Genomic DNA, 56786 nt, shown 5'->3' on the forward strand with positions numbered 1-56786 from the left:
GAGACAGGAGCTTGGCCATCAGCGCGCGGATGGCGTCACGGTCGGCGGCCTCGGGCAGCGCGGACAGGTACTGCAGACCGGCGATGAGCGCCGACGCCCGGCGGACTGTCGGTCCCGACCCCGTAAGATCGAGCACATGGCTTCGACGACCGCGCGCGGGCGAGCGAAGCGGCAGGGGCGCCAGAAGACCGACGCCGAAGGCCGCATGTCGCTCGGGCAGCACCTCATCGAGCTGCGCAACCGTCTCTTCCGCGCAGTCGTGGCGATCGTCGTCGGTGCGATCGGCGGCTGGTTCCTCACCCCGTGGGTGCTCGACGCGCTCCGGGCACCGGTGACCGAGCTCGCCAAGGTCGGCGGACACACGGCCGAGCTGAACTTCCCGATGATCACCGGGGCGTTCGACCTCAAGCTGCAGATCGCGATCACGATCGGCGTCGTCATCGCGAGCCCGGTCTGGCTCTACCAGATCTGGGCGTTCATCGTTCCCGCGCTCGTCCGGCGCGAGCGGCAGTACGTCTGGGGCTTCCTCGGCACCGCGATCCCGTTGTTCTTCGCCGGGTGCTACTTCGGGTGGTACATCCTGCCGCACGTGGTCGGCATCCTCGGCAGCTTCGTGTCGAGCCAGGACACCTCGATCGTCGATGCGAAGGCGTACTACGACTTCGTCATCAAGCTCATCGTCGCGGTCGGCATCGCGTTCGTGCTGCCGGTGTTCATCGTGCTGCTGAACTTCGTCGGGGTGCTGTCGGCCTCCGCGATCATCAAGAGCTGGCGCGTCGCGATCCTCTGCATCCTGGTCTTCTGCGCCATCGTCACCCCGAGTGCTGACGTCATCTCGATGTTCCTGCTGGCCATCCCGATGACCGTGCTGTACGTCGCGGCCTGCTTCATCGCGTGGATCCACGACCGCCGTCTGGCGAAGCGCCAGGCGAAGCTCGACGAGGAGTACGACCTGTGAGTGGCACGAGTGCGGCCGAGCGGTTCGCCGCGGCGAAGGTGCGCAACCGGTCGCGCAACCTCGAGCTCTTCCGGACGGACCTGCGGTTCGACCTCGACCCGTTCCAGTTCGCCGCCTGCGACTCGCTCGACCAGGGCCGCAGCGTCCTGGTCGCCGCCCCGACCGGAGCCGGCAAGACCATCGTGGCCGAGTTCGCCATCTGGCTCGCCATGCGCCAGCCGACGGCGAAGGTCTTCTACACGACGCCGATGAAGGCACTGAGCAACCAGAAGTACGCCGAGCTGGTCGACGTCTACGGCGAGTCCGAGGTCGGGCTGCTCACCGGGGACACGAACGTGAACCCCCGCGCCCGCGTCGTCGTGATGACGACCGAGGTGCTCCGCAACATGATCTACGCCGACTCGGACCTGCTCGACGACCTCGCCTGGGTGGTCCTCGACGAGGTGCACTACCTCGCCGACCGGTTCCGCGGTGCTGTGTGGGAAGAGGTCATCCTGCACCTCCCGACCGAGGTCCGCCTGGTCTCGCTCAGCGCCACGGTGTCCAACGCCGAGGAGTTCGGCGACTGGCTGCAGACCGTCCGCGGCGACACCGACGTCATCGTCTCCGAAGACCGTCCGGTGCCGCTGGAGCAGCACGTCCTGGTCGGTTCGAAGATGGTCGACCTGTTCGACTCGAGCGGTGCTGCGGCGACGAACCGCGTGAACCCGGAACTGCTCCGCATGGTCGGTGGCGGTTCGCGGAGCGAGCGGAACGGCGGCGGCCACCGCGGCCGGCGCGGTCGTGGTGGCTACCCCGAGCGTCGCGGGCCCCGCACCGAGAAGGTGCACCGCGAACAGATCGCGCACATGCTCGACGAGCGGATGCTCCTGCCCGCGATCTTCTTCGTGTTCAGCCGCAACGGCTGCGACCAGGGCGTCCGCAACGTCCTGCGCTCGGGCCTGTCCCTGACGACGGTGCAGGAGCGCAACGAGATCCGCGAGACGGCGGAGTACCACTGCCGCACCCTGCTCGACGAAGACCTGGCCGTCCTCGGCTACTGGGAATGGCTCGAAGGGCTCGAGCGCGGGGTCGCGGCGCACCACGCCGGCCTGCTCCCCGCCTTCAAGGAGGTCGTCGAGAACCTCTTCCAGCGCAAGCTCCTGAAGGTCGTGTTCGCCACCGAGACCCTGGCGCTCGGCGTGAACATGCCGGCGCGCACCGTCGTGCTCGAGAAGCTCGAGAAGTTCAACGGCGAAGCCCGTGTGCCGATCACCCCGGGGGAGTACACGCAGCTCACCGGTCGTGCCGGTCGTCGTGGCATCGACGTCGAGGGGCACTCGGTCATCCAGTGGACCGACGGACTCGACCCGCAGGCCGTCGCGTCGCTGGCCAGCCGCCGCACGTACCCGCTCAACTCGTCGTTCAAGCCGACCTACAACATGGCCGTCAACCTGATCGACCAGTTCGGCCGGCAGCGCACGCGCGAGGTCCTCGAGACGTCGTTCGCCCAGTTCCAGGCCGACCGGTCGGTGGTCGACCTCGCTCGCAAGGTCCGCTCGCAGCAGGAATCGCTCGACGGCTACCGCGAGGCGATGCAGTGCCACCTCGGCGACTTCACCGAGTACTCGGCACTCCGCCGTGAGCTCTCCGACCTCGAGCGCACGAACGTGCCCGGCGGTCGCGAGGCGTCGCACGGCGCCCGCCAGGAACGCCAGTCCGCGATCACGGCGGTCCGCCGCCAGCTGCAGCGCCACCCCTGCCACGCCTGCCCGGAACGCGAGGCACACGCCCGCTGGTCCGAGCGCTGGTGGAAGCTCAAGCGTGCCAACGACAAGCTCGTCCAGCAGATCCGGTCCCGCACGGGCGCCGTCGCCACGACGTTCGACCGCGTCACCGAGGTCCTGCTCGAGCTCGGCTACCTGGTGGACGCCGGCAACGGTGAAGCCACGGTGGCCGCGGGTGGCCGTCGCCTGCAGCGCATCTACGGCGACCGCGACCTGCTGGTCGCCGAGTGCCTCGAGGCGGGGGTCTGGAAGGACCTCACCCCGGCACAGCTCGCCGCCATGGCCGCGACGATCATCTACCAGCCCCGCCGCGAGGACGCGCCCGGCACGGAGCACGCCCTGCCCCGCGGTGCGTTCCGCCCCGCGCTCGACGAGACACTGACGATCTGGTCGCGCCTCGACGACATCGAGCGTGCGGCGCGCCTGGCCGGTTCGCAGCCCCCGACCCCGGCGATGGCCGTCGGCATGTTCCGCTGGGCCTCGGGTTCGGCCCTCGACGACGTCCTCCGCACCCTCGACCTGCCGGCCGGTGACTTCGTGCGCTGGTCGAAGCAGGTCATCGACCTGCTCGACCAGATCCGGAACGCCGGCGACGACGAACTCGCCCAGACCGCCCGACGGGCGACGGACGCGGTTCGCCGCGGCATCGTCGCCTACGCGGCGGTCTGACAGGAGGCCCGGTGCCGGTTCCGGAGACCAGTGTGCGCGGGCTGCCCGCTCCCGTCGGCCGCGGGGCGGTCGCGACCGGCCCGATCGCTGCGTTGCCGCTGGGCACCGCAGTGCCGTTGGCCGTCATCGGCGGGATCCTCTTCGCCCTCGCGTTCCCGTCGCCCGGGTGGTGGTTCCTCGCCTACCCGGCACTCGCCTGCATGCTGCTCGCGGTGATGGGGCAGCGGGCGCCGCGTGCGGCGTGGATCGGTTACCTCGCCGGCGCGGCGTTCTGGATCCCGGCCATCTCGTGGGCCGGTCGTTACCTGGGCCCGGTCCCGTGGTTCGCACTCGCCCTGCTCGAAGCCGCGTTCTTCGCGCTCGGCAGCGTCGCGATCGCCCTGGCGTACCGCTGGGTCGCACGCGTCCTGCCCTCGACCGCCGGACGCGTGTGGGGCCTCCCGGCCGTCGTCGCCGCACTCTGGACCGGACGCGAGTGGTTCTCGGGGAGCTGGCCGTACGGCGGTTTCGCCTGGGGGCGCGTCGGCCTGTCGCAGTCGCAGGGGCCGTTCACGCACCTGGCCGCGTACGTCGGCGTCCTCGGGCTGACGTTCATCGTCGTGTACTGCGTCGCGGTCGTGGTGTCGCTCGCGCTCGTGGCACCCCGCGTGCCGGGCGTGACGCTTCGGCTGCCCGTGCGGGTGGCCACGGCGGGTCTGCTCGTCGCGGCGGTCCTGGCCGTGCCGGCGTGGCCGACGGCGACGAGCGGCACGATCCGGGTCGAGGCGGTGCAGGGCAACGGTCCCGCAGGGTACTTCGACCGTGCGGAGCCCGGCGACGTCCTGGCGGCGCAGGTCGCGGCGACGGACGTGGACGCGAAGGGTGTGGACCTCGTCGTCTGGCCCGAGGCCGGTGCGGAGTACGACCCGCGCCAGCAGCCGGTCATCGCGTCCGCCCTCGACTCGGTGGTCGACTCGCTCGACGCCCCGATCGTCGCGGGTGCCATCACGCAGACCCCGTCGGGGGTGCTGCACAACACGTCGTTCGTGTGGACCGCCGACGGCTGGCAGTCGTCCTACGACAAGAAGCGTCCGGTGCCGTTCGGCGAGTACGTGCCCGACCGCTGGTTCTTCTCCAAGCTCGCACCGTCGCTGATCGGTCTGCTGCAGCGCGACTACACGCCGGGGACGAAGCCGAACGTGCTCTCCGTCGCGGGCATCCGTGCCGGCATCTCGATCTGCTTCGACATCGTCGACGACGGTCTGACCGCCGACATGGTGCGCGGGGGAGCGCAGGTGATCCTCGCGCAGACGAACAACGCCGACTTCTCGGGCACCGACGAGAACCTGCAGCAGCTCGAGATCGCGCGGATGCGGGCCATCGAGACCGGTCGGTCGCTGGTGAACATCTCGACCGTCGGAGCGTCGCAGGTCATCGACCCGAGCGGCCGCACGATCGACCGGGTGCCGGAGTACACCGCGACGTCGATGGTGACCGACGTGCCGCTCGGCACATCCACCACCCCCGCGTCGATCCTGTCCGGCTTGATCACGCTCCTGCTCTCCCTCGGGGGGCTCCTCGTGCTCCTCGCCTGCGCGCCCTGGGGTCGTCGCACCCGCTCCTGATCGGGCACGCCGCGCCCAGCCACTGGGAACGGACTGTGAATGCGCCGGTACGGGATTGATGGGGCGTGGGACAGTGTTGTGGAGGGCAGACGAGCGAGAGGAGCACACACATGGCTGATCGGAGTCTCCGCGGCATGCGGCTCGGGAGTCAGAGTCTCCAGAGCGAAGAGGGCGTCGAGCTCTCAGATCGCAAGCGCGCGGTCTACCAGACGGATTCGGGTGAGACGTTCGACATCGTCTTCTCGGCCGATGCGGACGTCCCCCAGACCTGGTCGGAGCCGCGCTCCGGTCGCGAGGGCCGCCTGCTCGGCGACGACGGGATCCCCGTCGAGGTCGCCGAAGAGGACGTGAAGGCAGCCCGCACCCACTGGGACATGCTGCTCGAGCGCCGCTCGCGCGAGGAACTCGAGGAGCTCCTCGAAGAGCGCCTGCAGGTCCTCCGCGCACGACGCGGCGCCTGACACCACCGACCACACGACGACGCCCGCCCCGGTTCCCCGGGGCGGGCGTCGTCGTTCGTTGGTGCCGGAGCGTCAGCGCCGACCGGAGCCGTCGCTGGTGCGGTGACCGGAGGCGTCGTCGCCCGGCGTGGGCGGCGTGTCCTCGACCTGCTCAGCGGTCGCGTCGTCGGCGGCCGCGAGGTGCGCGTCGACACTGCGGTTCGACTCGGCCAGGCGTGCGTCGAGGTCGGACTCGGGAACGATGTCCGCGGCGGTGGCGTCCGCACGCGGCATCGTGGTGTCCGCGGCTGCGGTGTTCGCCAGGCTCTCGTTCGCGAGCTTCGAGATGCGGGACAGGAAGTCCGTGCCACCGGCACCGCCGGCGACCGGACCGGCGCCGCCACCGCGGCTGGCGCTGAAGCCCTTCGCGATGCCGGACAGGGCCTCGGTGAACTCGCTCGGGATCATCCAGAGCTTGTTCGACGTGCCCTCGGCGATCTTCGGCAGGGTCTGCAGGTACTGGTAGGACAGCAGCTTCTCGTCCGGGTCACCGGTGTGGATGGCCTCGAACACGGTCGCGATGGCCTGGGCTTCACCCTCGGCACGGAGCACCTGTGCCTTGGCGTCACCCTCGGCGGCCAGGATCGCTGCCTGTCGCTGCCCCTCGGCCTCGAGGATCTGGGACTGCTTGGTTCCCTCGGCCTGGAGGATCGCGGCACGTCGGCTGCGCTCGGCACGGAGCTGCTGCTCCATGGCGTCCTGGATGGACACGGGCGGCTCGATCGCCTTCAGCTCGACTCGGCCGACGCGGATGCCCCACTTGCCCGTGGCTTCGTCGAGGACGACGCGGAGCTGGCCGTTGATGTTGTCGCGGCTGGTCAGGGCCTCTTCGAGGTTCAGGCCACCGACGACGTTGCGGAGCGTGGTGGTGGTGAGCTGCTCGACGGCGCCGAGGTAGTTCGCGATCTCGTACGTGGCGGCGCGGGCGTCGGTCACCTGGAAGTAGACGACCGTGTCGATCGAGACCACCAGGTTGTCCTCGGTGATCACGGGCTGCGGCGGGAACGAGACGACCTGCTCACGCATGTCGAGCAGCGGCCGCAGGCGGTCGATGAACGGGACGAGAAGGTTCAAGCCCGGGTTGAGGGTCTTGTGGTACTTGCCGAGTCGTTCGACGACGCCCGCGGTGGCCTGCGGGACGATCCGGATCGCCTTCGCCAGGACGACGATCACGAAGATGACGACGACGAGGACGAGCACGAGCAGTGCGATCGTCCCCGGGGAGATGCTGGTCACGAGGTGGCCCTTTCTGCGAGGCGCACGACCGCGGTCGACCCCTCGATCGACTCGACGACCACGGGGGTCCCGAGTGGCGGTGTGCGGTCGACGGAGCCCGCGGCGAACCGCGCGCTCCAGGTCTCGCCGTTGGCCAGGCGCACCTGACCAGGACTGGAGGAGGTGAAGGCGACCGCGACCGTGCCGGCGAGCCCGATGAGCCCCTCGACGTTGGTGCGGTGCGGGTCGGCACCGCGGCCGAGCGCGACGAGCAGTCGCGGTCGGACGAGCGACAGCAGCACGAGGGCGGCCACCGCGGCGACGATGGCGGACAGCCACCACGGGGCGCCGAGCAACGCGGCGATCAACCCGCCGGCGGCACCCGCCGCGAGCATGATGAAGATGAAGTCGAGGGTGAAGATCTCGACCACGCCCAGGAGCAACACCAGGCCGATCCAGACGGTGCTCTGGATCCAATCGATTCCGTTCACGCGATCTCCCTCCCTCGGTCGCGCGCGGCGGCTCGCTGCGTCGCGACAGCCGGTACAACTCCGTTCAACATATCAGGGCCGTCCGACGGTCGTGCAGGCGATTGGTAGGCTCGGTGCGCCCGACCGGCCGGAACCAGACCTGGAGAACACGACTGTGAGCAACCCCCTCGCCCCCGGATCCCTCACCGACAAGCGCGCCGTCGTCACCGGTTCGTCCCGTGGCATCGGCGCCGACACCGTCGGGTACCTCGCCGAGGCCGGTGCGAAGGTCGTCGTGAACTACCGCAACAAGGCCAAGCGCGCGGAGCAGATCGCCGAGAAGATCGTCGAGGCCGGTGGCTCCGCCCTGGCCGTCGGCGCCGACCTCACCGAGCACGACTCCGTGCAGGCCCTCGTCGACACCGTCGTCCAGGAGTGGGGCGGCATCGACCTGCTCGTGCTGAACGCGTCGGGCGGCATGGAGTCCGGCGTCGGCGAGGACTACGCGCTCCGCCTGAACCGCGACGCCCAGGTCGACATGCTGCAGACCGCCGTGCCGCACATGCCCGCCGGCTCCCGCGTGGTGTTCGTCACGAGCCACCAGGCGCACTTCGTCGAGACTGCCGAGACGATGGACGAGTACGTCCCGGTCGCCAAGAGCAAGCGTGCCGGAGAACTCGCCCTCCGTGAGCTCATCCCGCAGCTCGAGGCCGCCGGCATCGAGTTCGTCGTCGTCTCCGGCGACATGATCGAGGGCACGATCACCGCGACGCTGCTGAACCGCCTGAACCCCGGCGCGATCGAGGGTCGTCGGCAGGAGGTCGGCAAGCTCTACAGCGTGTCCGAGTTCGCGGCCGAGATCGCCCTCGCCGCCGTCGAGCCGATCCCCGCCGACCACACCAAGCTGGTCGGCGACGTCAGCGGCTTCGTCGGCTAACGTCGGGCGGGTGACCGCCAAGCCCGGCCTGCGCCGCACCTCCCGCATCTTGCTGCTCGACCCCGAGGGCCGCGTGTTCCTGATGGACACGAATTCGCCCTCGTCGGACGGCGCCCACCGCTGGATCACGCCGGGTGGTGGGGTCGACCCGGGGGAGTCACACCGCGACGCCGCGATCCGCGAGCTGCGCGAGGAGACCGGGATCGTCATCGACGAACCCGGCGAGCCGGTGTGGTCCTGGGACTTCACGGTCGAGTGGGACCTCGCCGACCACGACCGCGGGCACGCCGAGTTCTACGTCGTCCGCACGCCCGGCTTCGAGCTGTCGGACGCCGAGTGGACCGACGACGAGCGCGTCGACATCCTCGCCTCGCGGTGGTGGACCGCCGACGAACTCGACGCGACCGACGAGGAGTTCGAACCCGCCGAGCTGCCGGACCTGGTGCGCCGTCACGGCGCCTGAACACCGCACCGCGGCCTGACGGCCGACCCAGGACCGGACGGGAGGCCCGTGGCGGCCCCGCCACGGGCCTCCCGTCGGTACGCTGACCCGCATGCACACCGATCCGGTCGACGACGACCCCACCGGCGCCGACGCGCACCCTGCCGACCGGCACGGCCGGATCCGGGTACGGGGTGCCCGCGCGAACAACCTGCGCGACGTCGACGTGGACCTGCCGAAGCGGCGGCTCACGGTGTTCACCGGGGTCTCCGGCTCGGGCAAGAGCTCGCTCGTGTTCGGCACCGTCGCCGCCGAGTCGCAGCGGATGATCAACGAGACCTACAGCGCGTTCGTGCAGGGGTTCATGCCCTCGCTCGCGCGCCCGGACGTCGACCTGCTCGACGGCCTGACCACCGCGATCGTCGTCGACCAGGAGCGCATCGGCGCTGACCCGCGCTCCACCGTCGGCACCGCGACGGACGCGAACGCGATGCTGCGCGTGCTGTTCAGCCGACTCGGTCAGCCGCACATCGGGGGGCCGAACGCGTTCTCGTTCAACCTCGCCACCGTGACGGCCGGGGGAGCGATCACGGTGCAGAAGGGTGCGGACGCGAAGGCCCAGAAGGTCTCGTTCACGCGGCTCGGCGGCATGTGCGCGGACTGCGAGGGCCGGGGGCTGGTGAACGACATCGACCTGACGCAGCTGTTCGACGACACGAAGTCGCTCGGGGACGGCGCCCTCACGATCCCCGGGTACGGGACCGACGGGTGGAACGTGCGGCTGTACGCCGAGTCGGGCTACTTCGACCGGGACACCCCGATCCGCGACTTCACGGAGCAGGAGCGGCAGGACTTCCTGTACCGCGAACCGACGAAGCAGAAGATCGCCGGCATCAACATGACCTACGAGGGGCTCGTGCACCGGGTCCGCCGATCGTTCCTGCAGAAGGACCGCGAGGCGATGCAGCCGCACATCCGGGCGTTCGTCGACCGTGCGGTGACCTTCACGACGTGTCCGGCCTGCGACGGGACCCGGTTGAACGACACCGCCCGCTCGTCGAAGATCGCTGGCCGCAGCATCGCCGACGTCTGCGCGATGCAGATCACCGACGCCGTCGCCTGGCTGCGGGGTCTGGACGACCCGGGGGTCGGGCCGTTGCTCGAGGGGCTCCGCGACCTGCTCGAGTCCTTCGTCGAGATCGGCCTCGGCTACCTGTCGCTCGACCGCCCGACCGGCACGCTGTCCGGGGGAGAGGGGCAGCGCGTGAAGATGGTGAAGCACCTCGGCTCCTCGCTCAGTGACGTCACGTACGTCTTCGACGAGCCGAGCACGGGGCTGCACCCGCACGACATCGAGCGGATGAACGAGCTGCTCGTCCGGCTGCGCGACAAGGGCAACACCGTCCTGGTCGTCGAGCACAAGCCCGAGGTCATCGCGATCGCCGACCACGTCGTCGACCTCGGACCCGGTGCCGGTTCCGGCGGTGGGACGCTCTGCTACCAGGGGTCCGTCGACGGGCTGCGTGCGAGCGGGACCGTGACCGGTCAGCACCTGGACGACCGCGTGACCGTGAAGTCCGAGGTCCGTCGTCCGGACGGGGCGATCGCGATCCGCGGCGCCTCGGCCCATAACCTGCACGACGTCGACGTGGACGTCCCCACCGGGGTGCTCACCGTCGTGACGGGGGTCGCCGGCTCGGGCAAGAGCACGCTCATCCACGGGTCGCTGGCCCGGCGCGACGACGTGGTCGCCATCGACCAGAGCGGCATCCGTGGGTCACGGCGGAGCAACCCGGCGACCTACACCGGCCTGCTCGAGCCGATCCGGAAGGCCTTCGCGAAGGCCAACGGCGTCAAGCCCGCACTGTTCAGCGCCAACTCGGAGGGCGCCTGCCCGGCGTGCAACGGTGCCGGTGTCGTGTACACCGACCTCGGCATGATGGCGGGCGTCGCGAGCCCCTGCGTCGAGTGCGACGGCAAGCGGTTCGACCAGTCCGTGCTCGGGTACCACCTGGGCGGGAAGGACATCAGCGAGGTGCTCGGCATGTCCGTCGCCGACGCGTTGGCGTTCTTCGCAGTGGGGGAGTCCGCACTGCCGGCCGCCCACACGATCCTCGCCCGGCTCGCCGACGTGGGGCTCGGGTACCTGACGATCGGCCAGCCGCTCACCACGTTGTCCGGGGGAGAGCGGCAGCGGCTCAAGCTCGCGACGCACCTCGGTGACCGGGGCGGCGTGGTGGTGCTCGACGAGCCCACCGCGGGCCTGCACCTGGCCGACGTCGAGCAGCTGCTCGGCCTGCTCGACCGGCTCGTCGACGCCGGCCGGACGGTCGTCGTGATCGAGCACCACCAGGCCGTGATGGCGCACGCCGACTGGATCATCGACCTCGGGCCGGGCGCCGGGCACGACGGTGGACGGATCGTGTTCGAGGGGACGCCCGCTGCACTCGTGGCGGCGCGGTCGACCCTGACCGGGCAGCACCTCGCGGCGTACGTCGGAGCCTGAGTCGGGGGACAGGCTCGGACGGCGAATCTGGGCACCAGCCGTGTGTGAGGACTACCGTCCTGACTGACGCTCACGATCGGCTACCCGGCCTGGATCGGCGTCCTGACCAGAAGGAGCTCCACCATGTCCAACCCCGGCAACGCGCCCGCGCAGTCGAACACCTTCGCCATCGTCTCCCTGGTGCTCGGCATCATCGGGACCTTCGTGGGCCTGTTCGTGCCGATCGTCGGTGTCATCGGCGGCATCGTCGGCCTCGTACTCGGCATCTCGGCGCGCAAGCGTGGCGGCAGCCGCGGGATGATCACGGCGGGCGTCATCCTGTCGATCGTCGCCATCGTCATCGGTGTGATCGGTTTCATCATCAACGCGGTGGCGCTCTCGAACATGTGAGTGGTGCGCTTCGCATCGTGAGCAGCAATGGTCGAGTCCAGCGGATGGACTCGACCATTGCTGCTCACCAGGCGCCTCGGGGGCCGAGCTTGCAGCTGTTCAGGAACGCGGGCGTACCGTCCGGCGCATGAGCTACAGCCAGCCTGACCCAGCCGAAGAGACCACCCAGAGCGAGTCGCCGGAGCAGCCCGACACCGACCAGGACACCCTGGAGGAACAGGGCGGCGAGCCGGCGGCGCTCGAGATCGACGCCGACGACGTCCCGACGAAGCCCGCCGACTGACACCGTCGTCATCCAGTGAGCAGAAGAGGTCGAGTTCGTACAGCGGACTCGACCTTTTCTGCTCACGAAGCGTCGTACGGGGCGTCCGCCGGAGCGCCGATAATGCATATTATGTCAACTGAGACGTTGCGAGGCCCGCTCGGCTGACGGGACGCTCGACATCACTTCCCTAGCGTGGACCCGTGCACGATCACCGAGATGACCAACGCCGCTCACGAACCGTGACACCCCGGGTCCTGTTCGCCGTCGCCCTGTCCGCGTTCCTCGTGCTGATCGGCACGACACCTGCATCGGCGCACGCAGCACTGACATCGAGTGATCCGGCGGACGGCGCCACCGTGGCTGCCGACCTTGAGCGAGTGACACTCAGCTTCAGCGAGGCGCCGCTTGCCGGGCTCGAAGCCGGTCTGCGCATCGAGGTCCGGGGCGACGGCGGGACCGACGAGTCCTCCGGAGCGGTGGCCGTCGACGGCACCTCGATGTCCAAGGCGGTGTCGCTCTCCCCCGGCCCGCACACCCTCGTCTGGCGGTACGTCTCCCCTGACGGCCATCCGATCGAGGGGCAGCTCGCGTTCTCGGTGGAACCGGCCGCATCTCCGACCGTTTCACCCACGACGACGAGCCCGACGACCGCGCCCACATCATCCTCGGAACCGTCGGCAGCGGCAGCGGCAGCGGGAGCCGCACCGAACACGGGTGCCGGAACGCACGCGCACGGCCACGGCGGCCCGGCACTCCTGTTCGGGGTCGTCGGGATCCTGGCAGTGCTCGTCATCGGCGCGGTCGTGCTCCGCATCCGCCGGGGCGCGGACGCGCGGACCGAGGGTTGACGGGACGCTCCGAGCCTCAGAACACCGCGACGGTCATGCCCGACGACGTCGCTGGTCGGTCCATCGCGACGAGCGCCTCGGGCAGGTCGTCGAAGCCGATCGTGCGGCCGATCGTCTCCTCCGGACGCAGCCGCCCGGCCACGATGGCGTCGAGCATCGCGCCGTACTCCCCGACCGCTGCCCCGTGGCTGCCGAGCAGTTCGAGTTCGTCCGCGATGACCCGGCCCATCGGGATCGCCGGAGCGGCTTCGTCGTCGAGGAGCAGCCCGACCTGCACGTGCCGACCGCGCGGACGCAGGGACGCCACGGCGGCGACGGAGGTGGCACGGCTGCCGTAGGCGTCGAGCGAGACGTGCGCTCCGCCTCCCGTGCGGGATCGGACCGTCGTGACGGCATCGTCGTCCATCAGCACGGTGTCAGCGCCGAGGGCGGCGGCGCGTTCGAGTGCGGCCGTGGAGACGTCGACGGCGACGACGTGCGCGCCGGCGGCCACGGCGACCATGACCGCGGAGAGCCCGACTCCCCCGCAGCCGTAGACCACGACCCACTCCCCTGCGGCGACGCGCCCTCGGGCGTGCAGGGCGTGGAACGCGGTGCCGAATCGGCAGCCGAGCGCCGCCGCCACCGCGAAGTCCACGGCATCGGGCAGCGCGACGAGGTTCAGGTCGGCGTGCGGGACGACCAGGGAGTCCGCGTACGAACCCTGCAGGTCGAACCCGGGCTGCTGCTGGGCGGTGCACACCTGGGTCGCGCCGTCGAGGCATTCGGCGCAGGTCCCGCAGGCGAACACGAACGGTGCCGTGACCCGGTCGCCGACGGCGAAACGCTGGACGCCCGCCCCGATCGCCGCGACGACACCGGCGAACTCGTGGCCGGGCACGTGCGGCAGCCGGACCGAGTCGTCGTGGCCCTTCCACGCGTGCCAGTCACTGCGACAGACACCGGTAGCAGCCACCCGCACGACGACACCGTGGTCCGGGGCCACGGGCTCCGGCAGGTCGACGATCGAGGGGACGGAACCGAACTGGGCGTACTGGACGGCGCGCATGCGGCCATCCTGACAGACGCCGGACGAAGGACGCCCGACGCCGGACCCCGGACCCCGGACCCCGGACCCCGGACCCCGGACGATGGCTGCCCGACGTCGGACCAGCGCGACCGACCGCCAGCCGCGACCCGCGCGTCGGGGTCCCCACGGGCCTCCAGGCCGACGGCCACCCGACCACCCGGCCACGCGAGCGGTCCACCGCACCCCGATCGGCCGTTGCGCCGCAGGCGCGTCCGCCGGTTGACTCGTCACGTGACCGATCTGCGCTTCTCCGCCGACCCCGAAGACCTCGACGTCGACCGCGTGCACCGCTGGCTGAGCGAGGAGTCGTACTGGGCCCGCGGCCGTGACCGGGCGACACAGGAGGCGATCATCGCCGGCTCCCGGAACTTCGGCGTGTACGACGCGACGAGCGGCGCGCAGCTCGGCTACGCGCGCGTGATCACCGACGGCGTGACGTTCGGCTGGCTCGCCGACGTGTTCGTGGACCCCGACGCCCGGGGCCGCGGTGTCGGGGTCGCACTCGTGCGCGGCGTGACCGAGGCGGTCGAGCCGCTCGGCCTGAAGCGCTTCGCCCTGTTCACCGCGGACGCACACGGGTTGTACGAGCGGTTCGGGTTCCGCCCGCTGCCCGATCCGGACGGCTGGATGATGCGTCCCGGGCCGGGGTTCGGCGCCGACGTGCACGACTGACGGGGCGCGGGTGCACACGCAGCGCTGCCCTCAGTACTCGATGCGGCCCTCGCGGTTGTGGAACTCGCCCGTCGGCCCGTCGGTGCCGATCGTCGCGAGCATGACCGTGGCGTCGGTGCCCTCGGTGATCGTCTGGTGTCCGCCGAACCCGTTGAACTCCGTCGCCGTGTAGCCCGGGTCGCTCGCGTTCACCCGGAACCCGGGCAGGTTCTTCGCGTACTGCACGGTCAACGCGATCACGGCCGCCTTCGACGCCGCGTACGGCACCGCCGGCACCCCGTACTCGTCGTGTCCCGGTGTCGTCAGCCAGCGCGGGAACCCCACCCCCGACGAGACGTTCACGATGACGGGTGCCGCCGAACGTCGCAGCAGGGGCAGCGCGGCCTGGGTCACCCGGACGATGCCGGTGACGTTGGTGTCGAGCACGGTCGCCATGGCGCTCGCGTCGAGGTCGTCGACCCCGAACGAGGTGCCGAGGATCCCGGCGTTGTTCACGAGGACGTCGAGCTCGGGGATGGTCGCGATCGCCGCGTCGATGCTGGCCTGGTCGGTGACGTCCAGCTGCACGACGTGGGCGCCGAGTGCGCGGGCGTCGTCGCCGCTGGCCGGGTCGCGCATGCCGGCGTACACGGTGTGGCCGGCTTCGAGCAGTCGGCGTGCGGTCTCGAGTCCGAGGCTGCGGTTGGCCCCGGTGATCAGTGTCGTTGTCATGCGCCCAGCCTGCCCCCGCCAGCCCGGCTCCCCCAGGCACGGTGCGACGGTGGGACCGGCAGTACCAGGACGGACTGGAGGCGCGGGGCGATGATGGTGGACATGAGCGAGTTCGCGAACGTGTTGCGTTCCTGGCGCGACCGGGTGCGTCCCGAGGCGGTCGGCCTGCCGGCCGGCCCCGGCAGACGGACCCCGGGCCTCCGTCGCGAGGAGCTCGCCGCGCTGGCGGGCGTGAGCGTCGACTACGTCGTCCGCCTCGAGCAGGGCCGGGCGACGAACCCGTCGCCGCAGCTGCTCGGCGCCCTCGCGACGGCGCTCCGGCTGTCGTCCGAGGAGCGGGACCACCTGTGCCGGGTGGCCGGCGTCGCCCCGCCGTCGCGTCAGGTCGTGCCGCGGCACATCACGCCCGGCGTGCAGCGGCTGGTCGACCGGCTCGGCGACGTGCCGCTCGCGGTGTTCACGGCGACCCACGACATCGTGCTCTGGAACGACTTGTGGGCCGCGATGAACGGCGACCCCTCGCGGTACGTCGGGCTCGATCGCAACCTGGTTTGGCGGCACTTCACGCAGGAGCGCGACGGGGTGGACTGGGACGACGAGCACCAGGAGGAGTTCTCGAGCGACCTCGCCGCCGACCTGCGGCAGGCGTACGGGCGCTACCCGGCGGACCGTGACCTGGCGGACCTGGTCGAACGGCTGCTGCGGGAGTCCCCCGAGTTCGCCCGCCGGTGGGAGACCGGCCGGATCGCCGAGCACCGCGCGAGCCGCAAGGTCGTGCACACGCCCGTCGGGCCGGTGGAGATCGACTGCGACGTGCTGAGCGTCCCCGGCGGTGACCTGCGGATCGTCGTCTACACGGTCGTCCCGGGCTCCGAGGACGCCGCGAAGCTCGACCTGCTCCGGGTCACCGGCCTGCAGGAGCTCACGCCGCGGTGAACACCAGCGACGCGTTCTGACCGCCGAACCCGAACGAGTTGTTCAACGCGGCACGGAGCGGCGCGGTCCGGGCGGTGCCGGAGACGACGTCGAGGTCCACCGCAGGGTCGAGCCGGTCGAGGTTCAGGGTCGGTGGCACGGTCCCGGTCTCGAGCGCCCGCAGGGTCAGGATCGCCTCGACCGCGCCGGCAGCGCCGAACATGTGCCCGATGGCGCTCTTCGGAGCGGTGACCAGCGCTCCGGTCCCCACCGCACGGCTGATGGCGGCCGCCTCGCCGACGTCGCCGACCGGGGTGCCGGTGGCGTGCGCGTTCACGTGGTCGACGTCGGCGCCGGTGAGGCCCGCCATCCGGATCGCGGCGCGCATGGCCCGCTCCTGCTCGCTGCCGTCCGCCAGCGGTGCGGTGATGTGGTGCGCGTCCGAGGTGATCCCCCACCCGGCGAGCGTGCCGTGCGACCGCTTCCCTCGGGCGGCGGCGTGCTCGGCGCGCTCGAGCACGACGATGCCGGCGCCCTCACCGAGGACGAAGCCGCGGCGGTCGGCGTCGAACGGCCGGGACAGGGTCGTCGGGTCGTCGCCGTCGGGCTTCGCGAGGGCCTGCGACTGCGCGAACGACGCCATCGTCACCGGGGTGACGGCGGACTCGGTCCCGCCGGTGATGACGACGTCGGCCTCACCGGTGGCGATGAGTCGCGCGGAGGTGGCGATGGCCTCCGCACCGGAGGCACATGCCGACACCGTCGTGTAGGCGCCGCCCCGCGCCCCGTAGGCGATGCTGATCTGCGCGGCGGCACCGTTCGCCATGAGCATCGGCACCGTGCGCGGTGAGACCCGCCGGGCACCGGACGCACCGAGCACGTCGTGGGCGTCGAGGAGCGTCTCCACTCCCCCGATCCCGGTGCCGATCACCACGGCGAGGCGGTCGCCCTCCACCGCGGGGGCACCGGCGTCGGCCCAGGCCTCGTCCGCGGCGACGAGCGCCAGCTGCTGACTGCGGTCGAGGCGATTGGCACGGACCCGCCCGAGCGACCCCTCGGCGTCGAGTGCGGCATCGGCCCCGACCCGGATCGGCACCTGTTCCCAGAGCGCTCCGTCGCGGTGTAGGGCGCGGACGCCGGAGCGACCGGCCACCAGGGCGTCCCAGAGCGGCGCGACGCCGTGGCCGAAGGGTGAGACCGCGCCGTAGCCGGTGATGACGATGTCCACGGGAGCTCCTCTTGTACGTTGAACAAGTTGAGTTGTACCACGTACAATTCCGACATGGCAACCACGGTGGACGGCTCTGGCACGGCACGCGGCGCGGCGACACGGGCGAGGATCCTCGCCGCGACGGCCGGACTGCTCAGCGCGGGCGCTCGGAGCGTCACCGTCAGCGAGGTCGCCCGGGCCGCGGGTGTCTACCCGAACCAGATCACCCACCACTACGGCTCGAAGGACCGCCTGGTGCTCGACGCCGCGTTCGCGCTGTTCCTCCGCGACACCACGCGACTGCAGGCGGCCGGCCGTCGTGCCCGCTCGGCGGAGGCGTTCCGGCAGGTCCTCGCCCGCACCGCCCTCGCGATGCCGTCGACCCCGCTCGTGGTCCGCGCGCTCGGGGCCGCCGGGGACGACCCGGCGCAGCGTGCGCGCGTGCGGTTGCTGCTCGCCGTGCTCTTCCGGCAGTCCGAGCGCTACCTGGAGCGCGTCGTCGCCGACCAGGGCTGGACGAGCCCGAGCGGTGTCGCCCGGGACGCCCGCACGTTCTGGAGCGCCGTGTTCGGCGCCACGCTGCTCGCGGACGCCGGGGTCACCGGCGGCCCCTCGGACCTCGACCTGGCGGGGACGATCTCGATCCGTTGACCGGGGCGGGCACCGCCGCCGGGTCTCCCCCGGCGGCGCTGTCACTCGCCCGGTGGCGCTGTCACTCGCCCGGCGGCGGTGTCACTCGCCGAAGCCGGACCGGACCAGTTCCACCAGGGCGTCGACCGCGGCCTGCGCGTCCTGCCCGGTCGCGTCGATCGACACCGTCGCACCCTTCGGCAGCGCCAGGGCCATGATCGCCAGCAGGCTCTTCGCGTCCACGCCGTTGACGTGCACGCTCGCGTCGTACTTCGCCGCCGTCTTCACGAACTCCGCGGCGGGCCGGGCGTGCAGCCCGGTCTCGTTCACCAGCTCGACCGACGCGCTGACGCGGTCGGAGCCGGCCGCGCCGTCGACGGGAGCAGCTCCGTCGGCCGGCCCCGTGCCTCCAGGCTGGTCGCCGGACGGACGGGAGGCGGTGCTCGCGTCCGCCTCGGAACCCGCGGCCGACGCTGCGGCGGCCAGCACCGCGTCGGCGTCGCCGCCCGTCTGGGCGGCGACCGCAGCCGCCACCGCTCCCTCGACCAACGGGGCCTGCGACACGTGGACGCGGGCACGGACGTCGTCGTCCAGGAAGTCGAGCGCGGTGTCGGTCGTCAGGTAGGCGGAGCCGAGGTCGCACAGGACCACGACGGCGTCCGCCTGGGCGAGTTCCTCGATGCCGGCGGTGATCGCCTCGAACGAGGTGCCGATGCCGCCGTCGTCCGTTCCGCCCGCGGCGATGAGCGGCACGTCCGCGGCCATCTGCCGTGCCAGCTCGACGGTGCCCGTCGCGATCGCCGCGCTGTGCGAGACGACCAGGATGCCGACGGTCACGCTGCGTCCACCGCTGCGCGCAGGATGTACGCGGTCGACTGCGCACCGGGGTCGCGGTACCCGATCGCGCGGTCGCCCAGGTAGCTCGCGCGGCCCTTGTGGGCGACGAGCGGCTCGGTGTCCGCCGCACCCTGCGCGGCGGCGTCTGCTGCTGCGGTGAGCACGGCCTTCGGGTCGTCGCCGGCACTGGCGGCCGCTGCTGCGGCGTCGACCGCGGGGCTCCACGCGTCGACCATCGTCTTGTCGCCGACCGCGGCCTTGCCGCGGGACACGACCCCGTCGCGGGCGGCGGTGAGCACGGCGACGAGGGTGTCCGCGTCGAGTTCGGCCGCGTCACCGGCGGCCTGCGCCGCCTTCAGGTAGGCGGTGCCGAAGAGCGGGCCGGCCGCCCCGCCCACCGTCGAGATGAGCTTCGTCGCGACGGTCTTGAGCACGGCACCCGGGGTGTCGAAGGACCCGGAGTCGACGGCCTCGAGCACGGCCCGGAACCCGCGGTCGAGGTTCTCGCCGTGGTCGCCGTCCCCGATCTCACGGTCGAGCGTGACGAGCTCGGCGCGGTGTTCGTCGATCGTCGCGGCGGTGCGACGGACCCAGTCGATGGCCCATGCGGTGTCGAGCGCCAATGCGGTTCCCTTCGTGTGTCGGGCCCGGTGGCCCGGTGTCGTGGTCCGGTGGTCGAGCGGCCGTGGTCGGTCGCGCTTGCCGTTGCAGTCGCGGTCGCGGCCGTGGTCGCGGTCGCGGTCGGTCAGCGTCCCCAGCGCAGGGCCGGGGTCTCCACCGGGGCGTCCCAGAGGGCCGTGAGTTCGTCGTCGAGCACCGTGACGGTGAGCGAGAACCCCTGCATCTCGAGGGACGTGACGTAGTCGCCGACTAAACTACGCGTGACCTGGTGGCCGCGGTCCGAGAGGACCTCGGCGGCGCGTCGGTAGGCGATGTAGAGCTCGGACAGCGGGGTGCCGCCCATCCCGTTCACGAGGAGCAGCAGCGACGACCCGGCCGGGGCGTCGAGGTCGGTCAGGATCGGTTCGAGCACGCGGTCGACCAGCTCGTCCGCCGGTGCCATCGCGATCCGCTCGCGGCCGGGCTCGCCGTGGATGCCGATGCCGAGCTCGACCTCGTCGTCGGCCAGCACGAACGACGGCTCCCCCGCGTGCGGGACGGTTCCCGATGCCAGTGCGAGCCCCATCGACCGCGTGACGTCGTTGACGTGCCGGGCCACGGCGGCGACCGCGTCCAGGTCGTCCCCGCGCTCGGCGGCGGCGCCGGCGCACTTCTCCACCACGACGGTCCCGGCGACACCGCGCCGGCCGGCGGTGAACAGGGAGTCCTGCACCGCGACGTCGTCGTCCACCACGACGGACTCGACGCGGACGTCGTCCATCGCCGCGAGTTCGGCGGCCGTCTCGAAGTTGAGCACGTCGCCGGTGTAGTTCTTCACGATGTGCAGCACGCCCGCACCGCCGTCGACGGCCTTCGTCGCGGCGACGATCGGGTCGGGCGTCGGGCTCGTGAACACCGGGCCGGGCACCGCGGCGTCGAGCATGCCGTACCCGACGAAGCCGGCGTGCAGCGGTTCGTGGCCGCTGCCACCGCCGCTGACGATCCCGACCTTGCCGGCGACGGGTGCGTCAGCGCGGTGCAGGTGGATCGGGTCCTCGACCAGGACGACGTGTCCGGCGTGTGCCCGGGCGAAGCCCCGGACGGTCTCCACGACCACGGCCTGCGGGTCGTTGATGAGCTTCTTCATGCGGTGCCTCCACGGGTACGGGGTCGAACCGTGGCGGTCACACCGCGCGTCGTCGACCGGAGTGGGCCCAATCTACATCGACGGCACGGGCGGCCGTCCGCTCCCGATGCACGTTCGTGCAGTGCGCCGAGGACGCGCCACCGGCTCGGGATCGTGCAGGGGACACTCGTCCTGCACGTTCGTGCACGATGCCGCACTTCGCTCACGAATTCATCGCCCGGCCGTGAGCGTCGTCACTATGGTTGGCCTCAATCACTCAACGGGGAGTGCGGCGCAGCACGGCCGGACCCCCACCTCACGCACTGGAGGTCACCGATGGACGACATCGGCGTCAAGTTCCTGTCCGAGCTCGTCGGTACGGCGATGCTCATCATCCTGGGTGGCGGCGTCGTCGCCGCCGTGTCGCTGGCGAAGTCGAAGGGCTTCGGAGCCGGGTTCCTGATGGTCACGATCGGCTGGGGCTTCGCGGTCTTCGCCGGTGTCACCGTGTCCTACAAGTCCGGCGGACAGCTCAACCCCGCGGTCAGCCTCGCGCAGGCGATCCTCGGCAACATCACCGTCGGCGAGATGTTCCTGTTCTGGCTCGCCCAGCTGATCGGCGCGATCATCGGTGCGGTCATCGTCTGGCTCGCCTACAAGCAGCACTTCGACGAGGAGCCCGACGCGGCCGCCAAGCTCGGCGTCTTCTCGACCGGCCCCGCGATCCGGTCGTACGGCTGGAACCTCGTCACGGAGATCATCGGCACCTTCGTGCTGGTCTTCGTCGTCATCGCGTTCACCAACGGGCAGACCCCGTCGGAGCTCGGTGCGATCCCCGTCGCCTTCCTCGTGATCGCGATCGGTGTCAGCCTCGGTGGCCCCACCGGCTACGCCATCAACCCGGCCCGTGACCTCGGCCCCCGCATCGCGCACGCCTTCCTGCCCATCAAGGGCAAGGGCTCGAGCGACTGGGCCTACGCCTGGGTGCCGGTCGTCGGACCGCTGATCGGTGGCGCCCTCGCCGCCGGGCTGTCCTACGCCCTGCTGCCCATCGTCAGCTGACCCACCCCCACCCCGAAGGCGTGGACGGCCGTGCAGTACGGCCGGACACGCACCCGCACCGAACACACCCGTAAGGAGCACCAATGGCCGACTACATCGTCGCCATCGACCAGGGCACGACCTCGACCCGAGCAATCGTGTTCGACCACTCCGGTTCGATCATCTCGACCGGGCAGAAGGAACACGAGCAGATCTTCCCGCGCGCCGGGTGGGTCGAGCACGACCCCGCCGAGATCTGGGACAACACCCGCGAGGTGATCGGTCAGGCACTGTCGCGTGCCGACATCACGCGTCACGACGTCGCAGCCGTCGGCATCACCAACCAGCGCGAGACCGCCGTCGTCTGGGACAAGACCACCGGCAAGCCGATCTACAACGCGATCGTCTGGCAGGACACCCGCACGCAGGCGCTCGTCGACAAGCTCGCCGACGGCGACACCGACAAGTACAAGGCCATCGTCGGCCTGCCGCTCGCGACGTACTTCGCCGGCACCAAGATCATGTGGATCCTCGAGAACGTCGAGGGTGCTCGTGAGAAGGCGGAGGCGGGCGACCTGCTCTTCGGCACCACCGACACCTGGGTCCTCTGGAACCTGACCGGCGGCATCGACGGCGGCGTGCACAAGACCGACGTCACGAACGCGTCCCGCACGCTGTTCATGGACCTCGAGACGCTGCAGTGGCGCGACGACATCCTCGCCGACTTCGGCGTGCCGAAGTCGATGCTCCCCGAGATCGTCAGCTCCTCCGAGGTATACGGCCACGTCGAGTCCTCGAGCCTGCTGCGCGAGGTCCCGATCGCCGGCATCCTCGGCGACCAGCAGGCCGCGACCTTCGGTCAGGCCGCGTTCGACCAGGGCGAGTCGAAGAACACCTACGGCACCGGCAACTTCCTGATCTTCAACACCGGTACCGAGATCGTCCGCTCCGAGAACGGCCTGCTCACCACCGTCGGCTACAAGCTCGGCGACCAGGAGACGCACTACGCCCTCGAGGGTTCGATCGCCGTCACGGGCTCGCTCATCCAGTGGCTCCGCGACAACCTCGGTCTGATCGGCAGTGCCCCGGAGGTCGAGGCCCTGGCCAAGACCGTCGAGGACAACGGTGGCGTGTACTTCGTGCCGGCGTTCTCCGGGCTCTTCGCGCCGTACTGGCGTCCGGACGCCCGCGGTGCGATCGTCGGCCTCACCCGCTTCGTCAACAAGGGGCACATCGCGCGTGCCGCCCTCGAGGCGACGGCGCTGCAGACCCGCGAGGTCCTCGACGCGGTCAACGCCGACTCCGGTGTGGACCTGACCGAGCTCAAGGTCGACGGCGGCATGACCGCCAACAGCGAGCTCATGCAGTTCCAGGCCGACATGCTCAACGTGCCGGTCGTCCGTCCGGTCGTCGCGGAGACGACGGCGCTCGGTGCGGCCTACGCCGCCGGTCTCGCGGTCGGCTTCTGGGCCAACCTCGACGAGCTCCGTGCCAACTGGCAGGAGGACAAGCGCTGGGAGCCGCAGCTCGACGCCGCCGAGCGCGAGCGCACGCTCCGCCTGTGGAAGAAGGCCGTCACGAAGACCTTCGACTGGGTCGACGAGGACGTGCAGTAACGAAGCACGCGCACGCTGACCGCGTGCACTGAACGCACCGACGGGAGGCCCGGTGCCGGTTCCATGAACCGGCACCGGGCCTCCTGTGCGTTGCGTCTCCTGCGGGTGGGTCGCGGTTGGCCGGTCGGTTGGTTGCGGGGTGGGTGCCGGCACGGCACGGTGCGGGCTTGTTCACCGGGTGCAGCGGTAACCGCCCGGTGCGAGCCCGTGGCGCAGCACCAGGCCGTCAGGCTCGCACCGGGTGACGCACCGCGCACGGTGCGGCTCGCGCGGATGCGGCACGGGATCGCGGACCGCGCACGGTGCGGACTGGAGGCGCGGGGCGGGCCCGCCACGGCCCTCCGGTCCGGCACGGGGTGGCAGGCACGGCACGGCGCGGTGTTGTTGACCGGGTGCAGCGGTGACTGCCTGGTGCGCGCCCGTGGCGCAGCACCGAGCCGTCAGGCTCGCACCGGGTGACGCACCGCGCACGGTGCGGCTCGCGCGGATGCGGCACGGGATCGCGGACCGCGCACGGTGCGGACTGGAGGCGCGGGACGGGCCCGCCACGGCCCTCCGGTCCGGCACGGGGCGGCCGGCACGGCACGGTGCGGGTTTGTTCACGGGGTGCAGCGGTGACCGCCGGGTGCGCGCTCGTGGCGCAGCACCGAGCCGTCAGGTTCGCACCGGGTGCCGGACCGCGCACGGTGCGCAGGGCGGCGTGGACTACGCGGCGGGGGCTGCGCCGACCCAATCAGCCAGTTTGCGCGCACCGGCGCCTGAGTCGACCGCCTCGGCGGCGACGACCAGCTGCTCGCGGAAGCGCTGCAGGATCGGCCGGTCAGACTCGTTCGGGTCCTGTGCCAGCCGGAACGAGACGAGGCCGGCCGCGGCGTTCAGCAGGACGATGTCGCGGACGGGTCCGGTCTCCCCCGCGAGCACCCGGTGGACGACGCCGGCGTTGTGCTCGGGGTCGCCGCCGAGCAGGTCCTCCGTGCGTGCCCGGGCGATGCCGAGGTCCCGCGGGTCGAGGTCGTGCTCGGTGACGCGGCCGCCCGTGACCTCCCAGATGTGGCTGTGCCCGGTGGTGGTCAGCTCGTCGAGTCCGTCGTCGCCGCGGAACACGAGGGCCGTCGCTCCGCGCGTCTGGAACACGCCCGTGATGATCGGAACGAGGTCGAGCTGGGCGACCCCTACAGCGTTGGCCTCGCACCGTGCGGGGTTGACCAGCGGGCCGAGGAAGTTGAACACCGTCGGCACGCCGATCTCGCGCCGCACCGGGCCTGCGTGGGCGAAACCGGGGTGGAACGCGTTGGCGAAGGCGAAGGTCAGCCCGACACGCCGGAAGGTGTCCGCGACACGCGCGGCGTCCATCGTGAGATCGAGTCCGAGGGCGGCGAGCACGTCGCTCGAGCCGGACTTCGACGAGCTGGCCTTGTTGCCGTGCTTGACGACGGGGACCCCGGCGGCGGCGATCACGATGGCCGCCATGGTCGAGATGTTCACGGTGCCGACCACGTCGCCACCGGTCCCGACGATGTCGAGCGCCATCGGATCGACGTCGAGCGGAACCGCGGCGTCCAGGATCGCGTCGCGGAACCCGACGACCTCGTCGACGGTCTCGCCCTTCGCGCGGAGCGTCACGGCGAAGGCTGCGATCTGTGCCTGGGTGGCGCGCCCGTGCACGATCTCCTCCATGGCCCATGTGGATTGCCTGATCGTCAGGTCCTCGCGCGCCATGAGCGCGCTGATCACTGCTGGCCAAGAAAGTGCGTCAGGCATGGCTCGATCGTAGTGAATTCGAGAGACCCGCCAGTCTCCTGCGAAAACACTGTCGGGGGTTTCGGCCATAATGGAGGACGTGACTAGCACCTCTCTCTCCAGATCAGCCAGCGGTCCGGCCCTCAACAGGCCGAACGCCGTGGCCGTGGGGACGATCGTGTGGCTGGGCAGCGAGGTCATGTTCTTCGCCGGCCTGTTCGCGATCTACTTCACGCTCCGCAGCACGTCCCCTGAGCTCTGGGCGACCGAGACCGCGAAGCTCGAGGTGCCCTTCGCCTCCGTGAACACGATCATCCTGGTGCTGTCCAGCTTCGCCTGCCAGTTCGCCGTGTTCGCCGCGGAGCGCTTCCAGGTGCACCGGACGAGCTGGAACCCGCGCCACTGGGGCATGACGGAGTGGTTCTTCGTCACCTACGCGATGGGTGCGATCTTCGTCTGCGGCCAGATCTTCGAGTACGCCAACCTCTGGCACGAGGGCGTGACGCTCTCCTCCAGTGCCTACGGCTCGGCGTTCTACATGACCACCGGGTTCCACGGGCTCCACGTGACCGGTGGCCTCATCGCCTTCCTGCTGACGCTCGGCCGCGGTTTCGCCGCCAAGAACTTCGGCCACAAGGAAGCGACCACCGCCATCGTCGTGTCGTACTACTGGCACTTCGTCGACGTCGTGTGGATCTTCCTCTTCGCCGTCATCTACCTTCTCAAGTAGGAACTGGACACCCCCCAGCACATGTTCAACAGAACCAAGTCCAAGAAGGGCCGCCGTTCACCGATGGCGACCGTGTCGCTCATCGTCGTGGGTCTCATGACCACCGGTGGCGCGTACGCACTGTTCAGCTCCACGGCGAACGCCGACGACAGCACGAACACCGTCGCCGCCTCGAGCCAGTCGCAGGTGAACGAGGGCGAGAAGCTCTTCGCCTCGAACTGCGCCACCTGCCACGGTCTCTCCGCGCAGGGCACGAGCGAGGGCCCGTCCCTGATCGGTGTCGGGGCCGCGTCGGTCGACTTCCAGGTCGGCACCGGCCGCATGCCGATGGCCGCTCAGGGCCCGCAGGCCGAAGAGAAGCCCGCGCAGTTCACGGACGAGCAGGTCGACGCACTCGCGCAGTACGTCGCCTCCCTCGGCCCCGGCCCGTCGGTTCCGTCCACCGAGCTCACCAACGGTGAGGACGGCGACGCCGCCGAAGGCGCCGAGCTGTTCCGCATCAACTGCGCCATGTGCCACAACGTGGCCGGCGCCGGCGGTGCGCTGACCGAGGGCAAGTACGCCCCGAACCTCGAGACGGTCTCCGGCAAGCACATCTACGAGGCCATGCTCACCGGCCCGCAGAACATGCCGGTCTTCAACGACCTGAACCTGACGCCGGAGCAGAAGGCCGACATCATCACGTACCTCAAGTACGTGCAGGACAACAAGTCCCCCGGTGGCTTCGCACTCGGCTCCCTGGGGCCGGTCGCCGAGGGTCTGTTCATCTGGATCTTCGGACTCGGCGCGGTCGTCGCGATGACCGTCTGGCTGACCGCGAAGTCCAACTGATCGTCCGTGTCGAACGACACTGAAGGGAACACCATGGCAGAGCACGACGACGAGACGCTGAACTCGTCCTCGGCTGTCGAGAAGCACGGCACGACCACCTCCCCCGGGATCGCGGTCCTCCCCGTCGACCCGTTCGAGAACCCGGGCGAGCCCCCGCACCGCCCGCGCCGCACCGACGTCGACCCGAAGAAGCAGCGTCTGGCCGAGCGCCAGGTCGCCGCGTACTTCTACCTGTCGATCGTCGGCAGCGTCCTGTCGATCGCGGCGTACGTCGCCTTCCCGATCGACCCGAGCGACTTCGGGACGGTCCGCACCGCGAACCTCTTCCTGGGCCTGTCGATCGCCCTCGCGCTCCTCGCCCTCGGCCTCGGCGCCGTCTACTGGTCGAAGTCCCTGGTCGTCGACCGCGAGATCACCGAGCTCCGCCACGGCACCCGCGGCACCGACGCGACCCGCGCCAAGGCGGTCGAGGCGTTCCAGCTCGCCGACAAGGAGTCGGGCTTCAGTCGTCGCAAGCTGATCCGCAACTCGATGATCGGCGCCCTGGCCGCGTTCCCGCTCCCCGGCATCGTCCTGGTCCGTGACCTCGCTCCGGCCGAGGACCCCAATGAGCTGCTCCGCCACACCTTCTGGAAGCAGGGCCTGCGCCTGACGAAGGACCCGACCGGTCTGCCGATCAAGGCCTCCGACGTCACCATCGGTTCGGTGTTCCACGTCATCCCCGAGGGCATGCTCGAGTCCGAGCACATGCTGGAGGAGAAGGCCAAGGCCTCCGTCCTCCTCATGCGTCTCGACCCGAAGGACCTCAACCCGTCCAAGGGCCACGAGAACTGGGGCTACGACGGCATCGTCGCGTACTCCAAGATCTGCACCCACGTCGGTTGCCCCGTCGCGCTCTACGAACAGCAGACGCACCACCTGCTGTGCCCGTGCCACCAGTCCACCTTCGATGTCTCGAACAACTGCGAGGTCATCTTCGGTCCGGCAGCACGCCCCCTCCCCCAACTTCCGATCGCGATCGACGACGACGGCTACCTGGTTGCCCAGAGCGACTTCCACGAGCCGGTCGGACCGTCCTTCTGGGAGCGTGAACGCTGATGACCAGCACCACCACCACCGCACCGAACACGTCGACGAACAAGCCGGCGCCGGAGCGCGGATCCCGCATCATCGGCGGGGTCGCCAACTACATCGACGAGCGCACCAGCATCTCGGGCCTCGTCAAGGAAGTCGGCCGCAAGATCTTCCCGGACCACTGGAGCTTCATGCTCGGCGAGGTGGCGCTGTACAGCTTCGTCGTCGTGCTGCTCTCCGGGACCTTCCTGACGTTCTTCTTCCAGGCGTCCATGACCGAGGTCGTCTACAACGGCTCGTACGTCCCGCTCAAGGGCGTGGCGATGTCGACGGCCCTGCAGTCCACGCTCGACATCTCGTTCGACATCCGCGGCGGGCTCTTCGTCCGCCAGGTCCACCACTGGGCAGCCCTGCTGTTCGTGGCGTCGATCATGCTGCACATGGCCCGCGTGTTCTTCACCGGTGCCTTCCGCAAGCCGCGTGAGCTCAACTGGGTCTTCGGCTTCCTGCTCTGGGTCCTCGCCATGGCCGAGGGCTTCACCGGCTACTCGCTCCCCGACGACCTGCTCTCCGGAAACGGTCTGCGGATCATCGTCGGCATGATCGAGGGTGTCCCGGTGATCGGCGTCTGGATCGCCTACCTGCTGTTCGGTGGCGAGTTCCCGGGGACCGACATCGTCGGCCGCCTGTACACGCTGCACATCCTGCTGCTGCCGGCGATCCTCGTCGCGGTGCTCGGTGTCCACCTCGTGCTCGTCGTGATCAACAAGCACACGCAGTTCGCCGGTCCGGGCAAGACCAACGAGAACGTCGTCGGTGTCCCGATCCTCCCGGCGTTCGCTGCGAAGGCCGGTGGGTTCTTCTTCATCGTCGCGGGCATCCTGGCCCTCATCGCGTCGCTGTTCACGATCAACCCGATCTGGAACTACGGCCCGTACGACCCCTCCCCGGTGTCCGCCGGTACCCAGCCCGACTGGTACATCGGCTTCGCCGACGGCGCGCTCCGACTTGTCCCGCCGCACTGGGAGGTCGTGTGGTTCGGCTACACGGTGTCGTTCAACATCCTGGCGCCGATCGCGGTCCTGGTGCTGCTCATCCTGGCGATCCTGCTCTACCCCTTCATCGAGGCGTGGGTCACGGGCGACAAGCGTGAGCACCACATCCTCGACCGCCCGCGCAACGCCCCGACGCGTACAGCGTTCGGTGCCGCTGGCATCACGCTCTACGCCAGCCTCTGGGCAGCAGCCTCGTCGGACATCATCGCGACGCACTTCCTGGTGTCGATCGAACACGTGATCCATGTGATCCAGGCAACGACGGTCCTCGGTCCGTTCATCGCCTTCTGGATCACGAAGCGTGTCTGCCTCGCCCTCCAGAAGAAGGACCGCGAGATCGTCCTGCACGGCTACGAGTCGGGCCGCATCGTCCGACTCCCCCACGGCGAGTACATCGAGGTGCACGAGCAGCTCGACGAGTACGAGCGGTGGAAGCTCCTGCAGTTCAACGAGTACAAGCCGCTGATGATCCGCCCGAACGCCAAGGGCAAGATCACGGGTCTGCAGAAGGTCCGCGCCGGCGTCTCCCGCTTCTTCTTCGAAGACCGCATCGAGCCGGTCTCGAAGGCAGAGCTCGAGGCAGCACACGCCGCGCACCACGGCCCGAACCTCGAGGGTGGCCACCAGGCTCCCCAGGTCGGCCCCGGCGATCACTGATCGGTAGCGCACGAAGCAACCCCCGTCACGAAGTGGCGGGGGTTTCTTCGTGCACAGGGCAACACGCCGCCCCCAGTTCACGGCTGGTTCACTCTCGCGTGCTGGACTCGTCCAGGACGGTGTGGCAACGTGTTGCACCACGCATCCGCCAACGGAATGAGACCCCGATGGACAGCCGGACGGCCGAACACCCCAGGCCGAACCACTTCCTCCTCCACCTCAGCGACACGCACCTCGTCTCCGGGGACCGCAACCTGTACGGCGATGTCGACTCCGCCGCACGGCTCACGCAGATCGTCGCGGACATCGAAGCCTCGGGCACGCGGCCCGAAGCGATCGTCGTCACCGGCGACGTGGCCGACAAGGGCGAGCCGGGTGCGTACGCCCGCGTCCGCGAGATCCTCGAACCGGCCGCGCAGCGCATCGGTGCACAGGTCATCTGGGCCATGGGCAACCACGACGAGCGCGGTGCCTTCCGCCAGGAGCTCTTCGGCCTGCAGCCCACCGACCGCCCGGTCGACTTCGTCTACGACGTCAACGGTCTCCGCGTGATCACCCTGGACACGAGCGTGCCGGGTCACCACCACGGTGAGGTCTCCCCCGAGCAGCTCGACTGGCTCGCCGAGGTCCTGTCCGAGGCCGCGCCGCACGGCACCATCCTCGCGATGCACCACCCGCCGGTGCCGAGTGTCCAGGACCTCACCGTCCTCGTCGAGCTCCGCGACCAGCAGGCCCTGGCCGAGGTCGTCGAGGGCAGTGACGTCCTCGCCATCATCGCCGGGCACCTGCACTACTCCACCAGTGCGGTGTTCGCCGGCATCCCGGTGTCCGTCGCCAGCGCCACCTGCTACACCCAGGACCTCACGGAGTTCCAGGGCGGCACCCGCGGACGAGACGGTGCGCAGTCGTTCAACCTCGTGCACGTCTACGGCCACAACGTCGTGCACTCGGTCGTGCCGATCGGGCACTACGCCACCGTCGGACAGCCCGTCTCCGCGCTCGAGACCGAGGCGAAGCTCGCTGCGCACGGCGTGACGATCCCCGCGGCCGTCGAGCCGGCACCGGTCACCTCGAGCATCCCGGTGTTCACGCTCGACTCGGTGCCCGTCTCCCCCATCCACCGGTAGCCCCGCGCACTCCGAGTGCAGAAGAGGTCGGGTCCGCCATGCGGACCCGACCTCTTCTGCTCACCAAGCGCGGGCGCGTGCGGTCACGACTCCCCGTCAGTGCGCGGCGAGTGGTCACGTTCCGTCGGCTGGCGGCTCGGCGGGCAGCCAACGGGGTGTCTTGACCGCGCGGCGTCGTGTAGGTCTCGACGGCACGCCCGACGGTCGGGAGGCCCGTGGCGGGCCCGACCCGCGCCTCCCGGCCAGCGGGGTGGTCGCGACTCACCGCGGGTGCTGCGTCGCGTGGTCATGTTCCGTCGGCTGTGGGCGGCGCAGGAGACGGGCTGTGACCGCTCGGCGTGGGGGTGGCGGGGAGTCGTGACCGGTCGGCGTGCGGTGACGTGCGAACCACGTGTCTGGGTTCCGGCGCCGGGCTCGCAGGCTCGCCCGGAGCGCCCCAGCAGGCCGCTGGCGCGTCCTGAGCGCTGGGACGCTCCCAGCAGGCCGCTGGCGCGTCCTAAGCGCTGGGGCGCTCCCACGGCGCAGGGAACGGGAAGTAGCGCTCCAGGAAGCCCGTGACGCGCTGCGTGCGCTCTTCGTCGCTGACCTCGGGGAAGCTGCCGTCGTTGAGGCAGAAGAAGTCCACGTTCCGCTTCTTCAGCAGCTCGTCGAGGGCCTTGAGTCCGGAGACCATGGTCGTGTCGATGTACCCGACGGCCGCGTTCTCCTGGATGATCGCCCGACCGGTGAGCAGCGAGTAGTAGTGGTACAGCGAGTTCGTCACCGAGATGTTGTCGGCGGCGCGGAAGCGCGACGCCGCGGTGGCCGCGAACTCGTCGGCGAACTCGTGCTCCATCTCGGTCATGATCGAGGCGCGCAGGGGCGTCGGCGCGTGCTCGAGGTGCCGCGTCGTCACCGCACCGAAGCGCTGCTGCAGCAGGCGACGGTTCACGCGGGCGGAGTTCTCGAAACCGCTGCGTGCCGGGTTGTTGGAGCCGAGGCCGATCCGGGTCGACGCGAGGATGAACTTCGTGACCGATCCCGGGCTGTAGAACACCGAGGGGTCGACGAGGCGCCCGAAGAACATGTCGTCGTTCGAGTAGATGAAGTGCTCGCTGATGCCCGGGATGTGGTGCAGCTGCGACTCGACGGCCTGCGAGTTGTGCGTCGGCAGCACGGAGGGGTCGGCGAAGAACTCCTCGCTGCGGACGATCCGGACCTTCGGGTGCTCGGCGAGCCAGTGCGGCGCCGGGGAGTCCGTCGCGATATAGATCTGGCGGATCCACGGTGCGAAGGTGTGCACCGAGCGGAGCGCGTACTTCAGCTCGTCGATCTGGCGGAACCGGGCCGGGGCGTCGTCGCCCTCGCCCAGGACGGCGTTCGACTGGGCGGCCTGGCGGGCGCGCTGGTACTCGATGGCGTTGCCGTCGACCCACGAGAAGACGATGTCGATCGGGAAGCGGATGTCCGAGACGTGGTCGTCGAACATGTGCTCGACGGTGCGCCAGGTGCGGCCGTAGCGTTCGATGTCGACGAGGACGAACTCGTCGATCGGCAGGCTGCGACGCATCAGGGCGTTCTCGACGGGTGCGAGGACCTCGATGTCGGTGACGCGCCAGAACTCGAGCTGGACGCTCGTCTCTGCGCCGTAACGCAGGCGTCCGAGCGGCTCGAGCCGCGGACGGAACACGCGGAGCACTGGTTCCTCGACGGAGCCGAGTCCGTCGTCCTGCACGAGCACGGCCGGCTTGCCCGGGGGCTTCGCGTAGAAGGGCTCGTTGACGGCCGCGGACATCACGGCGCTCTCGGCACGCTGGCGGTCACGCTCGTCGAGGGCGATCACCGGGCGCTGGTCGTTGCCGCGGATGAGCAGGTGGTCGACGTCAGCCGCGGTGAGCGCGTCGTCGAGGAACAGCAGGTCCTCGATCATCGACTGCTGCGGCGTGAGGTGTCCGTTGATCAAGGTCAGTCGCCCCTTGCGGACGACGACGTCGGATCGGTCGAGACCGCCGGAGGACGGTCGAGGGTTCAGCAGAGGACTCTCGGTCACCGGCTCGGTCTCGTCGTTCATCCATGCCCTTCGGGTGTGCGGCCGGGTCCTGTACCCGACCTGCCGATCCTACCGTCCGTCCGACTCGCGGGGCACCTTGACCACGATGCCCACCACGATGAACAGCGCGGCGGCCACCAGCTGCAGTGCTGCCCAGACCTGCCCGGGGATCGGCACCGTGACGAGCGGGTTCCAGCAGACGGCGACTGCGGCCATGAGCAGGGCGGCCCACCAGACCTTCCCGCGCACGCTGAAGACCAGCACGATCAACGCGAGCACCGTGACGCCCCAGCGGGCGAAGACGAAGCCCGACGAGTCGACGATGGCGACGCAGGCCAGCAGCACGATCGCCGCGATCATCGACGGCGCCAGCGCGGGGCGGGTGAAGGGCGGCGTGGTGCGGGCGCCGTTGACGGGTGCGGCGGCTGCGGGTCGCGGGGACCCTGCGGGCACGCCGTGCTGGGACGACCCCACCGGGGGCCGCCCCTTGCGTGCGGCCATCAGTCCGCGGAGCCGTCGAGGTCGATCGCCTGGATCGACCGCGACATCGGCGGCAGGTCGCGGACGCGCTCGAGCGCCGGCACCAGCTCGCCGACCAGCGCACGGTAGCCGTCTTCGGTCAGGTGCAGGCCGTCCTCGGTGAAGCGGGCGTCCAGGTGGTCGCCGTCGGCCAGGGCGGGCCAGGCGTCGAGGTACTGCGCGTGGCACGTGGCGACGAACTGCCGGAGGTGCCGGTTGGCCTGCTCGATCTTCGTGGCGTACTCGGCCTGCCGGGGCAGGATCGACACGAGCAGCAGGCGCACGCCCGGCAGCTCGCGGCGGAGCGTGACCAGGATGGTCTCGACGTTGCGGACCACGTGCTCGGCGCTCGCGCGGTGGTTGCCGAAGTCGTTCGTGCCGATGAGCAGCACGATCACCTCGGGCTGTTCGGCGACGACGGCGTCGAGGCGCGTCAGTACGCCGTCGGTCGTGTCTCCACCGATGCCCTGGTTCAGCGTGTGCTCGTCGGGGAGCCAGGTGTCCCAGTCGCCCTGTTCGGTGATGCTGTCCCCCAGGAAGAGGACGGGGCTGCGGTCGTCGGTCATGCTGCCTCCTCGTGCGCCGGCTCGGGGGTCCCGGTCTGCTGCGTCCGGTTGCGCTGCGTGGACTCGGTGTGGTCGGACTCCCGCTCGGCGGCGGCGGTGATGCGCTCGACCATACCGGGGAAGATGACGCCGTGGAACGGCAGGATGCCGTACCAGTACAGCCGCCCGGCCAGGCCCTGCGGGAAGTAGATCGCCCGCTGGTGGTAGTCGCTGCCGCCGTCGGGGTTCGGTGTGACGGTCATCTCGAGCCACGCACGACCGGGCGACTTGAACTCGGCGCGGAGCCGCAGGTACCGGCCGCGCTCGAGTCGTTCGACGCGCCACCAGTCGAGCGCGTCACCCTGCTCCAGGCGCTGCTGGTCACGCCGGCCGCGGTTCAGGCCGACACCGCCGGCGATCTTGTCCATCCAGCCGCGGGCGACCCAGGCGAGTGGGAACGAGTACCAGCCGTTGTCGCCGCCGATCGACTCGACGACGCGCCAGACGTCCTCGGCGGAGGCACTGGAGTGCCGCTTCCGGTCGTCGACGTAGACCGTGTGCCCGGCCCAGTCGGGGTCGTTCGGCATCGGGTCGGCCGAGGCGCTCGAGAGCGTCGCGCTCCGCCAGCTCGTCTGGACCTGACCGCTGCGCATCTTGTTGAGCGCGAGGCGGACGGCCCGGCGGTACGAGGTGAGCCCGCCCTCGGGCTGCGGCACGACGTCGTCGATGTCGTGCTCGCGCTGCACGCACTCGAACTGCAGCGACTCGATGATCGGGGTCGCGAGCTTGCGCGGGATCGGGGTGACGGCGTTGAACCAGTGTGCGGCGAGGCGCGGGGTGAGCACCGGCAGGACCGTGATCGGGCGCTGGGGCAGCTTCGCCTCGACCGCGTAGCCGTTCAGCATCTGGCCGTACCGCAGGACGTCGGGGCCGCCGATGTCGAAGGTGCGGTTGACGTCGGCGGGGACGTCGAGCGCGGCCACCAGGTAGTACAGGACGTCGCGGACCGCGATCGGCTGGATGTGGTTGCGGACCCAGCGCGGCGCGGGCATCCACGGCAGGACGTCGGTCAGGTGCCGGATCATCTCGAACGAGGTGCTGCCCGAGCCGATCACGACCCCGGCCTGGTACGCCACCGTCGGCACGCCCGAGCTGAGGAGGATCTCCCCCACCTCCTTGCGGCTGCGGAGGTGCTTCGACAGCTCGCCGTCGGGGTGCAGCCCGCCCAGGTAGACGAACCGGCTGACGCCGGCCGCCTTCGCCTCGCGCGCCATGGTCTCCGCTGCTTCGCGCTCGGCCGACTCGAAGTCGCCGTCGGCGCCCATCGCGTGGGCGAGGTAGTAGACCGCCTCGATCCCGTCGACGGCGGCGCGCACCGCCTCGGCGTCCTGGAGGTCGCCCTCTGCGACGTCGACCTCACTGCTCCACGGGACGTCCTGGAGCTTCCGGGGGTTGCGCACGAACACCCGGACGGAGTGGCCGGCTTCGAGGAGACGAGGGACGAGACGACCACCGATGTACCCGGTGGCGCCGGTGACGAGGACCTGCATGCCCTGCACGCTACGCGGCACGCCTGACGGGTAGGCTTGCCGGGTGGACAACGCAGCCTTCCCCGTGACCGTCGATGCCGTCCGCGGCCTCATCGACCACGCGATCCTGAAGCCCGAACTCACCCGCGCGGACGTCGACGCCCAGCTCGACGAAGCCGCCGCCCACCGCGTCTTCAGCGTCTGCGTCCGTCCGAGCGACGTCGCCCACGCCGTCGAGCGCCTCACGGGCACCGGCGTCGGCGTCGGCACCGTGATCGGCTTCCCGCACGGCACCACGTCCACCGCGGCGAAGGTCGCCGAGTCGCTGCAGGCCCTGGCCGACGGCGCGTTCGAGCTCGACATGGTGCAGAACATCGGCGCCGCGAAGTCGGGCGACTGGCAGCGCGTCGAGCATGACGTCCGCGCGGTCGTCGACGCCGCCGGCGACACCGTCGTCAAGGTGATCCTCGAGACCGCGTTCCTGACCGACGACGAGATCGTCGCGGCCTCGCGTGCGGCACAGACCGCCGGCGCCGCCTTCGTGAAGACCTCGACCGGGTTCGCCGGCGGTGGCGCGACGGCCGAGCACATCGCCCTCATGCGCCGCACGGTCGGTGCCGACACCGGCGTGAAGGCCTCCGGCGGCGTCCGCGGCCTCGACACCGTGCTCGAGATGGTCGAGGCGGGCGCCAACCGCATCGGCACGAGCGCCTCGGCCCGCATCCTCGACGAGGTCGCGCACCGCGCCGAGACGGGTGCCGCGTCGGCGCTCGGCGACGACACGACGTCCTACTGACCCACGGGGCTGACCCACGGCGCTGAGCCAACCCGGCTGAGCCAGCCCACGCACCCAGCACGACCCACCACGACCAGGCCGGTGCCCACCGGACGCGACGACGCGTCGGCGACCCGCACCGTGCCTCCAGACCGCCGCATCGGAGCGCGCATGTCCAGCACCGCACCCCAGTCCCCCGCCCTCGCCCTGGCCGTCGACCTCGGCGGCACGAAGGTCGAGGCCGCGCTCGTCACCGACCAGGGCGTCGTGCTACCGGCGACCCGGTTCCGCAGCCCCACCGGGCCGCAGCGCACCTCGGACGAGCTGCAGGCCGCCGTCGACGAGGTCGTCACGGCCGCGCTCGGCGCGCTGCCCGCCGACGCGGCGCTCGTCGGCGTCGGCGTCGGTTCCGCCGGCCCGGTCGACGAGGAGCACGGCCTCGTCTCCCCGCTCAACATGCCGGTCTGGCGTGGGCACCCGCTGCGCGACCGGATCGCGGCGCTCGTGCCGGACGACGTCCCGGTGACGCTTCGCATGGACGGCCTGGCGATCACCCTCGCCGAGCACTGGGTCGGCGCGGCCCAGGGCTACGAGCACGTCATGGGCATGATCGTCTCCACCGGTGTCGGCGGCGGGCTCATCCTGCACGGTCGCACCGTCAGCGGACCGACGGGCAACGCCGGCCACATCGGGCACGTCGAGTGCGGCGGCTACGACGACCCCTGCGCCTGCGGCGGCACCGGTTGCCTCGAGGCGATCGCCAGCGGCCCGAAGACCGTGGCCTGGGCACGTCGTCAGGGCTTCGCGGGCACGACCGGCGAGGAGCTCTCGGCCGCGTACGCCGCCGGCGACGAGATCGCTGTCGCCGCGGTCCAGCGGAGCGGCCGTGCCCTCGGGCAGGCCATCGCCGCCGCCACGAGCCTGGTCGACCTCGAGATCGTGGCCATCGGTGGCGGGTTCTCGCACGTCACCCCCGACCTGTTCGAGTACGCCCGGCAGGCCGTGGCCGAGCGTGTCGAGTTCGGGTTCGTCACGAAGGTCCAGATCGTGCCGACCGGGTTGTCCCAGGACGGTCCGCTCATCGGTGCCGCGGCGCTCGTGCACCGCGCCGACGTCCTGCGCTGAGCGCGCGCGTCGCGCCCGGCCGCGTCCGATCCGGCGCGCGGCCGTCGGCTGGTCGCGTCGTCGACGCGGCCAACGCCGTGGACGTGACCGGCGACGGCCTGGAGGCGCGGTGCGGGCCCGCCACGGTCCTCCCGGTCGGTGCGTGGCTTGTCCACAGGCCTGTCGGTCGCGTGCGCAGGTCGGGCAGGATGTGCGGGTGCCCCGCCCGCGACTGCTGACCAGTGACGACTGGCCGGAACCCGAGCTGCGTGCGGCGGTCCTGGCGGGCGAGCTGGTCGCCGTCGGTCCCTGCTGGGCCTCCCCCGCTGAACCGCAGACGCCGTCGTTGCGCGCCGCCGCTGCCGCCTGGGTCCTGCGGGACGCGCGCCTGATCGCCTGCACGCTGACCGCCGCGTGGATCTGGGGTGCGGTGTCCCGGCCGCCGGCGCCGCTCGAGGCCTGCATCCCGCCCCAGGTCCGTGTCCACGTCGGGCCGGACGTGCGCCTGCGAGAGGTCCGGATCGACGTCGACGACACCGTCGAGCGCTCGCGGCTGCGGGTCACGCTGCCGGCGCGGACCGCGGTCGACCTGCTCCGGACGCCCGGGCCGACGGCCGGTGCGTTCGGGGAGGCCGAGGCGACGGCCGTGCACGGGCTGCTCGCGATCGGGGCGGTCACCGCTGCCGAGCTGCGGGCGCGCTTGACGTCGCTCGGGACGATCCCCATGGTGCGGCAGGCCGAGCGGCGGTTGCGGGGGCTGCAGGGCGCGGCTGGGCGTGCTGTGCGGTAGGGGTTGCGCGCTGGATGCGGGCGCGGGGTGAGGGTGCCGGTGCAGGCGGTCACAACACCCCGCTCACGTCCGCCGAGTGGTCACGGACTGTCGGCTGGCCGGGCCGCAGTCGACGGTTGCTGACCGGTCGACGGCCGGGCCGCGCGGGGCCCTGCCGCTAGCCGGCGCTGACGCGGTAGACGTCGTAGACGGCGTCGATGCGTCGCACCGCGTTGAGCACGCGGTCGAGGTGGATGGTGTCGCCCATCTCGAACACGAACCGGCTCAGCGCGAGACGGTCGGACGAGGTCGACACCGTCGCGGACAGTATGTTCACGTGGTGGTCGGTCAGCACCCGGGTGACGTCGCTGAGCAGGCCCGACCGATCGAGCGCCTCGATCTGGATCTGCACGAGGAACACCGACTTCGACGACGGGGCCCACTCGACCTCGATCATCCGGTCGGGTTCGTTCATGAGTGACTTCACGTTGGTGCACGACGACTGGTGCACCGAGACGCCCTGGCCGCGGGTGATGAAGCCCACGATCTGGTCGCCCGGCACCGGGGTGCAGCACTTCGCGAGCTTCACGAGGATGTCGGGCGCACCGCGAACCAGCACGCCGCTGTCGCTCGTGCGCAGCTGGCGACTGGTGACCTGGCGCGGGAACGCGAGTTCGGGTTCGTCCGTCTCGGTCTCGGTCTGGACGTTGCCGAGGACCTTCTCGATCACCGACTGCGTCGAGACGTGGCCCTCGCCGATGGCGGCGTACAGGGCGGAGACGTCCTCGTACCGCATCGACGAGGCGACCTCGGCGATGCTGTCCTGGCTCATGATGCGCTGGAGCGGCAGGTTCTGCTTGCGCATCGCCCGGGCGATGGCGTCGCGACCCTGCTCGATCGCTTCTTCGCGGCGCTCCTTGGTGAACCACTGCTTGATCTTGTTGCGCGCGCGGGGGCTGCGGACGAACTGCAGCCAGTCCTGCGAGGGGCCGGAATCGGGGTTCTTCGACGTGAAGATCTCGACGACGTCGCCGCTGGACAGCTGGCTCTCGAGCGGGACCAGGCGGCCGTTGACCTTCGCACCCATCGTGCGGTGGCCGATCTCGGTGTGCACGGCGTAGGCGAAGTCGACCGGGGTGGCTCCCGCGGGGAGCCCGATGACCTTGCCCTGCGGCGTGAAGACGTAGGTTTCCTTCGCGCCGATCTCGTAGCGCAGGGAGTCGAGGAACTCGCCCGGGTCGCTGGTCTCGGCCTGCCAGTCGGTGATGTGGGCGAGCCACGCCATGTCCTGGTCGTCCGTGGTCGACGAGGTACCGGCGTCACGGCCGGCAGCACGCTGCTTGTACTTCCAGTGGGCGGCGACACCGAACTCGGCGCGCTGGTGCATCTCGTGCGTGCGGATCTGGATCTCGACCGCACGACCCTGCGGTCCGAGCACCGTGGTGTGCAGCGACTGGTACAGGTTGAACTTGGGGGTCGCGATGTAGTCCTTGAAGCGACCGGGCAGCGGGGTCCAGCGGGCGTGCACCGAGCCGAGCATGGCGTAGCAGTCGCGCACGGTCGGCACGAGCACGCGGATGCCGACGAGGTCGTAGATCTCGTCGAACTCGCGACCCCGCACGATCATCTTCTGGTAGATCGAGTAGTACTGCTTCGGCCGACCCATGACGTCGCCGCGGACCTTGGCGGCCTTCAGGTCCTTCTTCAGGGTCCCGATGACGTTCTGGACGAACTGCTCGCGCTTCGGCTGGCGTTCCTTGACCAGGCTGTCGATCTCGACGTAGAGCTTCGGGTGCAGGACCGCGAACGACAGGTCCTCGAGCTCGAGCTTGATCATCTGGATGCCGAGCCGGTGCGCGAGCGGCGCGTAGATCTCGAGCGTCTCCTTCGCCTTGCGCGTGGCGGAGGTCGACTCGACGAAGCCCCACGTGCGGGCGTTGTGCAGGCGGTCGGCGAGCTTGATGACGAGGACGCGGATGTCCTTCGACATCGCGATGACCATCTTGCGGACGGTCTCGGCCTGGGCGCTGTCGCCGTACTTGACCTTGTCGAGCTTCGTGACGCCGTCGACGAGCATCGCGATCTCGTCGCCGAAGTCGGCCCGCAGCTGGTCGAGCTGGTAGTCGGTGTCCTCCACCGTGTCGTGCAGGAGCGCGGCCGCGATGGTGATCGTGCCGATGCCGAGGTCGGCCAGGATCTGCGCGACCGCGACGGGGTGCGTGATGTACGGCTCACCGGACTTGCGCTTCTGCCCGTCGTGCGCGCGCTCGGCGACCGAGTAGGCCCGCTCGATGAGCGTCACGTCGGCCTTGGGGTGGTGCGAGCGGACCGTGCGGATCAGTGTGTCCACGGCGCCGGCCGGCTGGGCGCGCGAGAACAGGCGCGGCAGCAGCGAGCGGAGGGAACCGAGGTTGCCGGTGGTGTTCGGACCGATCGGGCTCGAGGGCCGCGGGGCGGAACCCGGGCGGCTCGGCGCGGACGGCTCTTCGCGGGTGTCCGTCATGATGCGCCTCCTCTGGTCAACCTGATTTCTCCACCAAGCCTACGCGTGTCGTAGAGCGCTCCGTGACTGGGTTCGCCCTGAGCGCGAAGCCGGGGTTTGTGCGCTCGGAGGTTCAGCACTCTGAAGGGTCTTACAGCCCGGCATGCAAATCGTTCGATACATGTTGACGCTCGGTGCATCGCGACAATAGCTTCCGAATCAGGGCGAGAAGGGGTTCGTCCATTTCGAAGGCGTCAGTGTTGACGCCCTTTCTGGGGAGAAAAAAATGAACAAGAAGAAAACGCTCGCGATGTTCGCCGTGCCCGTCGCAGCAGCCCTGCTCGCGCTCGGGGCAGCGCCGGCGAATGCTTCGACGGCTGACCACACCACGGACGGCGGCTACGTGATCGCTGATCCGTCGGCCGCTCGAGTGACTGCGGACGGGGTGTTCTTCCCCACGGGGAAGATCGGTGCGGACACGGTCGTCGTCGTTCCCGAGGCCGATGGTTCACTGCCGAACGGCCTGACGAACGCGAAGCTCGCGAAGCTCTACGGAGCACGCCGAGCACTGCCCGCGTCCGCACAGGAGCAATCGACGACCCCACTCCAGGTCAGCGCGGCTGCTGCATCGAGCTACGCCTACCTCGCCTCGAGCGCGTCGAGTTGGTCCAAGGCGTTCGCTGGACCGAACATCATCGGCGCCGACACCGGTGTGAAGGTCAAGTACCGGTTCACGGTCGCGTCCTCGACGTCTCAGACGAACGCGGGACAGGGCCTCGGCTACTACCGCGGGTACAGCGGCAGCGAGTTCGGCACCTGGTCGAAGTGGTACAACCTCGGCGTCGCTGACACGAGGACGCCGGGCTTGACCAGTGTTCCGTGGGGGAACGTCGCAGCGCAGGCGAAGTTCCGCGCCAAGTGCGCGACATCGACGATCTGCAGCGGATCGTTCTCGGCGAGCGGAGTCTGATCCACAGACGATGAGGCGGCACCCCAGCCAGGGGTGCCGCCTCATCGTGTTTGTACCTCGGAACGCGCTTCGGTCGCTCCCCGCCGTCAGCCGTTCACCTGGGATGCACCGCTCCCGTCGCGCTCCACCGGTGCCCCCGCCTGCTCCCAGGCGAGCATGCCGCCGGAGAGGTTGACGGCCGGGACACCCGACTGCTCGAGCGCCGCGACGATGCGCGACGAACGGCCGCCCGAGTGGCAGACGATGATGGCCGGCTGGTCGCCGCCGTCGATCTCCTGCCAGCGGTCCACGAACTCCGACATCGGCACGAGCGTGGCCCGGGGAGCGTGGACCTCGTCCCACTCCCCCTGCTCACGGACGTCGAACAGGCGGGCTCCGGCGTCGATGCGGCGCTGGGCCTCGGCGACGTCGATCTCCTGGATCTCGATGGGCATCAGACGTTCGCCTCCGCTGCGTCGACCTCACGCCGGCGCTTCTCGGCCGCCGCGGTCTTCTTGGCGTCCGACTCCTTGATCTTCGGCTCGTTCTCCCGCAGCTGCGCGTACATCGGCGACGCGATGAAGATCGTCGAGTAGGTGCCGACGATGATGCCGATGAACAGCGCGAGGGAGATGTCGCGCAGGGTGCCGGCGCCGAGCACGTACGACCCGATGAAGAGGATCGCTGCGACCGGCAGCAGTGCCACGACCGACGTGTTGATCGATCGGACGAGGGTCTGGTTGACCGCGAGGTTGACCGACTGCTTGAACGTCCGGATGGATTCCTGCGCGGTGTTCTCACGCACCTTGTCGAAGACCACCACGGTGTCGTAGAGCGAGTACCCGAGGATCGTCAGGAAGCCGATGACCGCCGCGGGCGTGACCTCGAGCCCGACGATGCCGTACACACCGGCCGTGATGAGCAGGTCGTGCAGCAGCGCCGCCATCGCGGACAGTGACATCTTCCAGGTGCGGAAGTACAGGGTCATGAAGACCGCGGCGAGGGCGAGGAAGATCACGAGACCACGGATGGCCTGCGCGAGCACGTCGGCACCCCACGTCGCGCCGATGAAGGTCGCGGCGACCTGGCTCTCCGGGACGTCGTAGGCCTTCGCCAGGGCGTCCTGCACCTCGGTCGTCTGACGGTCGGTGAGCTGCCCGGTCTGCACGCGGATGCCGTGCGTGCCGAGCTGCGAGACGCGCGGGATCGACTCCGGGACGACGTCCTCGACGGTCTCGGTGGCGATGTTCTGGTCGAGCGTCTTGACGTCGGAGATCGTGAACTCCGAGCCGCCGGTGAACTCGATGCCGAGCTGGTACCCGCCACGGAGCCACGGGGTGACCAGGGAGATCAGGATCATCGCGAGGGCGATGAGGTACCAGGTCTTCCGGCGCCCGATGATGTCGTACGACCGCTTCCCCGTGTAGAGGTCGCTGCCGAACTGGCTGAAGCTGGCCATCAGTCGTCCTTCCCGTCCGGCGTCGAGCCGTTGTCGCCGGAGGCCTGCTGGGCCTTCCGCTCCGCGATCGTCTGTCGGCGCTGTGCCTCACCGGCACTGCGCTGGCGCTTGCCGTCCACGACGGGTGCGCGGAACTGCGCGCGCCCCCGGTAGACGGCACCGAGTGCTGCCGGGTCGAGACCGCTGAACCGGTGCCCCTCGCCGAAGAACCGGCTGCGGGCGATGAGCTGCATCATCGGGTGGGTGAAGAGCGCGACCACCACGATGTCGATGAGTGTCGTGAGGAGCAGCGTGAACGCGAAGCCCTTCACGTCGGCGACCGCGAGCACGTAGAGCGTCACGGCGGCCAGGAAGTTCACCGCGTCGGACGCCAGGATCGTGCGGAGGGCACGCTTCCAGCCGGACTCGACCGCGCTCTCGAGGGCACGGCCGTCACGGAGTTCGTCACGGATGCGCTCGAAGTAGACGATGAACGAGTCCGCCGTGATGCCGATGGCGACGATGAGACCCGCCACACCCGCCAACGAGAGGCGGTAGTCGACGCGCCACGACATGATCGCGATCACCAGGTAGGTGAGCACGGCGGCGATCCCGAGCGACAGCACCGTGACGAACGCCAGGGCCCGGTACTGGATGACCGAGTAGATGATCACCAGGATCAGACCGATCAGACCGGCGATGAGGCCACCGATGAGCTGCGCGGTGCCGAGTGTCGCCGAGATGTTCTCGTTCGACTGCACCTGGAAGTTGATCGGCAGCGCACCGTACTTGAGCTGGTCGGCGAGGGTCTTGGCAGACTCGGCGGTGAAGTTCCCGCTGATCTGCGCCTTGCCGTTGGTGATCGCCGAGTTCGTCGTCGGGGCTTCGATCACCGTGCCGTCGAGCACGATCGCGAACTGGTTCTGCGGCTGCTGGAGCGACACGAGACGGTTCGTGACGGTGCGGAAGTCCTTCGAACCCTCGCCGTTGAACGTCAGGTTGACGGCCCACTGGCCGGTCGACGTGCCCTGCGAGTCGGTGGCGAGACCCGAGGTGGCGTTGCTGACGTCGGCTCCGAGGACCTCGACCGGACCGAGGATGAACTTCGCCGCGCCCGTCTGGTCACAGGTGACGAGGGGCTCGTCATCGGGTGCCGCGGTGATGTCGTCCGGCGCTGCACAGTTGTAGTTGGTGTACAGGTCCTGCAGCTTCGGCGTGACCCAGTTCAGGTCGCTCGCGTTCGACGGCTTCGCGCTCGGCGTCGCGGCGAGCGATGCCGGTGGCGAGTAGGGAGTCGGCGACGCGGTGCCCTTGCCGTCGCCACCGACGGCCGAGCTCGATGCGGCCTCGGTGAAGAGCACCGGGCGGAAGGTCAGCTTGGCTGCGGCCTCGATGCGGTCGATCGTGGCCTTGTCGGGGCGACCCGGGATCGAGACCACGATGTTGTTCGCGCCCTGGGTGTTGATCTCGGACTCGGAGACACCGGTGGCGTCGATGCGCTGGCGGATGATGTTCACCGCCTGCTGCAGCTGCTGCGAGGTGACGGAGTCGCCCTCGGTGTTCTGCGCCGCGAGGGTCAGCTGTGTGCCGCCCTGCAGGTCCAGAGCCAGCTCCGGCACCCAGCTCGCGCCCTGGTACCACTTGTCGGTGTCGTCCTTCGAAGAGCCGGCGAGGACCGACGCGGCGGTGTTCACGCCGGCGAGGATCGCCATCAGGATCACCAACCAGGTGAGCGAGCGCAGCGCCTTCTTGACGGGTGTCGATCGTGCCACCGGTCGTCTCGTCTTTCTGTTCAGGACCGTCGGCACACCGTGCGACGGCAGAGGGAAGCCGCCGGGTCAGACGACCCGGCGGCCGAGGGCGTCAGTCGTCGGACTTGCGCTTCGTGGCGTCGGTCTCGTCGACCCGGTCGGTGTCGACCCGCTCGCCGTACACCGGCTCACCGTTGAGCTCGGCCACCGGCTTCGGCTCGTCCTCGGTGGTCGTGGTGGTCTCGACGTCGGACGCGTTGTCGTCGACGACGCGCGACAGGGTCTGGCGGTGCACGGTGACGATGGTCCCCGGTGCGATCTCGACGTCAGCGGTGACCTTCTCCTCGTTCACGGAGAGGAGCGTGCCGTAGAGGCCGAAGGACAGCATGACCTTGGCGCCCGGGACCATCTTGTCCACGAGTTCGGCCTGCTGCTTCTTGCGCTTGCGGCTGTTGTAGAACATGAAGGCCGCGAACGCCACGACGATGACGATGAGGATGACTTCTTGACCCATGATGCGTTGCCTTCTCTGGTTGCTCGGTTTCGGGCCGTAGCAGTCTAGGGCACGCCGGTGTCCGTGGCATGTCACTCGACTGATCGGCGTTCAGTCGTCGGTGTCCTGGTCGTCGAAGAGCCCCGGCTGCCCGCCGTCGGCCTGTCCCGGGGTGAGACCGAGGTGCCGCCAGGCACGTGGTGTGGCGATGCGCCCACGGGGCGTGCGCGTCACGAGACCGACCCGGACGAGGAACGGTTCGACGACCGACTCGATCGTCTCGGACTCCTCGCCGACGGAGACGGCGAGGGTGTTCAGACCGACCGGGCCCCCGTCGAACCGGGTCAGCATGATCTCGACCACGGCCCGGTCGAGCCGGTCGAGCCCGAGTTCGTCGACGTCGTACAGGTCGAGTGCACCCTGGACCGCGGCCATGCCGTCGGTGGTGCGGTGCACGAGGGCGTAGTCGCGCACCCGGCGGAGCAGGCGGTTCGCGATGCGCGGGGTGCCGCGGGAGCGTCCGGCGATCTCGCGCAGGGCAGTCCGGTCGATGTCGAGTTCGAGCAGGTGGGCCGCACGGATCAGGACCTGCTCGAGCTCGTCCTTCTCGTAGAACTCGAGGTGGGCGGTGAACCCGAAGCGGTCGCGCAGCGGGTTCGGCAACAGGCCAGCCCGGGTGGTGGCGCCGACGAGCGTGAACGGTGCGAGGTCGAGCGGGATGCTCGTGGCACCCGCACCCTTGCCCACCATCACGTCGATGCGGAAGTCCTCCATCGCCAGGTAGAGCATCTCCTCTGCCGAGCGGGCCATGCGGTGGATCTCGTCGATGAACAGCACTTCGCCCGGGACCAGGGACGACAGCACGGCGGCGAGGTCACCGGCGTGCTGGATCGCCGGGCCGCTCGACATGCGCAGCGGTCGCCCGGTCTCGTGCGCGACGATCATCGCGAGCGTGGTCTTGCCGAGGCCGGGAGGACCCGCCATCAGGATGTGGTCGGGCGTGCGCTCCTGCATGCCTGCGGCCTTGAGGAGCAGGTCGAGCTGCCCGCGCACCTTGCGCTGCCCGACGAACTCGTCGAGCGAGCGGGGGCGGAGCGCGCCTTCGAACGCGAGTTCCTCCTGCGACTCGGCGCCGGCGGACGTGATGCCGCTCACCGGCCGGCTGCCGCGGGTCGGAGTGCACCGAGGGCGGCACGGAGCAGGGCCTGGGTGCCCATCGCGGCGGCACCGGGCTCGTTGGCGACGGCGTCGTCGACCGCGGACTGTGCCGCGTCCTCGCGCCAGCCGAGGCCGATGAGCGCCGAGACGACGTCGACCGCGGCGGGGTGCACTGCGGTCCCCCGTGCTGCCGCGACCACGGCTGCCTGCTCGAAGGCCACGAGCTTGCCGGAGAGCGCGACGATGATGAGCTTGGCGGTCTTCGGGCCGATGCCGGAGACCTTGCGGAAGGCACCGTCGTCCTCGTTCGCGACGGCGTTCGCGATCTGCGCCGGGTCCATGTGGGCCAGGACGCCCATCGCGGACTTCGGGCCGACGCCGGACACACCGCGGAGCAGGTCGAACACCTGCAGGGCGTCGGTCGACTCAAACCCGAAGAGCAGGTGCTCGTCCTCGCGCACGATCATGGCGGTCCGCACGAACACCTCGGAACCGTGGCGCATCGTCAGCGCGTGCGCGGGGGTCACGGTGACGGCGTACCCGACTCCCCCGACCTCGATCACCACGGCCGAACCGGCGATGTCGATGCAGGTGCCCCGGAGACTCGCGATCATGCTCCGAGCCTAGGGCCGCCCACCGACGACGCCGACCTGCCACGCTGCGGGCGGGCCGCGGCGGCGGCCGCGCGGGCCAGCGGCGAGTCGACGGTGGCGCCCTGGGCGTCCCGCCAGGCACGCTGTGCCGGGGTGAGGTTCGTGGCACGCGAGCCGGCGGCGTCAGGTGATCCGAGCCTCCAGGCATGGCACACGGCCAACGCGAGCGCGTCTGCGGCGTCGGCCGGCTTCGGGGCCTCGTCGAGCCCGAGCACGCGCGCGATCATGGTCTGCACCTGACGCTTGTCAGCGTTGCCGTAGCCGGTGACGGCGGCCTTGACCTCGGAGGGGGTGTGCAGCCCGACGGGCAGGCCGCGGGCGGCCGCGGCGTGCAGCGCCAGGCCGGCCGCCTGCGCGGTCCCCATCACGGTGCGGACGTTCGCCTGCGCGAACACCCGCTCGACGGCGACCGCATCCGGGTGGTGCTCGTCGATCTCGGCGGCGATGCCGTCGGCGATGCGGAGCAGCCGCTGTTCGAGCGGCATGTCCGGCGGGGTGCGCACGACCGTCACGTGGACGAGCCGTGCGCGCCGGTTCGGTGCGACCTCGACGACGCCGACGCCGCACCGGGTGAGCCCGGGGTCCACCCCGAGCACACGGAGCACGGTTACTCGCCCTCGTCCTCGTCGAGCTCAGCCTGGACGTCCGCGGGGATGTCGAAGTTCGAGTAGACGTTCTGCACGTCGTCGGAGTCCTCGAGCGCGTCGATCAGGCGGAACACCTTGCGGGCGGTCTCGGCGTCGACCGGGACCTTGAGGCCGGGCACGAACTCGGCGTCGGCGGAGTCGTAGTCGATGCCGGCGTCCTGCAGGGCGGTGCGGGCGGCGACCAGGTCGCTCGCCTCGGTGATGATCTCGAAGCCACCACCCTGGTCGATGACGTCCTCGACACCGGCGTCCAGCACCGCGGTCATCACGGTGTCCTCGTCGAGGCCGTCGGTCTTCGTGACCGAGATGACGCCCTTGCGCGAGAAGTTGTAGGCGACGCTGCCCGGGTCGGCCATGGTGCCGCCGTTGCGCGACATCGCGGTCCGGACCTCGGCCGCGGCACGGTTCTTGTTGTCCGTGAGGCACTCGATGAGCATCGCGACGCCGTTGGGGCCGTAGCCCTCGTACATGATCGTCGTGTACTCGATGGTCTCGCCCGTGAGACCCGCACCGCGCTTGACGGCGCGGTCGATGTTGTCGTTGGGGACCGAGGTCTTCTTCGCCTTCTGCACGGCGTCGACCAGGGTCGGGTTGCCGGACATGTCGGCACCGCCCATCTTCGCGGCGACCTCGATGTTCTTGATCAGCTTGGCGAACGACTTGGCACGGCGCTGGTCGATGACCGCCTTCTTGTGCTTGGTCGTTGCCCACTTGGAATGCCCGGACACGGTTCTCCTTGCGTCTTGCGGAAAGTCCCGCTCAGTTTAGCGGCCCTGTGGGCCGAACACCGGCCTGGAGGCGCGGCGCGGCTTCCGTCCCGTCGGTGCGGCGGGTGGACGGTCACGCCTCAGGCGCTGCGCACCAGGTCGAGGAACCGGCGGTGGAAGCGGTCCTCGCCGGCGACCTCGGGGTGGAACGCACTCGCGATGACGTTGCCCTGCTGCACGGCGACGACCTGGCCGTCGGGCAGTGCGCCGAGGACGTGGACGTCGTCGCCGCGCTGCTCCACGACGGGGGCCCGGATGAACACGGCGTGCACCGGGGCCTCGCCGAGGTCGGGCATCGGGATGTCGATCTCGAACGAGTCGTTCTGCGCACCGAACGCGTTGCGGCGCACGGTGGTGTCAAGCACGTCGAGGGTCTGCTGGCCGCTGATGCCGTCGGTGATCCGCGACGACAGCATGATCATGCCGGCGCAGGTGCCGTAGGTGGGCAGGCCACCGCGGATCGCGTCGGCGAGGGGCTCGGCGACGCCGAACGCGCGGGACAGCTTGTCCATCACGCTCGACTCGCCCCCGGGGATCACGACGCCGTCGAGGGTCTCGATCTCCTCGGGGCGACGGAGCGGCACCACGTCGGCGCCGAGCTCGGTCAGCGAGGCGATGTGCTCGCGGAAGTCACCCTGCAGCGCCAGGACCCCGATGCGGGGCCGAGCGCCGCTCGTCGGACTACCAGCCACGCTCGGCGAGGCGGTGCGGTGCGGGGACGTCGGCGACGTTGATGCCGACCATCGCCTCGCCCAGACCACGGGACACCTCGGCGATGACCTTGGGGTCGTCGTGGAAGGTCGTCGCCTTGACGATCGCGGCGGCACGCGCTGCCGGGTCGCCGGACTTGAAGATGCCGGAACCGACGAAGACACCGTCGGCGCCGAGCTGCATCATCATCGCGGCGTCGGCCGGGGTGGCGACACCACCGGCGGTGAAGAGGACGACGGGGAGCTTGCCGGTGCGGGCGACTTCCTGCACGACGTCGATCGGGGCCTGGAGCTCCTTGGCGGCGACGTAGAGCTCGTCGTCACGCAGGTTGCGGAGCGCCGCGATCTCCTTGGTGATGGTGCGGATGTGCTTGGTGGCCTCGGACACGTCGCCCGTGCCGGCCTCGCCCTTGGAACGGATCATGGCCGCGCCCTCGGTGATGCGACGGAGCGCCTCGCCCAGGTTGGTGGCACCGCAGACGAAGGGGGTGGTGAACTTCCACTTGTCGATGTGGTTGAGGTAGTCGGCCGGCGACAGCACCTCGGACTCGTCGATGTAGTCGACACCGAGCTCCTGCAGCACCTGCGCCTCGACGAAGTGGCCGATGCGGGCCTTCGCCATGACGGGGATCGACACCGCGGCGATGATCTCCTCGATCATCGAGGGGTCGGACATGCGGGCGACGCCGCCCTGCGCACGGATGTCGGCGGGGACGCGCTCGAGGGCCATGACGGCGGTCGCACCGGCTTCTTCCGCGATGCGGGCCTGCTCGGCGTCGACGACGTCCATGATCACGCCGCCCTTGAGCATCTCGGCGAGTCCGCGCTTGACGCGGTCGGAGCCGGTGATCGAGGTGCCAGGGGTGCCGGAGGTGCTGGTGCTGTCGCTCATGATGCCGACCAGTCTAGTGCGCCCGGGGCCACCCGTCGGCGACGAGTCGACGGGTCTCGCCGAGCAACTGCGACATGGACTTCGTCCGGGCGATGATCGGGAAGAAGTTCGCGTCCGACTGCCACCGCGGGACGATGTGCTGATGCAGGTGTGCGGCCACGCCGGCACCGGCGACCTCGCCCTGGTTCATGCCGATGTTGAAGCCGTCGCAGTGCGAGACCTCGCGCAGCACCCGCATCGCGGTCTGGGTCAGCTCGCCGATCTCGCACAGTTCGTCAGGCGTCGCCTCGTCGTAGAGCGGGACGTGCCGGTACGGGCAGACGAGCAGGTGCCCGTTGTTGTACGGGAACAGGTTGAGCAGCACGTAGGCGTGCTCACCGCGGGCCACGATCAGGGCGTCCTCGTCGGTCTTCCGCGGGGCTTCGCAGAACGGGCAGTCGTCGTCGTGCCCGCGTCCCCGGCCTTCGCGGCCGGCGTCGATGTAGGCCATCCGGTGCGGGTTCCAGAGCCGCTGGAACGCGTCCGGGACGGCTGCACCGGTGGCCGCGTCGCGGATCACCAGCGGATCGGTGTCCGCGCCTTCGGAGCCCGCGGCGGCGGTGGGACCGGCCACGTCGTCGACGTGACCGGTCCCACCGGCCTGCTCCGGGCCTCCCGACTGCGCCATCAGACCTGCGTGCGCTCGCGGATCGCGGTGAGGATGCGGTCCACGGCCTCGTCGACGGGCACCGCGTTGTCCTGGCGGCCGTCGCGGAAGCGGAAGCTGACGGCGCCGGCATCGCGGTCGTCGCCACCGGCGATGAGCTGGAACGGCACCTTCGCCTTGGTGTGCGTGCGGATCTTCTTCTGCATGCGGTCGTCCGAGTGGTCGACCTCGGCGCGGACGCCGTGGGCGCGGAGCTTCGCGATGACCTCGTCGAGGTAGTCGCCGTACTCGGCCGCGACCGGGATGCCGACGACCTGGACGGGCGACAGCCACGCCGGGAACGCGCCCGCGTAGTGCTCGGTGAGGACCCCGAAGAAGCGCTCGATCGAGCCGAACAGCGCGCGGTGGATCATCACCGGACGCTGGCGCGAGCCGTCGGCCGCGGTGTAGTCGATGCCGAAGCGCTCGGGCAGGTTGAAGTCGAGCTGCACGGTCGACATCTGCCAGGTGCGGCCGATGGCGTCGCGGGCCTGCACGGAGATCTTCGGACCGTAGAACGCGGCGCCGGCGGGGTCGGGGACGAGCTCGAGGCCGGACTCCTCGGCGACCTGGCGCAGGGTCTCCGTCGCCACGTCCCAGACCTCGTCGTCACCGACGTACTTCTCCGGGTCCTTCGTCGACAGCTCGAGGTAGAAGTCGTCGAGCCCGTAGTCGCGCAGGAGCGAGAGCACGAACGCGAGGGTCGTGGTCAGCTCCTCCTTCATCTTCTCCTGCGTGGTGAAGATGTGCGCGTCGTCCTGGGTCAGGCCGCGCACGCGGGTGAGGCCGTGGATGACGCCGGACTTCTCGTTGCGGTACACCGTGCCGAACTCGAACATCCGGAGCGGCAGGTCGCGGTAGGAGCGGGGCTGCGACCGGTACGCCAGGATGTGCATCGGGCAGTTCATCGGCTTGAGGTAGTAGTCGGCGCCCTGCCGGGTGACGTTGCCGTCCTCGTCCTTCGCCTCGTCCATGTGCATGGCCGGGAACATGCCGTCCTTGTACCAGCCGAGGTGCCCGGAGGTCTCGAACAGGTCGCCCTTGGTGATGTGGGGCGTGTAGACGAACGAGTAGCCGTTCTCCTCGTGCCGACGGCGCGAGTAGTCCTCCATCTCGCGGCGGATGATGCCGCCCTTCGGGTGGAAGATCGCCAGGCCGGAACCGATCTCGTCGGGGAACGAGAACAGGTCGAGTTCGGCGCCGAGCTTGCGGTGGTCGCGCTTGGCGGCTTCCTCGAGGCGCACCAGGTACGCCTTGAGCTGGTCCTTGTCCGGCCAGGCGGTGCCGTAGATGCGCTGCAGCTGCGGGTTCTTCTCGGAGCCGCGCCAGTACGCGGCGGCGACGCGCATGAGCTTGGCGGCGTTGCCGATCCAGCGGGTGTGCGGGACGTGCGGGCCGCGGCAGAGGTCCTGCCAGAGCACCTCGCCCGACTTCGGGTCGACGTTCTCGTACACGGTGAGCTCGCCGGCACCGACCTCGACGCTCTCGCCGGAGTCACCGTCGGACGCTGCACCCTTGAGGCCGATGAGCTCCTGCTTGTAGGGCTCCCCCGCCATCAGCTCGCGTGCCTGCTCGTCGGTGACGACCACGCGACGGAAGCGCTGGGCCTGCTTGACGATGCGGTCCATGCCCTTCTCGATCGCCTTGAGGTCTTCGGGGGTGAAGGGCTCGGCGACGTCGAAGTCGTAGTAGAAGCCGTCGGTGACGGGCGGCCCGATGCCGAGCTTGGCGTCCGGGTTGATCTGCTGCACGGCCTGCGCCAGCACGTGGGCTGCCGAGTGCCGCAAGATGTCGAGCCCGTCCTGCTCCTGCAGGGTGACGGCCTCGGCGGTCTCGCCGGCCTGCACGTCCGCCGCGAGGTCCTTCAGGACACCGTCGACACGGATCGCGACGATGCCGCGCTCACCGTCGAAGAGCTCGGTGCCGGTCGTGGTCGTCGTCGCGGTCCGGGGCTCGGGTGCCTGGGGAAGCTCGGCGGGCGCGGGTGCGACTGACTCGGTCACGATGATGGGACTCCTCGATCGAAATGGTGCGTCAAGACTAGTGCGAGACGTGCTCGCGTGCGGACGCCGGGGACGCACCTGTGGAGAGAACGGATGCCGCCCCGACCGCGCGGTTGCCCGCGATCAGGCCGGGACGGCGCCGAGCGTCGCGACGGGCAGGCGCGGCTCGAGACGCTCGCGCCCGTTCAGGCCGTCGAGCTCGAGCAGGGCGGCGAACCCGATGGCCTGGTAGCCGGCGCGTTCGAGCAGCGTGATGGTGGCTGCGCCGGTCCCGCCGGTGGCCAGGACGTCGTCGACGACGAGCACCCGGGTGCCGGCCGGCAACTGACCGGGGCGCAGTTCGAGTTCGGCCTCGCCGTACTCCAGCGCGTACTGCTCGCTGAGGACCTCGCCGGGGAGCTTCCCCGCCTTGCGCACGGTGAGCACGCCGACCTGGTGCTGGGCGGCGATGCCCCCGGCCAGTGCGAAGCCGCGGGCCTCGATGCCGGCGACGGCGTCGAACCCGGCTCCGACCGCGAACGGTGCCGCGAGTGCTTCGCACACGCGGCCGAACGCGACGGCGTCGGAGAACACCGGCGTCACGTCACGGAAGAGCACCCCCGGCTTCGGGAAGTCCGGTACGAGGGCGGTGAGGCGTTCGACGATTGCTGCTGCGGTTTCGGTCACCCGCCAACGGTACGGGAGGCCCGGGGCGCGTCCGACACTTCGGCGCACGGTGCGAGGCTGGTCGCCTCGTGCGGGGCCAACCGTTCGCGGCACGGTGCGGGTTCCGTCGGACGATTTGCCGAAGGTGGCTCGGTGCGAGGTTGTTTCCTCGCACCGAGCCGTTCAGTCCGCACGGGCTTCGGAACGACGCACGGTGCGCGCGTGACGCCGACGACAGCGCCGCAGCGCCGCGGGTCAGCGCCACATCCGCATGGCGGCGCCCTGGGTGACCCAGTCGGCCTCGCGCTGCTGGCGTTCGCGCTCGAGGCGGGCCAGCGTGGCGAGGTCGACCTCGGGCCGCTCCTTGCGGGTGCGTCGGCTCCAGATGATGAGCGACATCCCGACTCGGAGTGCGATGCGGTCGGCGAGTGAGACCCGGCGGCGCACCGCGCGGGTATCGGGTGGACGGGTGGTGGTCTTCGTGGACACGGTGTTCCCCTTCAGGGCACGGCAGAGCTGCCCGGGTGTCGGGCAGGACGAATCCGCCCGGGTTGCGGGCAGCAGGAATTGAATGCGTGAGAATGCACTCCGGGACGGTCCGGAAATGTTCGGACAACGATCGCGGAATGCTCGTCGACACCGAGAGCGTCGCACTGTCCACCGACATTCTTCCGGCGTCGTCCGCGCAGATCGGACGGCACGCATCAACGTGCCGTCGAGCCGCTCAGCGGATGAACGAACCGGTGCTGCGCGAGCCTGATCGGCTCAGCGCACGGTGCCCGGAGGCACGGGTGTCAGGAGAGTGGGACGCCCCGGGTCAGCGGACGCGGAACGGGGTACCGACGCGTCCACGGATTCCACGGAACGGAGTGGTTGCGGAGATCATCATGGTCGGCCCCCTTTCGGTCTCGAGCTGGCGGAGTCGTCCGGGTCGAATGTTCGACCGTTCGCGACGAGTGAACACTATCGGCACCGCAATTCGGAGCGCAACCCCTTTTCCGGAAAACATCCGGAATTGCATTCCCGAACAGGCTGATCACGGTGCGACGTTCGTGGTCTCGCGTCAACTTGCTGGCTGTGTGCGGAGTTCCCGTCGCACACCGGCGCCGGGCCTCCCGGCTGCACCGTGCGTCGTCCGCGGACCGGTGGCAGCCTGCGCGCTCGGTGCGGGATCGCAGGCGTGCACGGTGCGGGCAACCTCGCACCGTGTGACGGAGCACGCACGGCGCGCGGCGGCGGCGCGCAGCGCAACACCGCGGGGGTCCGCGCACGCCGAAGGCCCGGTACCGAATCGGTACCGGGCCTTCGTGTGTGCGTGCGACCGGACTAGACCGCCGCGTGCTCCGCGACGCGCGCCGTCAGGGCATCGCCCTCGACGTCGATCCGCACGGTGTCACCCGCGGTGACCCCGCCCTCGACCACCAGGGTCGCGATGCGGTCGTCGACCTCGCGCTGGATGAGCCGACGGAGCGGGCGGGCGCCGTACTCCGGCTCGTACCCGTGCTCGGCGAGCCAGTCGACCGCCGCGTCGGACACCGACAGGAGCATGTCCTGTGCGACCAGCCGGAGCGCCGTGTCCTGCAGCAGCAGCGACACGATCGACGCGATCTGGGACCGGTCGAGCTTGCGGAACAGCACGATCTCGTCGATGCGGTTGATGAACTCGGGCCGCATCGCCTCGCGCAGCTTGCCCATGACGCGGGCCCGCAGGTCGTCTTCGGCGTAGCCGTCCGTCGCGCCGACCGGGGAGAACCCGAGCGCTCCCGAGCGGGAGGCCAGGAACTCCGAGCCGATGTTCGACGTCATGATGACGACCGTGTTCCGGAAGTCGACCGTCCGCCCCTGCCCGTCGGTGAGCCGGCCGTCGTCGAGGACCTGCAGCAGCAGGTTGAAGACGTCCGGGTGGGCCTTCTCGACCTCGTCGAGCAGGATCACCGAGTACGGGTTGCGACGGACACGCTCGGTGAGCTGGCCGGCCTCGTCGTAGCCGACGTACCCGGGAGGGGCACCGACCAGGCGGGACACGGTGTGGCGTTCGCCGAACTCGCTCATGTCGAAGCGGAGCATGGCGGACTCGTCACCGAACAGCGACGACGCCAGGGCCTTCGCGAGTTCGGTCTTGCCGACACCCGTCGGGCCGAGGAACAGGAAACTGCCCACCGGACGACGCGGGTCGCCCATGCCGGTCCGGCTGCGCCGTACCGCCTTGGCGATCGCCCGCACGGCGTCGTCCTGGCCGACGACTCGGTCGTGCAGCTCGGACTCGAGCGCGGCGAGCCGCGTCTTGTCGGCCGAGCCGAGGCGGGTCACCGGGATCCCGGTGGCACGTGACACCACGGCGGCGATGTCGGCCTCCGTGATCGACGTGTCCGCGGATTCCTGACGGGAGGGGCGGGTCGCGTCCGCCGACGAGGCGGCGGTGATCCGGGCCTCCAGTCCGACGATCTCGTCACGCAGGTCGGACGCTTCCTCGTAGTGCTCCTCGGCGACCGCGCGGTCCTTGCGGGCCGTCAGGTCGGCGACCTGGGCACGCAGTGCCTCGACGTCGACGTCGCCCGACAGGGCGAGGCGACGGCGTGCACCGGCCTGGTCGATGAGGTCGATGGCCTTGTCCGGCAGGTGCCGATCGGTCACGTAGCGGTGCGAGAGCTCGACGGCGGCGCGGAGTGCCTCGGGCGTGTAGGCGACGCCGTGGTGCTCCTCGTAGCGCGGGGCGAGGCCGGTCAGGATCGCGACGGCGTCCTCGACGTTCGGCTCCCCCACCGTGACGGGCTGGAACCGGCGCTCGAGCGCGGCGTCCTTCTCGATCCGGCGGTACTCGTTGAGCGTCGTTGCGCCGACCAGGTGCAGGTCGCCGCGGGCGAGCCGGGGCTTGAGGATGTTGCCGGCGTCCATCGAACCGCCCTCGCCGCCGCCACCGGCGCCGACCACGGTGTGGAGCTCGTCGACGAACACGATGAGCTCGTCGGCGTGCGCCGCGATCTCGTCCATCGCCTTGGTGAGGCGCTCCTCGAAGTCGCCGCGGTAGCGGGTGCCGGAGAGCATGCCGGGCAGGTCGAGCGCGACGACCCGCTTGCCCTGCAGCAGGGCGGGGACGTCACCGTCGACGATGCGCTGGGCGAGGCCCTCGACGATCGCGGTCTTGCCGACGCCGGGCTCACCGATCAGCACCGGGTTGTTCTTGGTGCGACGGAGCAGGATCTCGACGGTCTGCTCGATCTCGTCGGCGCGGCCGATCACCGGGTCGACGTGCCCGTCACGGGCGCGCTCGGTCAGGTCGGTGCCGAACTGGTCGAGCGTCGGGGTGTCGCTGTCGGTGGCCTGGTCGGTGCCGACGGCGTCGTTGGTTCCTGGCATGGGGCGCCCCTCTCGTGCTGCTGCCGCGGCCTGCTGGGCGTAGTCCTGCATGACCTGCGGGGTGATCCCGGCGCTGGCGAGCAGCTGGCCGGTCACGGTCTCCTGGTCCATCACGAGCGCGAAGAAGACGTGCTCGGGGTCGGTGTACGTACTGCCGAAGCCCCGCGCGGCCTGCGTCGCCTCGACGAGGATGCGCTGGGCGGTGCCGGTCAGTGCCGGGCGGCCGGGCTGCTCGGCGAGCGGCTCGTGCGCCATCGGCAGGCGCTGCTCGATCTCCTCGGCGAGTCGCTGGGGATCGACCCCGGCGGAACGCACGACGGCGTCGAACGGTTCGGTGCGGACGAGCACGTGCAGGATGTGCAGTGCGTCGACCTCGCGCTGCCCCTGCGCGACCGCGAACTCGGCGGTGTGCTGGAGCAGCTCGTGGGTCCGGCGGCTGAGCAGCCGGGTGATGTCGACCAGTCGACCGAACGCGCGGACGCGCTGCTGGTCACCGGTGCGCTGTGCCGCGAGCAGGCGGGCGAGGAACTCGTCGAACGAGTCGTTGCTACCGGTCGGGCCGAACGTCTCTGGCAAAGGGACCTCCTGGGGAACTTGAGTGCCTTCGACTCAATGCAACGCAGGAGGGCCCCGGTCATTCCCGGGTGCCGAAAAAACTTGCGGCGACTCGACTCA

General features: G+C 70.2%; 54 protein-coding genes (1 of these 54 running past the window's edge). 24 read left to right on the forward strand and 30 right to left on the reverse strand.

Features of this window, described 5'->3' with window-relative positions; all coding sequences use genetic code 11:
- Window positions 1–205 precede the first annotated feature (205 nt).
- From tatC to DEJ04_RS01650, 4 genes are all read left to right on the forward strand, one after another.
- On the forward strand, window positions 206–958 hold the full coding sequence (tatC, locus tag DEJ04_RS01635; protein WP_110863923.1) for a twin-arginine translocase subunit TatC: 753 nt from the start codon (window positions 206–208) through the stop codon (window positions 956–958).
- Window positions 955–3393 carry an RNA helicase gene (locus DEJ04_RS01640; protein ID WP_111045953.1) on the forward strand — a complete coding sequence of 813 codons (2439 nt, stop codon included), beginning with the start codon at window positions 955–957 and terminating at the stop codon, window positions 3391–3393. The genes tatC and DEJ04_RS01640 overlap by 4 nt, the downstream gene beginning before the upstream one ends.
- 11 nt (window positions 3394–3404) lie before the next feature.
- Window positions 3405–4997 (forward strand): apolipoprotein N-acyltransferase, encoded by a 1593-nt coding sequence (gene lnt / locus DEJ04_RS01645; RefSeq protein WP_258371277.1) that lies wholly within the window; start codon window positions 3405–3407, stop codon window positions 4995–4997.
- 110 nt (window positions 4998–5107) lie between these two features.
- Window positions 5108–5458 (forward strand): RNA polymerase-binding protein RbpA, encoded by a 351-nt coding sequence (locus tag DEJ04_RS01650; protein ID WP_111045957.1) that lies wholly within the window; start codon window positions 5108–5110, stop codon window positions 5456–5458.
- A 72-nt stretch (window positions 5459–5530) separates the two neighbouring features.
- Here the strand turns inward: DEJ04_RS01650 and DEJ04_RS01655 are convergent, their stop codons facing one another.
- Both DEJ04_RS01655 and DEJ04_RS01660 read right to left on the reverse strand, forming a co-directional pair.
- Window positions 5531–6733 carry an SPFH domain-containing protein gene (locus tag DEJ04_RS01655; protein ID WP_111045959.1) on the reverse strand — a complete coding sequence of 401 codons (1203 nt, stop codon included), beginning with the start codon at window positions 6731–6733 and terminating at the stop codon, window positions 5531–5533.
- Window positions 6730–7203, reverse strand: a complete 474-nt coding sequence (locus DEJ04_RS01660; RefSeq protein ID WP_110863722.1) for an NfeD family protein — start codon at window positions 7201–7203, stop codon at window positions 6730–6732. Before DEJ04_RS01660 ends, DEJ04_RS01655 begins: the two co-directional genes overlap by 4 nt.
- Window positions 7204–7357: 154 nt before the next feature.
- On the opposite strand from DEJ04_RS01660, the gene DEJ04_RS01665 reads away from it, so the two are divergent.
- From DEJ04_RS01665 to DEJ04_RS01685, 6 genes are all read left to right on the forward strand, one after another.
- On the forward strand, window positions 7358–8119 hold the full coding sequence (locus tag DEJ04_RS01665; RefSeq protein WP_111024422.1) for an SDR family oxidoreductase: 762 nt from the start codon (window positions 7358–7360) through the stop codon (window positions 8117–8119).
- Between the two features lie 10 nt (window positions 8120–8129).
- A complete protein-coding gene (locus tag DEJ04_RS01670; protein ID WP_111045961.1) occupies window positions 8130–8582 on the forward strand; it encodes an NUDIX hydrolase in 453 nt (150 codons plus the stop codon).
- Window positions 8583–8673: 91 nt separating this feature from the next.
- On the forward strand, window positions 8674–11067 hold the full coding sequence (locus tag DEJ04_RS01675; protein WP_220035539.1) for an excinuclease ABC subunit UvrA: 2394 nt from the start codon (window positions 8674–8676) through the stop codon (window positions 11065–11067).
- 123 nt (window positions 11068–11190) lie between these two features.
- Entirely contained in the window at window positions 11191–11457 is a 267-nt protein-coding gene (locus DEJ04_RS01680; RefSeq protein WP_111039357.1) for a DUF4190 domain-containing protein, read from the forward strand.
- Between the two features lie 127 nt (window positions 11458–11584).
- A complete protein-coding gene (locus DEJ04_RS18305) occupies window positions 11585–11740 on the forward strand; it encodes a hypothetical protein (RefSeq protein ID WP_163343611.1) in 156 nt (51 codons plus the stop codon).
- Between the two features lie 266 nt (window positions 11741–12006).
- Entirely contained in the window at window positions 12007–12570 is a 564-nt protein-coding gene (locus DEJ04_RS01685) for a copper resistance CopC family protein (protein ID WP_258371284.1), read from the forward strand.
- A 16-nt stretch (window positions 12571–12586) separates the two neighbouring features.
- Here the strand turns inward: DEJ04_RS01685 and DEJ04_RS01690 are convergent, their stop codons facing one another.
- Window positions 12587–13618 (reverse strand): alcohol dehydrogenase catalytic domain-containing protein, encoded by a 1032-nt coding sequence (locus DEJ04_RS01690; RefSeq protein WP_111045965.1) that lies wholly within the window; start codon window positions 13616–13618, stop codon window positions 12587–12589.
- Window positions 13619–13870: 252 nt separating this feature from the next.
- On the opposite strand from DEJ04_RS01690, the gene DEJ04_RS01695 reads away from it, so the two are divergent.
- Window positions 13871–14311, forward strand: a complete 441-nt coding sequence (locus DEJ04_RS01695) for a GNAT family N-acetyltransferase (RefSeq protein WP_111045967.1) — start codon at window positions 13871–13873, stop codon at window positions 14309–14311.
- Between the two features lie 30 nt (window positions 14312–14341).
- Here DEJ04_RS01695 and DEJ04_RS01700 read toward each other — a convergent pair whose 3' ends face one another.
- Complete coding sequence (locus tag DEJ04_RS01700) at window positions 14342–15022, reverse strand: SDR family NAD(P)-dependent oxidoreductase (protein WP_071403827.1); 681 nt, start codon at window positions 15020–15022, stop codon at window positions 14342–14344.
- 102 nt (window positions 15023–15124) lie between these two features.
- On the opposite strand from DEJ04_RS01700, the gene DEJ04_RS01705 reads away from it, so the two are divergent.
- Window positions 15125–15958 (forward strand): helix-turn-helix domain-containing protein, encoded by an 834-nt coding sequence (locus DEJ04_RS01705; RefSeq protein ID WP_181437698.1) that lies wholly within the window; start codon window positions 15125–15127, stop codon window positions 15956–15958.
- Here DEJ04_RS01705 and DEJ04_RS01710 read toward each other — a convergent pair.
- The gene (locus DEJ04_RS01710; RefSeq protein WP_111045971.1) at window positions 15945–17165 is read right to left on the reverse strand and encodes a beta-ketoacyl synthase; all 1221 of its coding nucleotides are present in this window, start codon (window positions 17163–17165) and stop codon (window positions 15945–15947) included. The genes DEJ04_RS01705 and DEJ04_RS01710 overlap by 14 nt on opposite strands.
- A gap of 54 nt (window positions 17166–17219) precedes the next feature.
- On the opposite strand from DEJ04_RS01710, the gene DEJ04_RS01715 reads away from it, so the two are divergent.
- Entirely contained in the window at window positions 17220–17798 is a 579-nt protein-coding gene (locus DEJ04_RS01715) for a TetR/AcrR family transcriptional regulator C-terminal domain-containing protein (protein ID WP_111045973.1), read from the forward strand.
- 81 nt (window positions 17799–17879) lie between these two features.
- On the opposite strand, the gene dhaM is transcribed toward DEJ04_RS01715, so the two are convergent.
- The 3 genes from dhaM to dhaK all read right to left on the reverse strand — a co-directional run bounded on the left by dhaM (window position 17880) and on the right by dhaK (window position 20361).
- Window positions 17880–18614 carry a dihydroxyacetone kinase phosphoryl donor subunit DhaM gene (dhaM, locus tag DEJ04_RS01720; protein ID WP_111045975.1) on the reverse strand — a complete coding sequence of 245 codons (735 nt, stop codon included), beginning with the start codon at window positions 18612–18614 and terminating at the stop codon, window positions 17880–17882.
- Window positions 18611–19237 (reverse strand): dihydroxyacetone kinase subunit DhaL, encoded by a 627-nt coding sequence (gene dhaL, locus DEJ04_RS01725; RefSeq protein WP_111045978.1) that lies wholly within the window; start codon window positions 19235–19237, stop codon window positions 18611–18613. The genes dhaM and dhaL overlap by 4 nt, the downstream gene beginning before the upstream one ends.
- A 122-nt stretch (window positions 19238–19359) precedes the next feature.
- Window positions 19360–20361, reverse strand: coding sequence for a dihydroxyacetone kinase subunit DhaK (dhaK, locus tag DEJ04_RS01730; RefSeq protein ID WP_111045983.1), 1002 nt, complete (start codon window positions 20359–20361; stop codon window positions 19360–19362).
- A gap of 315 nt (window positions 20362–20676) precedes the next feature.
- On the opposite strand from dhaK, the gene DEJ04_RS01735 reads away from it, so the two are divergent.
- Together DEJ04_RS01735 and glpK are read left to right on the forward strand one after the other, a co-directional pair.
- A complete protein-coding gene (locus DEJ04_RS01735; RefSeq protein ID WP_084740395.1) occupies window positions 20677–21402 on the forward strand; it encodes an MIP/aquaporin family protein in 726 nt (241 codons plus the stop codon).
- 83 nt (window positions 21403–21485) lie between these two features.
- Entirely contained in the window at window positions 21486–22997 is a 1512-nt protein-coding gene (glpK, locus tag DEJ04_RS01740) for a glycerol kinase GlpK (protein WP_071403832.1), read from the forward strand.
- Window positions 22998–23702: 705 nt separating this feature from the next.
- Here the strand turns inward: glpK and trpD are convergent.
- Window positions 23703–24758: an anthranilate phosphoribosyltransferase gene (gene trpD / locus DEJ04_RS01745; RefSeq protein ID WP_111030102.1), complete on the reverse strand. Its 1056-nt coding sequence runs from the start codon at window positions 24756–24758 to the stop codon at window positions 23703–23705.
- Between the two features lie 70 nt (window positions 24759–24828).
- On the opposite strand from trpD, the gene DEJ04_RS01750 reads away from it, so the two are divergent.
- The 5 genes from DEJ04_RS01750 (at window position 24829) to DEJ04_RS01770 (ending at window position 30211) form a co-directional block, all read left to right on the forward strand.
- On the forward strand, window positions 24829–25467 hold the full coding sequence (locus tag DEJ04_RS01750) for a heme-copper oxidase subunit III (RefSeq protein WP_027465617.1): 639 nt from the start codon (window positions 24829–24831) through the stop codon (window positions 25465–25467).
- Between the two features lie 21 nt (window positions 25468–25488).
- Window positions 25489–26298 carry a cytochrome c gene (locus tag DEJ04_RS01755; RefSeq protein ID WP_071403834.1) on the forward strand — a complete coding sequence of 270 codons (810 nt, stop codon included), beginning with the start codon at window positions 25489–25491 and terminating at the stop codon, window positions 26296–26298.
- A 33-nt stretch (window positions 26299–26331) separates the two neighbouring features.
- Entirely contained in the window at window positions 26332–27396 is a 1065-nt protein-coding gene (locus DEJ04_RS01760) for a ubiquinol-cytochrome c reductase iron-sulfur subunit (protein WP_027465615.1), read from the forward strand.
- A complete protein-coding gene (locus tag DEJ04_RS01765; RefSeq protein ID WP_071403835.1) occupies window positions 27396–29084 on the forward strand; it encodes a ubiquinol-cytochrome c reductase cytochrome b subunit in 1689 nt (562 codons plus the stop codon). The genes DEJ04_RS01760 and DEJ04_RS01765 overlap by 1 nt, the downstream gene beginning before the upstream one ends.
- Before the next feature lie 167 nt (window positions 29085–29251).
- On the forward strand, window positions 29252–30211 hold the full coding sequence (locus DEJ04_RS01770) for a phosphodiesterase (RefSeq protein WP_111045986.1): 960 nt from the start codon (window positions 29252–29254) through the stop codon (window positions 30209–30211).
- A 496-nt stretch (window positions 30212–30707) separates the two neighbouring features.
- On the opposite strand, the gene DEJ04_RS01775 is transcribed toward DEJ04_RS01770, so the two are convergent.
- The 4 genes from DEJ04_RS01775 to DEJ04_RS01790 are packed head-to-tail and all read right to left on the reverse strand — an operon-like array spanning window position 30708 to window position 34854.
- Window positions 30708–32261 (reverse strand): stealth conserved region 3 domain-containing protein, encoded by a 1554-nt coding sequence (locus tag DEJ04_RS01775; RefSeq protein WP_071403837.1) that lies wholly within the window; start codon window positions 32259–32261, stop codon window positions 30708–30710.
- A gap of 48 nt (window positions 32262–32309) precedes the next feature.
- Window positions 32310–32741 (reverse strand): DUF6804 family protein, encoded by a 432-nt coding sequence (locus DEJ04_RS01780; protein WP_111030098.1) that lies wholly within the window; start codon window positions 32739–32741, stop codon window positions 32310–32312.
- Entirely contained in the window at window positions 32741–33325 is a 585-nt protein-coding gene (locus DEJ04_RS01785) for a GDSL-type esterase/lipase family protein (protein WP_071403838.1), read from the reverse strand. Before DEJ04_RS01785 ends, DEJ04_RS01780 begins: the two co-directional genes overlap by 1 nt.
- Entirely contained in the window at window positions 33322–34854 is a 1533-nt protein-coding gene (locus DEJ04_RS01790) for an SDR family oxidoreductase (protein ID WP_258370603.1), read from the reverse strand. The genes DEJ04_RS01785 and DEJ04_RS01790 overlap by 4 nt, the downstream gene beginning before the upstream one ends.
- Before the next feature lie 43 nt (window positions 34855–34897).
- On the opposite strand from DEJ04_RS01790, the gene deoC reads away from it, so the two are divergent.
- The 3 genes from deoC to DEJ04_RS18310 all read left to right on the forward strand — a co-directional run bounded on the left by deoC (window position 34898) and on the right by DEJ04_RS18310 (window position 37502).
- A complete protein-coding gene (deoC, locus tag DEJ04_RS01795) occupies window positions 34898–35629 on the forward strand; it encodes a deoxyribose-phosphate aldolase (protein WP_181437699.1) in 732 nt (243 codons plus the stop codon).
- A gap of 150 nt (window positions 35630–35779) precedes the next feature.
- Window positions 35780–36733: an ROK family protein gene (locus tag DEJ04_RS01800; RefSeq protein WP_111046160.1), complete on the forward strand. Its 954-nt coding sequence runs from the start codon at window positions 35780–35782 to the stop codon at window positions 36731–36733.
- A 196-nt stretch (window positions 36734–36929) separates the two neighbouring features.
- Complete coding sequence (locus DEJ04_RS18310; protein ID WP_181437700.1) at window positions 36930–37502, forward strand: hypothetical protein; 573 nt, start codon at window positions 36930–36932, stop codon at window positions 37500–37502.
- A gap of 157 nt (window positions 37503–37659) precedes the next feature.
- On the opposite strand, the gene DEJ04_RS01810 is transcribed toward DEJ04_RS18310, so the two are convergent.
- On the reverse strand, window positions 37660–39984 hold the full coding sequence (locus DEJ04_RS01810; RefSeq protein WP_228513657.1) for a bifunctional (p)ppGpp synthetase/guanosine-3',5'-bis(diphosphate) 3'-pyrophosphohydrolase: 2325 nt from the start codon (window positions 39982–39984) through the stop codon (window positions 37660–37662).
- A gap of 265 nt (window positions 39985–40249) precedes the next feature.
- On the opposite strand from DEJ04_RS01810, the gene DEJ04_RS01815 reads away from it, so the two are divergent.
- The gene (locus DEJ04_RS01815) at window positions 40250–40933 is read left to right on the forward strand and encodes a hypothetical protein (RefSeq protein ID WP_146248618.1); all 684 of its coding nucleotides are present in this window, start codon (window positions 40250–40252) and stop codon (window positions 40931–40933) included.
- A gap of 86 nt (window positions 40934–41019) precedes the next feature.
- Here DEJ04_RS01815 and DEJ04_RS01820 read toward each other — a convergent pair whose 3' ends face one another.
- From DEJ04_RS01820 to ybaK, 16 genes are all read right to left on the reverse strand, one after another.
- Window positions 41020–41367, reverse strand: a complete 348-nt coding sequence (locus tag DEJ04_RS01820; RefSeq protein ID WP_111045994.1) for a rhodanese-like domain-containing protein — start codon at window positions 41365–41367, stop codon at window positions 41020–41022.
- The gene (gene secF / locus DEJ04_RS01825) at window positions 41367–42371 is read right to left on the reverse strand and encodes a protein translocase subunit SecF (protein WP_071403841.1); all 1005 of its coding nucleotides are present in this window, start codon (window positions 42369–42371) and stop codon (window positions 41367–41369) included. Before secF ends, DEJ04_RS01820 begins: the two co-directional genes overlap by 1 nt.
- The gene (gene secD, locus DEJ04_RS01830) at window positions 42371–44122 is read right to left on the reverse strand and encodes a protein translocase subunit SecD (RefSeq protein WP_111045997.1); all 1752 of its coding nucleotides are present in this window, start codon (window positions 44120–44122) and stop codon (window positions 42371–42373) included. The genes secF and secD overlap by 1 nt, the downstream gene beginning before the upstream one ends.
- A gap of 91 nt (window positions 44123–44213) precedes the next feature.
- The gene (yajC, locus tag DEJ04_RS01835; RefSeq protein WP_051596726.1) at window positions 44214–44615 is read right to left on the reverse strand and encodes a preprotein translocase subunit YajC; all 402 of its coding nucleotides are present in this window, start codon (window positions 44613–44615) and stop codon (window positions 44214–44216) included.
- 90 nt (window positions 44616–44705) lie between these two features.
- The gene (ruvB, locus tag DEJ04_RS01840; RefSeq protein WP_071403843.1) at window positions 44706–45749 is read right to left on the reverse strand and encodes a Holliday junction branch migration DNA helicase RuvB; all 1044 of its coding nucleotides are present in this window, start codon (window positions 45747–45749) and stop codon (window positions 44706–44708) included.
- The gene (ruvA, locus tag DEJ04_RS01845; RefSeq protein WP_071403844.1) at window positions 45746–46366 is read right to left on the reverse strand and encodes a Holliday junction branch migration protein RuvA; all 621 of its coding nucleotides are present in this window, start codon (window positions 46364–46366) and stop codon (window positions 45746–45748) included. The genes ruvB and ruvA overlap by 4 nt, the downstream gene beginning before the upstream one ends.
- A complete protein-coding gene (ruvC, locus tag DEJ04_RS01850; protein ID WP_111046000.1) occupies window positions 46363–47010 on the reverse strand; it encodes a crossover junction endodeoxyribonuclease RuvC in 648 nt (215 codons plus the stop codon). The genes ruvA and ruvC overlap by 4 nt, the downstream gene beginning before the upstream one ends.
- A 2-nt stretch (window positions 47011–47012) precedes the next feature.
- Window positions 47013–47780: a YebC/PmpR family DNA-binding transcriptional regulator gene (locus DEJ04_RS01855; RefSeq protein ID WP_017887357.1), complete on the reverse strand. Its 768-nt coding sequence runs from the start codon at window positions 47778–47780 to the stop codon at window positions 47013–47015.
- Between the two features lie 119 nt (window positions 47781–47899).
- Entirely contained in the window at window positions 47900–48511 is a 612-nt protein-coding gene (gene pdxT, locus DEJ04_RS01860; RefSeq protein WP_111030092.1) for a pyridoxal 5'-phosphate synthase glutaminase subunit PdxT, read from the reverse strand.
- Window positions 48501–49421: a pyridoxal 5'-phosphate synthase lyase subunit PdxS gene (pdxS, locus tag DEJ04_RS01865; RefSeq protein ID WP_071403847.1), complete on the reverse strand. Its 921-nt coding sequence runs from the start codon at window positions 49419–49421 to the stop codon at window positions 48501–48503. The genes pdxT and pdxS overlap by 11 nt, the downstream gene beginning before the upstream one ends.
- 13 nt (window positions 49422–49434) lie before the next feature.
- Window positions 49435–50088 carry an HIT domain-containing protein gene (locus tag DEJ04_RS01870; protein WP_258371279.1) on the reverse strand — a complete coding sequence of 218 codons (654 nt, stop codon included), beginning with the start codon at window positions 50086–50088 and terminating at the stop codon, window positions 49435–49437.
- Window positions 50088–52109: a threonine--tRNA ligase gene (gene thrS, locus DEJ04_RS01875; protein WP_181433151.1), complete on the reverse strand. Its 2022-nt coding sequence runs from the start codon at window positions 52107–52109 to the stop codon at window positions 50088–50090. Before thrS ends, DEJ04_RS01870 begins: the two co-directional genes overlap by 1 nt.
- Window positions 52110–52232: 123 nt before the next feature.
- Window positions 52233–52775, reverse strand: coding sequence for an adenine phosphoribosyltransferase (locus tag DEJ04_RS01880; RefSeq protein WP_111046002.1), 543 nt, complete (start codon window positions 52773–52775; stop codon window positions 52233–52235).
- A gap of 234 nt (window positions 52776–53009) precedes the next feature.
- Window positions 53010–53243: a hypothetical protein gene (locus tag DEJ04_RS01885; protein WP_146248619.1), complete on the reverse strand. Its 234-nt coding sequence runs from the start codon at window positions 53241–53243 to the stop codon at window positions 53010–53012.
- A gap of 837 nt (window positions 53244–54080) precedes the next feature.
- Window positions 54081–56687, reverse strand: coding sequence for an ATP-dependent Clp protease ATP-binding subunit (locus DEJ04_RS01890; RefSeq protein ID WP_111046006.1), 2607 nt, complete (start codon window positions 56685–56687; stop codon window positions 54081–54083).
- Between the two features lie 96 nt (window positions 56688–56783).
- On the reverse strand, window positions 56784–56786 hold the final stretch of the coding sequence (gene ybaK / locus DEJ04_RS01895; RefSeq protein ID WP_071244681.1) for a Cys-tRNA(Pro) deacylase. It continues 483 nt past the right edge of the window; only the last 3 of its 486 coding nucleotides appear in the window; its start codon lies off the right edge, out of view — the gene reads right to left on this strand; its stop codon occupies window positions 56784–56786.

It is taken from the genome of Curtobacterium sp. MCLR17_044 (genome assembly GCF_003234435.1).
Lineage (GTDB): Bacteria > Actinomycetota > Actinomycetes > Actinomycetales > Microbacteriaceae > Curtobacterium > Curtobacterium flaccumfaciens.

What these genes read in the sequence shown, in the direction of transcription:
- DEJ04_RS01775 (WP_071403837.1), bottom strand. Translation starts at nt 32,261, where the DNA reads ATGAACGACGAGACCGAGCCGGTGACCGAGAGTCCTCTGCTGAACCCT.
- DEJ04_RS01705 (WP_181437698.1), top strand. Translation starts at nt 15,125, where the DNA reads ATGAGCGAGTTCGCGAACGTGTTGCGTTCCTGGCGCGACCGGGTGCGT.
- DEJ04_RS01700 (WP_071403827.1), bottom strand. Translation starts at nt 15,022, where the DNA reads ATGACAACGACACTGATCACCGGGGCCAACCGCAGCCTCGGACTCGAG.
- DEJ04_RS01735 (WP_084740395.1), top strand. Translation starts at nt 20,677, where the DNA reads ATGGACGACATCGGCGTCAAGTTCCTGTCCGAGCTCGTCGGTACGGCG.
- DEJ04_RS01760 (WP_027465615.1), top strand. Translation starts at nt 26,332, where the DNA reads ATGGCAGAGCACGACGACGAGACGCTGAACTCGTCCTCGGCTGTCGAG.
- trpD (WP_111030102.1), bottom strand. Translation starts at nt 24,758, where the DNA reads ATGCCTGACGCACTTTCTTGGCCAGCAGTGATCAGCGCGCTCATGGCG.
- DEJ04_RS18305 (WP_163343611.1), top strand. Translation starts at nt 11,585, where the DNA reads ATGAGCTACAGCCAGCCTGACCCAGCCGAAGAGACCACCCAGAGCGAG.
- DEJ04_RS01715 (WP_111045973.1), top strand. Translation starts at nt 17,220, where the DNA reads ATGGCAACCACGGTGGACGGCTCTGGCACGGCACGCGGCGCGGCGACA.
- dhaK (WP_111045983.1), bottom strand. Translation starts at nt 20,361, where the DNA reads ATGAAGAAGCTCATCAACGACCCGCAGGCCGTGGTCGTGGAGACCGTC.
- DEJ04_RS01810 (WP_228513657.1), bottom strand. Translation starts at nt 39,984, where the DNA reads ATGACGGACACCCGCGAAGAGCCGTCCGCGCCGAGCCGCCCGGGTTCC.
- glpK (WP_071403832.1), top strand. Translation starts at nt 21,486, where the DNA reads ATGGCCGACTACATCGTCGCCATCGACCAGGGCACGACCTCGACCCGA.
- pdxS (WP_071403847.1), bottom strand. Translation starts at nt 49,421, where the DNA reads ATGAGCGACAGCACCAGCACCTCCGGCACCCCTGGCACCTCGATCACC.
- DEJ04_RS01815 (WP_146248618.1), top strand. Translation starts at nt 40,250, where the DNA reads ATGAACAAGAAGAAAACGCTCGCGATGTTCGCCGTGCCCGTCGCAGCA.
- DEJ04_RS01675 (WP_220035539.1), top strand. Translation starts at nt 8,674, where the DNA reads ATGCACACCGATCCGGTCGACGACGACCCCACCGGCGCCGACGCGCAC.
- DEJ04_RS01820 (WP_111045994.1), bottom strand. Translation starts at nt 41,367, where the DNA reads ATGCCCATCGAGATCCAGGAGATCGACGTCGCCGAGGCCCAGCGCCGC.
- ruvA (WP_071403844.1), bottom strand. Translation starts at nt 46,366, where the DNA reads ATGATCGCGAGTCTCCGGGGCACCTGCATCGACATCGCCGGTTCGGCC.
- DEJ04_RS01800 (WP_111046160.1), top strand. Translation starts at nt 35,780, where the DNA reads ATGTCCAGCACCGCACCCCAGTCCCCCGCCCTCGCCCTGGCCGTCGAC.
- DEJ04_RS01770 (WP_111045986.1), top strand. Translation starts at nt 29,252, where the DNA reads ATGGACAGCCGGACGGCCGAACACCCCAGGCCGAACCACTTCCTCCTC.
- DEJ04_RS01680 (WP_111039357.1), top strand. Translation starts at nt 11,191, where the DNA reads ATGTCCAACCCCGGCAACGCGCCCGCGCAGTCGAACACCTTCGCCATC.
- DEJ04_RS01650 (WP_111045957.1), top strand. Translation starts at nt 5,108, where the DNA reads ATGGCTGATCGGAGTCTCCGCGGCATGCGGCTCGGGAGTCAGAGTCTC.
- DEJ04_RS01780 (WP_111030098.1), bottom strand. Translation starts at nt 32,741, where the DNA reads ATGGCCGCACGCAAGGGGCGGCCCCCGGTGGGGTCGTCCCAGCACGGC.
- DEJ04_RS01690 (WP_111045965.1), bottom strand. Translation starts at nt 13,618, where the DNA reads ATGCGCGCCGTCCAGTACGCCCAGTTCGGTTCCGTCCCCTCGATCGTC.
- tatC (WP_110863923.1), top strand. Translation starts at nt 206, where the DNA reads ATGTCGCTCGGGCAGCACCTCATCGAGCTGCGCAACCGTCTCTTCCGC.
- secF (WP_071403841.1), bottom strand. Translation starts at nt 42,371, where the DNA reads ATGGCCAGCTTCAGCCAGTTCGGCAGCGACCTCTACACGGGGAAGCGG.
- yajC (WP_051596726.1), bottom strand. Translation starts at nt 44,615, where the DNA reads ATGGGTCAAGAAGTCATCCTCATCGTCATCGTCGTGGCGTTCGCGGCC.
- DEJ04_RS01870 (WP_258371279.1), bottom strand. Translation starts at nt 50,088, where the DNA reads ATGGCGCAGTCGGGAGGCCCGGAGCAGGCCGGTGGGACCGGTCACGTC.
- DEJ04_RS01785 (WP_071403838.1), bottom strand. Translation starts at nt 33,325, where the DNA reads ATGACCGACGACCGCAGCCCCGTCCTCTTCCTGGGGGACAGCATCACC.
- DEJ04_RS01790 (WP_258370603.1), bottom strand. Translation starts at nt 34,854, where the DNA reads ATGCAGGTCCTCGTCACCGGCGCCACCGGGTACATCGGTGGTCGTCTC.
- DEJ04_RS01755 (WP_071403834.1), top strand. Translation starts at nt 25,489, where the DNA reads ATGTTCAACAGAACCAAGTCCAAGAAGGGCCGCCGTTCACCGATGGCG.
- DEJ04_RS01750 (WP_027465617.1), top strand. Translation starts at nt 24,829, where the DNA reads ATGGAGGACGTGACTAGCACCTCTCTCTCCAGATCAGCCAGCGGTCCG.
- DEJ04_RS01765 (WP_071403835.1), top strand. Translation starts at nt 27,396, where the DNA reads ATGACCAGCACCACCACCACCGCACCGAACACGTCGACGAACAAGCCG.